We start from the raw sequence: 57,671 nt of genomic DNA on the forward strand, positions 1-57,671 counted from the left end.
GCATGAGATAATTCCTCTAGTTGTCGTGCTCGGTATAAGCACGTAGGGGAATTATCTCAGCTCACGAATTTTGACTTTGCCGCGGAGCGGCTTCGTTCAACAAAGCCATTAAGTTCGCGCACTTTGTGCGCCGGACCTCGTTTCACTCGGCCGCTTATGGCGGGCGTTAGAGCGCGAGACCGGAGGTAAGGAGTATGGAAAATTCGAACGGGAAACAGAAAGTTGATGTCGAAGTATTGACGCTCATAGAGCTTCTTCACGCCCTTACTCCGAAGCAAGTTCTGGCGATTCTATCGCTTTTCGGAACTCTGGTGGCAGGTACATTTGCTCTTGGGTTGAAGTGGGAAGCGCATCTAAGATCTTCTGAGGTGGAACCCCTGAGAGCTAGCCTGGAGGTTGCCGAGACAAAAACGAAAAAGCTCGAAGACGACCTGCATTTTCTTCGAAGTAAGGAAAAAATTCTCGAACTAACAGCTACGCTACAGTTTCAGGCCATGTTGTTAGGAAAACAGCTCTCGGACCTATATCCGAACGGAGTGCAGCGTTTTTCTATCGACGAGGCGGAGTTTGGATCACACCTGGAGCACTACAGGCATGTCATTGATGAAATTACTAATCCATCGAACGGCCGAGAGCCGGTCGCGGACTTACGGATTCCTCGCGCTGGCCCAGCGCTGTTGGTCTTCCGCAATGACAGTACTCCTTGGGTTCTCGTGCGGACGCCCTAAAAACCGCTGCAGCCGACGCTTTACAGCGCGCTCGTTCCTCGCTTCCGCTTTCAGGCGCGGCTGAGCGCCAGCGTTAGCAGCTATACAGGATAGCTTTAGATGGAAAGCTTCGCGATCAAGGCTGAAGAGGGCCTTTCTGCTCAATTTCACTCGCCAAAGGTGAGCGACGATGGTTGGGTTATAGAATATTCCGTCACGCTGGATGCCAATGGCCTTAAAGCAACCCTTGGAGTGGTAAATCTCCCATATGGCACGCACCCACCTGATTTCTTTTCGGCCCTTGCCCAGTCGTGGAAGGGCTGGAGCGGTGAGAAAGCTTGGGCCTCACTAGAGGGGGAGCGTGACCTGAGGGCGGTAACAGATAGTAGGGGCACGTTTCTTTAACTGTTACACTGCACTCGTCCCGCTCCACTCCAATGTGGCAATCTAAAGTATCGATGATAATTGAAGCGGGAAATCTAGAGAGAATCTCTAAAGATGCTAAGCTTTTCTTCTATCCAGCTTCAAACAAGGCGCTAAATAGTAACGCCGCACGCGGCGCACACTAGCGGGGCGTTAATGGTATCAGTTGTGAGTGATCATAGAAAATTATGGCTAATCGTTGTCCTGCTGGTAAGTTTAGTGATGGTGTGCCGCATTATATTTTCTGATCTCTTTTCAGAGAGAACGATAGCAGCACTTATTATTGCTATACCGTTTACGTATTGGTTCGTTGCTCCGTTTATAGCAGGACAAAAAATGGAAATGGAGTCATGGGGTTTTTCACTAGAGCCAGGAAAATTATGGCCGGTGCGCGCTTTATTGTTTTTTCTTGGCATCCTCATTCTGGCGTTCGGAGCTTGGGTGTAAATGCCTGAAACCATTCACAAAGCGCAGTACTACACAGCCTTAGGCTGTCGGACGCTCGCAAGCTCGCGCCGGTGTGGACGACGTTAGTGCGACAAGCAAAGCTTGGAGCAATCTTGCAGGGTGAAAGTCCCTGTCGGGCAAGGTCTAGCCAACCACCCGTATCGAGTCTTGCGCGCTGCGCGGAGGCTGTGGATCGCATACACTTTCCTGTGCGAGGGGCGTCCCTCCCACGAGCAGCCGAACAACCAGAGTGAAGCGTAGGCGGCTTTGGCTCCTGCGTCGCTCTAGCGCCTACATCCCTGTAGGCGACAGAGAATGACATAGGCCATAGGGATTACGTGATCCTAAAGCGTTGGTATCGCTCCGACAATAAAGTGTCCTGATTGACGAGGCTTGTAACGCCGTCGAAGTCCATGCAAAGCAACCGCACTGGCAAGGTTGTGGCGAGTCAGCGGAGTTATCAAACCGTGGCATGTGTCAAGAGAGGTTCCAGGAACTTGTGAGATCCAGCCCACGCTTGATGAGTCATATCGACCGTTTGGGTGGTTTGCTTCAACAAAAGCAGTATCGAGCAGCCGACACAAGAACCTTCTCAAGTCGCTCTGTGACTGGATCAAGCAGAGCCGCCAGAAGCGGTTCAACCGTTTTGTTCCGGCGCTGAGACGAAAACTAACGGGCTTTAGGAACTACTTCGGGTTGCCGGACAACAGCCGCAGCGTCAGCCGAGTGTATGACGTCGTGATTGCGATGTTGTACAAGTGGCTGAAAAAGGCGCAGTCAGCGACGCAGCTTTAACTGGCGGAGCTTCAAGGATATGCTAAGGTATTACCAAGTCGGACCGCTTCGAGTCACCAAAAGGCACTTGGCGGTCGACTGGTACTGAGGGCTTGTGCGTTACACGAGCAACGATATAACTGAAGAGCCGGATGCGGTAGTTCCGCACGTCCGGATCTGTGTGGGGGCGGCTCAGATAACTGGCCGCTCTACCATGACTATGCAGCCAGCATCACAGAAATAAGAGAATAAGGATTAGCATGTCAGCAAACATAGCAAGCAGGTTAGAGACAGGAACCCCTTTCCTGAAAGATCTCATCGCCGATATAAACTCAGGGCAAATTAAGGTTCCACAGTTTCAAAGACAGTTTGTATGGAAGGAGGAGCAAGCTTTAAAGTTACTTGACTCTATATCAAGTAACTACCCTGTTGGCAGCTTGTTATTGTGGAGAACGAAAAACTCTTTAGCAGTGGAAAGAAATATTGGATATTTTAAGCTTCCGGCAACAGATGATATGTCCCCTACAGACTACGTGCTTGATGGGCAGCAAAGGCTAACTGTCATATATTCGGCCTTAGGGGCTCCTGAGGGAAAAGATGGATTTGATGCAGTTTACGATTTGAATGAACAATGTTTCTTGGAGGCACCGGAAGAATTTAGTCAAACACAATTTCCACTGAGAATTATATACAACACAACCAAGCTATTGAATTTTCGATCTGGTTTGGTCAGCTATCCGAACGCCGAAGAGCTCCAAGAGCGACTTGATGGGCTTATTGATGTAATAACGAATTACAGAATACCAGTTGTTACATTGAAAGAGTTGACAGTAGAGGAAGTGTGTCCAATATTTGAAAGAATAAACAGCTCTGGTACTAGGCTGTCCACATATGACTTAATGGTTGCTGCAACCTGGACTGAAAATTTCGATCTAAATGACGAAGCCCAAAAAATCGCTGTCTCGTTGAAGCCAAAGGGCTTCGACGATATTGATGGAAACACGGTTCTAAAGTGTTTATCAGCAATTAAACATAAGGGTATAAAAAAAGAGCAGGTTCTGTCTCTGAGAAACTTATCTAAAAAGGAGATGGATGATTTGGTGGAAATCGCAAAATCAGCTTTGCTAAAAACTGTAGATTTATTGAAAACCGATTTCAAAATATATAGCTGGGATTTTTTACCTTACGAAGCAATTGCAGTCATTCTCTCATATATTTACTCAAAAAGAAAAACGTTGAGCTTCGAAGATGTCAGAAGGGTACGTCAGTGGTTCTGGTTGAGCTCATTTTCCGAGAGGTATAGAGGAGCATCCGAATCTTTTGTATCTCAAGATCTCGAAGCAATAGACTCATTTGTGGTAAATGGAGAAGAACCAAAAAAATCCTTTGGAAGTGTTCCTTCTATTAGCACCTTTAAGAACCTGAGCTTTAGAAGTAACAACTCGAGATCAAGAGCCTTGATCATCGTCTTGGCGCTCAAATCCCCTAAAAATATAACCAATGGCGCCTTAATTGATCCTGAGTTGGCTCTATCCAATTATAATAGGAAGCAATTTCACCACATTTACCCGAGGGCACACTTGAAGCGAATAAAGGCGCCAGGAGAGCATAATAGCTTAGCGAACTTTTGTATGTTGGCCGCATCAGAGAATATCGCGGTCAGCGATGATCACCCAAATGAGTATCTACCCAGACTTGCCGAAGCGCTTGGAGAAAGTGCCGAAGCTGTATTCGAATCGAATTTTCTTCCATCGCCAAGCGCGACGGATTATTCGAATTTAGATTATGCGGATTTCTTAGAAGCAAGATCAGAGCTTCTAGTGAACGCAATTAATAGGTTAGCCAATGGCTCTAGCATATAATAATACTGTTATGTCAGGCAATGCTGCGAGGCTTTATGCTAAAGATAGATCCCAAAATTGAAGTATTAAAGGGCGATTCTGAAGGGGATGAGGGTAATCATCCATGTAGCCTTTGTAGACGAAAAACAAGGCATTTGGTACTGTCAGATTTCAAGCTAAGTGGTACAGAGGAAACTGACGATACCTTTATATATGGATGGACCAACAACTATAGAATAATTCAATGTCAAGGGTGCCTATCCGTCCAGTTTTTCCTTGAGCACACCAACTCTGAAGAAGTGATGCACATACAAGGGCCTCATGGCTATGAGGAAGATTACGCGGTGACCTTCAGCTACTTTCCTGACGATGAAGATAGCAGAGAGGAGCTTGACCAAGTCCACCTCCTTCCAGATTCCGTAGAGCGAATTTACTCGGAAACGCTAAGGGCGCTAAACTCCAACCTGGCGGTTCTCGTAGGCGTTGGAATTAGGGCTTTTATTGAAACAATATGCAATGACAAAAGTGCCAACGGAAATAAACTTTATGAAAAAATAAGTGATCTTGTGAATCAAGGGGTTTTAACGCAAGATGGTGCTGATATTCTTCATAAACTTAGAGTTCTCGGAAACGAGTCAGCGCATGAAGTTAAACCAAATCAAAAGTTGACCTTAGTTTTGGCTTTTGATGTGGTAGAGCATCTTCTGAAAGGTGTATATATACTTCCTCACTTGGCTCGAAAAATAAAATGAAATAACAATCGGCTGTTATCGCCCCTTCGGGGCTGGGACGGCCTTTCCGCCGCTGCGCGGCTACAAGTCCGCCCTAAAGCCGTGGCGTTAACCAGGATAATTAAGGGGGTTATACGAACACATTATCATTGGATGTGCCGGACAAGAATGACTCTCAGATTTTGATCGAGAATCTACAGTCTTTAGATGCCGAAGAAATTGACAGGTTCATCCAGAGCTATGCAGTGGGTAATGAGACGAGCTGGCACCGATTCACACCAAAAATCAACTATAATTTGGAAGTTCGTCTTTCTGAAAAGGAAGAAAGAATTTCGGACAATGCAGAATAAGCCTTAGCCGAAATTTTCGGCAATGAGCCAACTTTTCCCAGCGCCGGTGCCAATATCTGAGTTTTGCTCAAGGCCTGAGAATGTTGATATTAAAGAGTTGTGTAAGTGAGCGAATCAAACAAAAGGAGATCATCAAAGTTGATGCCGGTACTGTCTGCAATCATCGAGCAAATTGCATACTATGTGGCATTGATGGCAGCCATTCTTTCCTGGGTCTACTTCGGTAGCGTTCCCATTGCTATAGTAGTGTTTGTTGTTGGTTGCCTGATTTCGTGGGCCTTCACATCGCTAATTAAACGCGAGTAGAGTGTAGTATAATGGGTAGCAATGTAAAGTACGGCGACAGCTTTTTCGTTGCGGCTTCGCCTCCACTAAAAAGCTGCGCGTGATGGCGGCGTTAGGTAAGGTCGATTTATGGTTCCTGTAGGGCTTATAACGAAAATAGTACCCCGAGTCATGGACAGGGTTCGTCCAGGGTGGCGGGCGAGGCGCTCTACGAGGAAATCGCCGTGGCACCTGTTCAAGGGGCTATTGTTATTTGGTTCTGTAGCCATCCTTTTTCGACTCTTAATGTTGAGCTATCGCTGGATACAGATATTTTTCTTCTCTAACGAGAGCTTGGCGGCCGACTTTGGTTGGGGTTTACTCCCTTTGATCGCACCCTCATTCGGAATAGCCATCTTTGTCACCAACTTATTCTTGCACGCTATTCCCGATGCGCGCAGATCGTTTGAGGAAGAGGCAGATGGAGACCCGGAGCTGATGTATGAATCGGCCATGTCCAGTATCAGGTCTATAGTTTTCAAATACATAGTCCCAGTCAGTTTCGGTATATCGTGTTTCTTGATGTGGGTCTTAAATACCTAGACAAGCAACTGCAACCGACCGTCTGCGGCGGCGGTTGACCTGGACGTTAGCTTTTTCACAAAGGAGAGAAAGGTGCAAGTAGCAGAGATAACGGAGACAAACCAAGTCGCGAAAATTGGTCCTTTGACAGGAAGGTGTTGCGTTCAGCCAGGCGAGCACATTAAAGGAACTTACTTTTTGGGTGGGGCTGGCCTTAATGGAATATATATCCCAAAACTAATTCACGCACTCCATCAAGAAGGCATAAAAAGCGCCATCCACCTTGATCGTGAAAAATGGTCAGGAGGGCAAAATATGGATGCTGCAATTGGGGTGCTTTTTGGTCGGAATTATGATCCAAGATTTCCCATGTTACTCCGAGTACACCCAAACTCAAAAAAGCAGTTCAACCTTATTGGGTAATCCTATGGCTCATTGATTGCAGCGCAACTGGCAGTTAAGTATGCAAAAAAGGGATCAATCGTGGACCATCTTGTTTTGATTGGCAGTCCTCTCAGCGAGAACTTTCTGAAAGTAATAAAGGGAATGAAAACTGTTAAGAACGTCATCATACTTGCTCTCGATGAGCATGGCGACCCAATTTATGCGGGTATGAAATCATCACAGGTTATCATGAGTTCAGCTCAGCTGTTCATGCAGATGCAAAGATCTAAGGGCCATTTTTACTACGCTAAAGAAGGTGATGTTGGTGACAAACGGCGTAAGGAGCTAGCAGAATCCCTTTACAAGTTGGGGTTGAGGTGATGAAAATCTCCAAAAAAAAGGTTTCGCTTACCCTGTATATTGTATCTATTACCCTTATGTTCAGCGTATGGCTATTTGTAGTTTTAGTATCCAAACGCTTCATATTTTCTGGGGAAGGTATTGGGGTGTACAGCGTACTGGTATATTACGCGGCGGCATTAGGTAGCGCATTTTTGTGGTGGGTGTCTTATCTATTTTCTAAGAATAGAAGGTTGTCCATTATTTACTGGTTAATTTTTTTTGCTCTAACAGTGTTCATCGCCTTACAACCAACATGGTGGGCTGCGCCTGGAATCAGCAGCTAACAAACATATCATATCGCCACTGAGTGGCTGGGACGGCTTACGCTTCGCTCGTTCCTCGGTACTCTGGAGCTACCCTATATGTGGCGTTAAATAATCGAGGAAATTGTGCCGACAGGAAAAAGTGACAAAAAGAGAATGAAGGCGGAGTCTCGAAAGCGCGACGCAAGGAAATGGCTGTTGAGCAAAGACGGTCCCCATAAAGACTATGTTTCGCGCTATGTTGCAAGGTATGGTGTCGAGGAGTCGGTGGCGATGGCTGAGCTCTATGCCCTAGGGTACTACGATGATGTATATCGAGAAGAATTGGAATCACATGGCATAAGCTGTGAGTATATTCTGAATCCGCTGGCTGGTGAGCTGGTGTTGATGCCTGAGGGCACCGAGGAGCATGAACTGTTCATTTAAGCCAAGTGTAGTGGCATAGTGGTTCTTGGCGATTTTTATAATTCGGATTGATGGAGAGAGCAATGAAACTGGGCGATATTCTAGCGCAATATCCAGAGACAGGGCTGGACCAGCTGGCAAGGGACAAGCTTGATGAAATCGCTAATGTCCGCTTACCTCGACAGGTCCTTGAGCAGGAGATTGCCACCGCGCTTAGCTCTTTTGCCTATATCGCCGACGTATTGGCAGAGTCCCGCCCACCCACCTACGCTATCCTGAAGCTGCTTATGGAATCACCGGATCGAACGCTGGAGGCGGTCGGCTTCCGGGAGCGGGTTTTGGCGCGCACGGATGAAATCACCGAATGGATCGGCTCGGGCGAAGGGCTGCCGGATAATAAGGGCTACGAGATATACCGGCGCATGTTGTGTGCGGCCTGGGAAGCTGAAGAGCGGATTGATGAAAGCGAGGGGCGGATGCTCGAGGCGCTTCGGGAGGCACTGGACATGAGTATGCGAGAGCATCTTCTCATGGAGCACCACCCGGATGTGAGGCCACTCTGGGAATCGGGCCGGGCCTATGAACTCGCGAGGAATTACTTGCTGGGTCGTGGATTGGTGCTGGCCACTGGAGATCATTATATCCTGCCTGATGAGGTGCGGATTCAGGTTCGGCGCTATTGGGGGATGGAATTGCATGACGCCGACTACCGGCGTTTGCTGATGGAGCTCACCGGCCGGCAGCTTCGCGATATTCTGAATGTCAGCGGACTTCCGCTGAGCGGCTCGAAAGAAGAGCGCGTAGAGCGCACGGTAGCTGGTCTGGTGTCGCCCAGCGCCGCCCTGGGGCAAATGGGGATATCCGGTCTGAAGGCGCTGGCCCGGGATTGCGACCTCAAGGTATCGCTCCCGAAGGCGGAACTCATCTCACAGGTAATTGCTGCCTTCGATAACCCCAAGCCGTCTGAAGAGAAGGACGAAGCCGAGGAGGCTGAGAAGATTGCGCAGGAGCCGCCCCGGCAACTCAGCCCCAATCAGTTGTTCGATTTGCTCTCTCGCTTTTCCGGTAACCAACTTTACGAGATCCTGGCTTCTCTGAGACTGCCCCGTTCCGGGTCAAAGAACGAGCGCGTCCAGCGCCTTGTGGATAGCCGGTATGCGGAAAGCACCTTGTTCGGGCAACTTCGCCGCCGGGATCTATCTCGTGTGTGTCGCAAGCTTGGGCTGGCAGTGTCCGGCCTAAAGGATGATCTTATTGAGCGCTTGTGCGGTGAACCCACCGGAAAGCCGGCGGAGCTGGTTGAAGAATCAGTGGCGCCGACAGCGGCGGTGGAGGATTCCCAAGCCCTCGAACAAGCCGGGCCCGAACCCGGAGAGGAGGAGTCCGGGTCGGCACCGGAGGTGCCGGGCCTGGACTCTATTCAACGTCTTTACCCAGCCTTGGGCGAAGACGAACAGGTCATGCTATCCCTGGCGCGGGAGGCGCGTTCGCTCAATGAGCGAGATGTGGAGCGCCTGGCTTTGCGGCACGGCTTGGGCTGGATGCTGCCCAAGGCTCATATGGCGGATATGCTGCGTAAGCTTTCCGACGAGGCTCGGGCGCCAATTCGTATTCGGAGCACCGGCGCCGCCAATATCTATGAGTGGGTCGATGACCCGGACGGTGACCAGCATCAGCTGGATCGGTGGGCAGCCCGTGATATTGTGGATGCCTTGCGCCAGGGCGTAGTTCCAGAACGGCATCTGGATATGATGTTTGTGGGCCAGGAGGAGGCGCGCATGCACATGCTGGATCAGCTTGAGCATATTGCCACTGGGCGCAGCGCATTCAAGTTTATACGCGGTGCTTACGGGTCCGGGAAGTCTTTCATGATGGCCTGGTTGCGGGATGCGGCTCTGAATGCCGGGTTTGCCGTGGCTACGGTCCGCGTTAGTGCCGAAATGTCCTTGGCGGATCTGTCGGAGTTTTACCAGGGTTTGATGGACGGCCTGCGTGTGCCGGAAAAGCGCGGCGCCAGCAGTTTGTCGGACGTTCTCGAAGCCTGGCTTCTGACCATGCAGCAACGCACCGAACAGGTGGAGGGCTTATCTTCTCGCCGGCCGTCGGATCGTAAGCAATTGATCGAGCGGGTACGCAAACGAATCCAGGACCAGCTCTCCCAGCTTGCGTCCCACGACCCGGGCTTCGCCCCGGCTCTCGGCGCCTTCTACGAGGCGCGACTGGTGGGGGACGAAGAAAAAGCCATGCACGCCCGGGCGTGGTTGCGCGGCGACCGAAGCCTGCCAAATGCGGCATTAAAGCAGATTGGTGTGAAGGGCAATCTGGAGTCGGACCAGGTGTTGCCAAGGCTCCGAGCCCTGCTGGAGATTATTGAGGCAACGCATCTTCGCGGCCTGGTAATCCTGATCGATGAATTGGAACTGGTTCGGCGACGGCCGCACAAAGGCACCCGGGATAAATCCTATGAAACCCTGCGGGCACTGATTGATGAGGTGGGCGAGAATCGTTTGCCTCGCTGTCTGCTCGTGTCAACCGGAACCGATACATTCTTCGATGACCGACGCTATGGTCTGGCCAGCTACGAAGCGCTGTATCACCGGGTCTGCGCACCGGAGTTAACCGAAAACTTCCAGAGCGTTCGCCAGCCTGTCATTTACCTGGAAGGGCTTAACGAAGAACGATTGCTTGAGCTTGCCGGACGTGCCCGCAGTATCCACGCCCGGGCCTATAACTGGCCGGCGGATGAGCGCTTCAATGACGAAGACTTGCGGGCACTGGTGAGCCGGTGGACGGATTTTGGTGGTGAATGTATCGACCGGCTACCGCGCCCCTTCCTGAGACAACTTGTCCATGTGCTCGATATTTGCGAAGAGAATCCTCAGATTGCCCCACAGGAGTGCTTTGCCGATCCGCAGCAGGACCCCCAGGCCAATGAAGAGCTGATGAGGCTGGTAGCCAACTAGGAGGCCGGCCATGAGCCGATTGGAACGACTTCACCCGGGACTGCAACGCTGGATCAAGGAGCAGGGCTGGCCGGGCCTGCGGCCCATTCAGGAAGCGGCCATGGATCCAATCCTGGCGGGAGATAGCTGTGTACTGGAGGCTCCAACGGCTGGAGGTAAAACCGAGGCTGTTCTGTTCCCCACCCTGACCCGCGCCGCCGAGAACCCATCTGATTCCGTGCAGGTGCTCTACATCGCTCCGTTGCGGGCATTGCTCAATAATCTTGAGACCCGGGGGGAAGATTACGCAACGTGTTGCGCCTTGCATGCCTTCAAGTGGCATGGGGATGTCAGCCAGTCGAAAAAGGTGGAGAGCCTCAAGGCACCACCCCAGCTTTTGCTGACGACACCGGAGTCCATTGAAGCCATTCTGCTGCGCAAGCCCGGCTGGCATCGCTTCTTTCATGCACTGGATACGGTTATTATCGACGAAGCTCACAACTTTGCCGGCGGAGACCGGGGCGGTCACTTGATTGCGCTTTTGGACCGTCTTGAGGGCGGTGTAGGACGAAGTTTACAGCGGATCGCGCTCAGTGCGACGATTGGCAATCCTGATGCCATGTGTCGCTGGCTCACCGGACATCGAAAGCCGGCGCGCCGAATTCAGGTGGCGACCACCCACAAGCAAAAGAACGATTTTCAGGTCCAGTATTTCGATGCCCGTGAGGACACAGACTCGACACCCATTGCAGATCGCGCCGCCATGCGATTACTCCGCTCACTGGTGGGCGAGCTAAAGGGGAACCGGGGCATCACTTTCGTTCGGTCCCGCTCCAAAGCGGAGGACATTGCCAAGGCCGTTCAGCAATTCAGCGGTGACCGCATCAAAGTTCGCACCCACCACTCAAATATCAGCAAGTTCTTTCGCGAGGAAGCGGAAAGCCAAATTCAACAGGCCGGAGAACAAGGCATCGAGGCTATTATCAGTACCTCGACCCTTGAGCTCGGCATCGACATCGGCGAGCTGGACCGGATCATCCAGCTTGGCGCTCTGGCCAGCCCCAGCGCCTTTTTGCAGCGCGTTGGGCGTACCGGACGCCGACCCGGCAAGCCCAGACATTTCCGGGGCCTGACTCAGGATGAAGACGAGCTGCTTTTACTGACCGCGACGGTATCGCTGGGGGTAGAGCACGATTCAGAGTCACTGCGTCTGCGCCGCCGGGCATTCCACCTATTGGCCCACCAGGTGCTCTGTGTCTCCCTGCAGTATCACGGAGTCTCCGCAAACAAGGCATGGGAGATCCTCTCCGGTGGGTATGCATTCTCTGGAATTGAGCGGGCCGAGTATGATCGGCTGATTGCCCACATGCAGCAAGAAGACTATCTGCGGGAAGCGGACGGTGTACTTGTGCCTGGCTTGGCGGCCGAAAAGCGCTATCTGACAGGCAGCTGGAGAAACCTGTTTGCGGTGTTCAGCACGGCCCCGCTCTACGAAGTCTTAGAGGGGCGTACCCAAGTCGGGACGCTCGATACCAGCTTTGTGGAAAGCCTCGAGGTTCCCTTTTACTTTATTCTCGCCGGACGGTTGTGGAAGGCCTGGGACGTGGATCTTGAACACCATGTCATCAAGGCGTCACGAGCTAAGGACGGCACAGTGCCCCACTGGGAGTCTTTCGGTGGCCCGGATGTGCCTTTGGAGACCAGCCAACGCGTGGGAGAGTTTCTCTACGGTTACCGGTCATTACCCGACTTTTTGGATGAATCTGCCCGGCGGCGCATGGAAACTCTGTGTCACGAGAGCCCACCGGGCGGAGGTTGGTCGCCGGAGGCCATTGAATGTCATATCAGCGGAGGAGGCAGAGCTATTCTGCGGACCTTTGCTGGCGATACCCTGAACCGGACACTCGGCAAACTCATTGAAAGTCAGGGGACGGTGGTTTCCGGCAACTATGCGGGGCTTGAGATCAAAAAGGGCCCGGATGATCCCGATGAATTTCGGCAGATGTTGCGCGAAACCTTTGAGAGGCTAGCCGAGGACAGGGACATGGATCATTGCATGGATGTGCTTAATCGGACGCAGAAACCCTTCTTCTTCTCGCCTTTCAAACCCATGCTACCGGATGAATTCACGCGTGCCGCGCTCGTTGACCAGAACACGGATCTTCCGGGCCTGCAGGCGTTTCTTGCCAGGCGGATTTAGGCCACAGAAGGAGCCACATTGCCATGTACGCTGTCATCGACACAGAGACAACGGGCCTCAGTCCCAAAACGGACCGGATCATCGAGCTGGCCATTATCGGGCTGAATGAGCGCGGTGAGCAGGAGTGGGAGTGGTGCTCACTGATTAACCCGGAGCGGGATACAGGGCACGGCCTTGCGGTGCGGGTGCATCAGATATATCCACGGGATGTAGTGGGCGTGCCGAGGTTCTCTGATTTTGCCGGGCATGTCCTGAGTCTTCTGACCGGGCGGGCGGTGATCGCCCATAACGCCAGCTATGATTTGGGGATGTTGGCGGCAGAATTTGCTCGCCTGAACATACCTTTGCCGACATTGCCACAGATCTGTACGGCGAACATGGCTCGGGCGTCGGGTTTTCGGCCTTACGGGTTGGATGCTTGTTGCCAAGCGCTCAGTATTCGCATGGAGGGCGCGCACCATGCTCTGGCCGATGCCCGAGCAACGGCTGAGCTGGCCCGCGCCTTGATCGGCTTTCCGGCGGATTCAGTACAGCGAGAAGTGGAAGCCCACCTGCAGTCGATAGGGCGGTGGCCTCACTTAGAGGTGATAGAGCATCAGCCGATCCAGCGGCCGATCCTGCCACTACGTGATAGTGGGGCAAACGTGCCGGCAGGTGAAACACCCCAGCCTGGGGACGAAAGCGTCCCGGTGGTGGAAAGCTTTTCGCTGGATCGGGAGACTGCTGAGTCACGCTATCTGGCGGCAGTGGAGTGGGTACTGGAGGACCGCGAGATTTCCGCTGAGCAACAGCATGCGCTGGCGGAGTTGCGATCCGAGCTGGGACTGAGCCGGGATCAAGTGCACGAGGTACATCGAACCTTCCTTAGGGGACTTTCTGGGAGCATGTGGCGTAGTGGTTCGATATCTGCCCATGAGCAGTACGACCTGGAGCTGGTGGGCAATGCCCTGCAACTGAGCCCGGACGAGGTGACCGAAGCCCGCGAGAACCCGATTGGTCTGGACCTCACCAATGAGGACTATCGGCTCAAACCAGGGGCGCGGGTTGTCTTTACGGGTGAAATGTCCGTGCCACGTGCGGAATGGAAGAAGCGCGCCGCCAAAGCGGTCCTGAACGTAACCGGCACGGTATCCGGTAAGACGGATTACCTGGTGGTGCCTTTCGGCGAGACCGGCTCAAGCAAATCGCTTAAGGCCCGTAAGCTTGGTGTTCGAGTCGTCAGCGAACAGCGTTTCCGGCGAATGATTGAGCGCCTGGAGCGAAAAGGTCCTGCAGGTGGCGCGTAACATCGCACCCCATGAACTGTTAGATTCTCTGCGGGCCCGTTTGCTTCGTATCCGCTGCGCACCGACGCCTTACTCAAGGCGTTAGCCTGGCTCGGCGCCCTTGACGACTATACGTCAATGACGTAGATTTGGCTTATGTACACCGTTATAGAAACCCCCACCTTTACGGAAGACGCCAAAAAGCTGTGGTCTGAGGAAGACCGGGGCGCATTTTGCGCTTGGCTGGCTGCAAACCCTGAGGCGGGCGATGTCATTCCTGGCAGCGGTGGCTGTCGGAAGGTGCGTTGGCGTCGGCAAGGCACTGGCAAAAGTGGCGGTGTACGAATTATTTACTTCACTCGTCTAGAAAGCGGTGAATTGTGGTTGCTGGTGATTTATGCAAAGAGTGTTCGCGGTAATATCCCAGCTCACTTGCTGAAATCAATCCGAGAGGTAATTGAAAATGGCTAAACAACATACCATGACCGGGGAAGAGCTAGGCAAAAAGCTTCTACAGTCCGTGAATGAAATGAAGTCTGGAAAAGCAGCGCGGACAACGGAGGTTTCGCCCAATGAAGTAGCGGCGGCTCGTATTAAAACTGGGCTTTCCCAATCACAGTTTGCGCAAGCGCTGCATATATCTCCTCGCACTCTTCAGGAGTGGGAGCAAGGGCGTCGAAAGCCTTCAGGTGCCGCCCAAGCCCTCATCCAAATTGCTTTTAGGCACCCTGAAGTCATTACAGAGTCCTTGAAAGAGGCAGGTTAGTGTCAAGTTTGAACCGCGACAGAAATCGCTATACATCAAATAGCTCCTTCGGGGCTCACGCTGGAGTCGAGCCAGCCGGTTATTGCCATCCATTCACGGATCGTTGTCACGTGGCTGTCCTCCTCCATAAGACGCCATTCATTCAGCAATGGTCCAGTTTGAGGTGCGCTTCGTACTCAGAGATGTAAACGCCCTTTAACGAGCCGGAGCGCCCATGTCCCAAGACCCCAAGAACACCCAAGCCACAGCGTCACCTCGCCTGCCTTGCCGGGGATGTTTGCCCAGCTGTGCCAATTATGATCGCTGCGAGGGTAAACCCTGGCGGGCAGAGGCGCCCGCAAAAGGGGGCGCCTCCACCACGGTGGAGCGACGCTCTTAGAACTGGTAGCGAACGCGCCCGACCAAGGTGCGCGCTTCCCCGGGGAAGCAGTCACCACGGGCGAGACAGGTGGCCTGGAATTCCTTGTCGGCCAGATTGCGGGCGTTCACCGTGAAGTCCCACTGACCGGCCTGGTAGCCAATCATCAGGTCGCCCAGGGTGTAGGAGGGCGTGCGAACACTGTCCGCTCCGCCCCAGCTCTCGCCCATATAACGCAGGCCGCCACCTAACTTAAAGCCTTGGGAGCCGGCGGGGCGCCAGGTAATCCAGGTGGAAGCTTGGCTTTCGGGAACGCTTGCCAGGCGATTGCCACCGGCGGATTCGGTGTTCAGACGGCTGGCATTAAGCTCCACGGAAAAGTCACCCAGCGTGGCCACCGCTTCCAGTTCCACGCCATCCACGGTCGCTTCCCCTTGTTGCCAGTACTCACCCACGGGTGATGCTGGGTCCTTCAAGTTGCTTTGGGTGATGTCAAAGTAGGCCAGGGTCACCATCGCCGGCAGGGTATTGGGTTGGTACTTCACACCCACTTCCAGCTGCTCGCCTTCCTCGGGGTCGAGTGGGTCGCCCTCGCCCTCGCCCTCGCCCTCGCCGCGACCGTCATTGCCGATAACCGGCTCGAAGGATTCGGCGTAGCTCGCGTAGGGCGACAGGCCGTTGTCGAATTGGTAGAGCACACCCAGTGCGCCGCTGACCGCATCGTCCTGTTGGCGCGCGGCCCCGGTGTCGGTCTCGGTATCATCGACACGAAGCCCCGCGGTCACGCGCCAGTTGCCGACGCTGATTTGGTCATTGATGTAGAGCCCCAAGTCCTCAGTGGTGTTCTCCGGGCTCTCGCTGTATAGGCTGTTGAGGTAGTCGGCCGGGGGCACCTTGCCATACACCGGGTCGAATACATTGAGCCAGTAGGCATCGCCAAAATTATCGTCAGGGCCTCCCCGCTTGGTCTCTTCATCGACGACGTAGCCCAAAGCGCCCTTATAGTAGCCCGCTTCGCCGAGGGTGACATCCTGATACTGGGCACCGATTAGCACTTCATGGTAGAGCGCGCCGGTGGAGAACTGCGCACGAAGGCGCGTGTCGATGGCGAGCTGCTCGGAGGTGGCATCATTGCGGTAAAAGGTTCTCGGGAGCAGCCCGTCCTTATAGAGACTGTCATCGTCGTTGTACACGTAGCGATCGCCCCCGATAAACGCCGTCCACGCCTGCTGGTAGTCGGCCTGGGCATCGCTGTAGCGGGAGGTGACTTCCAGGCTCCAGATGTTGTTGATCTGATGGTTCGCCAGGAAGGTGACCGACGTGGTTTCCGTATCGTAGCGGTTGTAGTCCGGCTCGCCGGTATAGGTGCTGTTCTCGATAAACTCACCGTTGGGTGCGGGGTCGAGGGTGCCGTACCGTGGCAGGAACTGGGCGCCGGTGTCGCTTTCGGTTTTCGTGTGGTTGACCAGCAGTGTCAGGTCGGTGCTGGCGTTGGGGCGCCAGGTGACCGAGGGAGCAATTACAGTGGTATTGTCTTCCACGAAGTCCACCTGAGTGTTTGAGTCCCGGTGCACGCCCACCACGCGGTAGAGCCATTCGTCACTGCCACCGACCCGGCCGGTACTGTCGAAGGCCAGTTGCTTGCGCTCGAAGTTACCCAACTCCGCCACGACCTCGTGCGCCGCATCGGCCTTGGGCAACTTGGAGACGATATTGACGATGCCACCGGGCGAGCCCTGGCCGTAGAGGACCGACGCGGGGCCCTTGAGAATCTCCACCTGCTCCAGTGTGTACACATCCGGACGGGTGTTGTTGTAGTTGCCGAAAAGGGATTGCAGGCTGTCCTGATAGAGAGGGACGTTCAGCCCCCGGACTTTGAGCCAATCGCCCCGTGTGGCATAGCCGTAGGTCTTCCCGGTTACCCCGGAAGAGTAGGTAAAAGTGTCATCCAGGGCCAGTGCCCCTTTCTCGATGATATCGAACTCGCTTTCAATGGAAACGGAACGGGCGGTTTCCATAATAGGGGTGTCGGACTTAAGCGCCGAGTAGCGAGACATTTGACCGGTAACGTGCATTTCCTCAATGGCCGCTGCCGGCTCTTGAGCGAGCGCCCCGGAAGCCGCTGTCGAGGCGGTGATGGCTAGGGCGAGCAGGGAAGGACGGGTATTTGACACGAAAGGCTCCTGTATGCAAATGAAATATCAGGCGCAAATGATAGATATTATCATTTGAAAGGTCAACTGTTTTTGACGCAAAATTCATTGCGCTAAGGCGACGGCTGGCCCGGGGTCCCTGGGGGAGTGGCCGCCAGCGGGCGAGCCCCAAAAGGGAGCCGAAGGCTCTCTTATAGAGGGCTTCACTAGTGCCGAGCCATTGGGCGCTACGCTTCCAAATCCGAACTTGCCGCCACAAGCGCTGTCTTCTAAATTGACACTCACAATTGAGCCAAATACAGAGGTGACGTCATGCAAAAAGCAACATTGGGTTTGATGGGCGGCTTGGCCGTAGCCCTGCTCGCCGGTTGCAGCACAACCGGCGGCGATACCCCCTCGTTTAATCAGGTTCTGAAAGAGACGACGGGGCAGAACGGCCGGGCCTGCGTCCGTGAGGATGATATTCGCGGCTATGGGGTTCTGGACCACGATGTGGTCTCTATTGATGGACGCCGCAACTACTACCTGGCGACGTTGCTCCCCGGCTGCAATGATGTGGGTACCTCTCCGCGCGCCGCGTTCGAGGAGCGCTTCACCGAAGTATGCGGCGGTGGCATGCACAAGATGCATACCAGCGGTGACCACTGCACTATTCGCCATCTCTTCGAGTTTGAAGACCGGGAAGCGGCGTTCGAGGCACATAAAAAAGCGGTTGAATCATACAAAGAAGCGAGAGAGAGCGCGTCTCAATAACGTAAAGCGCCCCAGAGCCAATGGTGGTCGGCCAACTCTGTTAAGCTAGCGACGTGTGATGAAATCTGGACTGCGAGGACCCCATGTCCTGTATACCGTTGTGCTGTGGGCGACGTCGGTCGGTTGCGATGGCGATCGTTGGCGCTCTGTTGGCGGGTGTTTCTGCGCCGGCCCTACCTATCTCGTTTCTTTCTTATGATGCTCGCTCCCTGTCAATGGCAGGAACGGGCGTTGTTACCGCACGCGCCCACAATGCGAGCCTATTTAATCCCGCTTTATTGATTAACCATGACGCCCGGCGCCATTCGCGCTTGCACGCCCACACGTACGTGGGTGCCCGCCTTCTGGATAGGGATAACTTTCTGCAGTCGGCCGAAGACTTTTCGGCGCGCTACGATGATGCGGCGCTGGACTCGCTCATTGATGTCGAGTTGAACTGGGGTGGGGACGAATCCGAGCTGGCGGAAGAGTTGCGCCAGACTGCCCTCCGGGTCCGGGAGGTGCAGGGCGATATCAACCACCTTTCGAATAAGCCTCTGCGAGCGAGTGCGTCTTATGGCGTGTCGTTCGGTTATCCCACGGGGCGGTGGGCCATTGGTGGCTACCACCGTCAATTTTTGGTGCTGGGTAGTGTGGTTCACGTTTCTGAGCGGGACAACGCCAATATCCGCCGAGTGACCGATACCGTGGATCGTGTGGCTGACTTATATGACGCGGCTGCGGCTCTGCGTGACCTGGAAGGGGCAGCAGTCGATCTGGAGAGTTTTACGCTGGAGGAGGTGTTCGGCCAGGCTAGGCCGTTTTGGTTGGCGGCCCTGGCGTTGGATGAGTACGTGGATTTTAAGGCGCTGTACGACGATGCCCGAACGGACCAAATCGAAGACCTGAATGTAGAGGACTACCTGCGCGAGCCTATCCCCGATGAGTTTTTCTCAACGATCGAAACCCAGGGGGCCGATGTGGCCGAGGAGGCGATCAGTGTGGCTCGTAGCTTTGGCGTTGCCGAAGATGACCGCATTCACGTCGGTCTCTCTTTTAAAGAAGTGACGTTTACCACCATTCACTTTGAACAGCGTGTTGATGAGTTTGATTTCAGTGCGTATAACCAGGAGCTTTACCAGGTCCGCTCCACCCGTTTCAATATGGACTTGGGAATGGTTCACGATTTGTCTGGCCGCTGGCAGTGGGGGGTGGTGGTGCGTAACCTGTTGGACCAAAACTATGACACGGTACGCGGAGATCGTATAAAGCAGCGCCCAATTGCCCGTATAGGGCTCGGTTATCGAACCGAGCCCCTGCGGATCAGTATCGATATGGACCTGACGCGTAACGAACCTTTGGGGTTTGATCCCGATAAGCAATTTGTGGCTGTTGGTGCCGAATGGTTCCTTTGGCGAAATACCGCGTTGCGAGCTGGCCTTCGACACAACCTGATTGATGCGACCACGCTACCCTCCATTGGTCTGGGTTTCGGTGGGCGAACGGCCCACCTGGACATTGGCGTGGCGAGAAGCGCGGGCGAAGATGAATGGGGCGTCGCATTGCAGGCGGGTTTGGCGTTTTAAACGTTTTCTTGGCGCTATACTTTTTGTTTGCGACTTATTTCCTGCAACAGCGCATGTTTTTGCTAAGCTAAGCAGGTCGCTGGATGTAGTATCGGTCAGTACCAGCTCAATAATAAGTCACACAAGGAGTTTACTATGACACCCTTTCGTTTCTTCCGGGGGGGCGTGACGTTCGCCGCCTCTTTTCTAGTCAGCGGTCTTTTCCTGAGTCATCAGGTGTTGGCGGAGTCCCCCCTTGCCAGTTCTTTGTCGTCTGCTTCCTCGAGCAGTACGCAGTCTTCCGTGTCCTCTGAGCCAAGAGAGGGTTCGCTTCAATGTGAAGTCACCAGTGAAAGCGTCTGGAGCACTGGTTTTGTCTATTCATTTGCCGTGACTAATACCGGCAACACACCGGTAGATGGCTGGGAAGTGACCGTTGCGCTGTCACATGAGCATGCCATCACCAATAGCTGGGGCGCGGAGATTAGCCGGGGAGAGGAGATTAACGGCGCCGGCCCGGAGTATCAGGCGACGCACAAACCTTGGAGCCGCGTTATCGGCGCGGGGCAAAGCGCGTACTTTGGTATTCAGGGCTCACTCGCGGGAAGTTTTGATTCCGAGCCTGTGTGTTTCGCCGACCGCCCGGAGCCGCAGGATGAGATTCACTCCAGCGTGCACGGCCCCACGGTGTTTGTGGATGCGCTCGGCTATATTGAGAGCCTTTCCGCGCCAGAGGCGGTGACCATTAATTGGGGTGATGGCCATTCAGTGAACGGTGCCCATGAAGCCTGGCATACGTACTTTTTTCCCGGCACCTACGAGGTAAGCGTCTCGGTAGAGACCGCCTCAGGCACGGAAAGCAAAACGCTTGAGGTAGAAGCCGGCCAATGGGAGGCCGACGGCAACCATGCGCCGGTGGCGGTTTTGGCGGCGAGATACTCGTATCGTGCCGTCAGTGCGGACAAGTCCCTGTCTGGCGACATAGATGGCGACCCGCTGACTTTTGAGCAGTATTCCGTGAATTCAGCGTTTGCTTACCCCCGTCCGAGCGCTAGCGCCTCGTCGTCGTCAGTCGCGCACTCCTCGGGCCACAGTAGCTCAAGCAGTTCGTTCTCCCTGGGCTCTTTCAATGATGTTCTGACGGTAACCGACGGCGAACTGGGTGATACCACACAGAAGGCGGGCCAAGCCGTAAACGGCTATATTGATTTTCCCGGTGATCCCCGCCCCCTCTTTCGCAAGCGGGGTCTGACCCTGTACGTGGATGCTAGCGATTCCAGGCAGACCACCTCCCTGCGTTGGTTCTTCGGGGATGGGACTATGTCCGAGGAAACCGTGACCAGCCATACCTACGATGAACCCGGGGTATACGAAGTTAGGCTGAGTACCACGGGCAGCGGTTTCAGCGACCTTATTTCTGTCGATGTACGAATGGGAGGCGCCGAGAATACCGCTCCCTCGGCAGAATTCAGTTGCTCAGATACTGGAGCGCAAAACGGGGGCTGGGTCTCGTGCACTCCAGACCAGCTTTACGATGCCGACGGCGATGTATTGAAATACGAGTGGGATTTGGGGGACGGTACCGAGCTGGTTCGCACCTCTACCACCGCCGGGGTTCGTCACCAGTTTGAGGTGCCGGGCACCTACGAGATAACGTTGCACGTCAGTGATGGTGAAGCGGATGACCAGCACACCTGGACGTTGACGATACCGGCCTCGGCCGAGGATTAATCCTGCTAAGAGGCATGCCACGTTCGCAACCGGGCGTGGCACCTTTCCCTCGCACAAGGAGTTTACTATGACACCCTATCAATTCTTCCGGGGCAGCGTGACGTTCGCCGCCTCTGTTCTGCTCAGTGGTCTCGTTCTGAGTCATCAGGTCTTGGCAGAGTCACCTCTCCCCCCTATGTCCTCCTCTTCCGCTAGCAGCACTCAGTCTTCCGCGTCCTCTTACGCACCCGGTCGCTCGTTTAACTGCGAAGTGGCCAGCGAAAGCGTCTGGAGCAGCGGCTTTGTTTATTCGTTTGAAGTTGCCAATACCGGCATTGAGCCGGTAGACGGTTGGGAAGTAATCATTGAAATGCCCGAGGGGTACACCATTAATCATGCCTGGGGCGCCGACATCAGTGGGGAGGCACCGGAGTATCGGGCCACAGGCAAGCCCTGGAATGACTTTATTGCCAGCGAGCAAGTAGTCGGGTTTGGCCTTCAAGGTTCGCGTACCGGCGACTCTGATGAGCAACCGCGTTGTTTTGCCGTCGGGCAGGACCCGCATACCGAGTTGCGGGCCACCATGAATGGGCAAACAGTATTCGTCGAGGCGCTCGGTTTTATAGAGGGCGTGCCCAACCCCGAGTCGGTGACGATTTCCTGGGGCGATGGCCATAGCGTCAAGGGCGCCCATGAAGCGTGGCACACTTACTTTTTCGAAGGCACTTATACCATCATAGTTGAGGTGACCTCCGACAGCGGTACTCACCGGAAAACCGTTCAAGTGGAAGCGGGGCAATGGCAGGAGGAGGGGAACCACGCGCCCGTGGCCATGATAGCGGCAGACCACAGCCCCGGTGAAGTGTGGATGAACACGGATTTATCCATGGATCCGGATGGCGATGAAATCACTAAAACGATGTACACGGCCAATTCGGCATTCGCCGCCTCTTCAGCGCGTGCGTCATCATCTTCTGCGTCTATTCGACGGGAGTTCTCTAGCTCCAGCCGCCCAAGCGTTATCTCCAGCTCAAGCGCCTCGAGCGTCTTTGGAAATTCCAGTTCAAGCAGCTCCTACAGTTATAGCAGCTTCTATACGGTAGGAAGCTCCAGTAGCTCAAGCTCAAGCCGTTATAGCAATTCCAGCAGCTCATTTCAAAGCGAGGTTCTCAATAAGGTCCTCACGGTATATGACGGCGAGTTGGGTGATACCTCGCAGGCATCGGGCGTCTCGTTCGAAGGTCATCTCGATTTCGCGGGTACACCTCGTCCGCTGTTTCGCAAGCGTGGACTCACCCTCTACGTCAACGCGGGCTATTCCACCAGAACCAATTTCCTTCGGTGGGACTTCGGCGATGGAAGCGACTCCAATGATCCCGTGACCTCTCATACTTATGCTGAGCCGGGGGTCTACGAAGTGACTTTGTCTACCACCGGTGTTTTCTTTGTGGACGATAAAACCGTGTCGGTCGCCATGGGATCGGACCTGGCACCCTCGGCGGACTTCTCCTGTGAGGCCTCCGACGAGCTGAGCTTCACATGCCATCCGGCATCCGACTACGGTGAGGATGGGGATGTACTGAAGTTTGAGTGGCAGGTTCAGGGCGGAACGGAGGCTATCACCACCTCCGTGCTCCCCAGCGCCTTCTTCCGGGTGGATGAACCGGGCACCTATGAAGTAACGCTGAACGTGTACGATGGCACCCGCTGGGACGAGCAAACTACCTCGGTTACCGTTCCCTAAACCTCCCCCGACTGTTGCTGCGCCCACAAGCGGGCGTAGCGACCGTCTTGTTGCAAAAGCTGGTGGTGGCGGCCTTGCTCCACCAGCTTGCCGTTATCCACCACCAGAATGTTGTCAGCGTCAATGATTGTGGACAGGCGGTGGGCAATCACCAAACTGGTGTGCCCGGCGGAAACCTCCCGTATCGCACTGAGAATTGCGGCCTCTGCCCGGGAGTCCAGGGCCGAGGTGGCTTCGTCGAATATCAGAATCGGTGCGCCTTTCAACAGCACCCGGGCAATGGCAATTCGCTGCTTCTCTCCGCCCGAGACTTTGAGCCCGCGCTCCCCCACAACCGTGCCATCGCCGCTGGGCAGGCTGGCGATGAAGGCATCCAGGTGCGCCATGCGGATGGCCCGCTCGATGGCTTCACTCGACGCCTCGGGGTTGCCGTAGGCAATGTTCTCCCGAATGCTGGTGTTAAACAGCACGGTATCCTGGGGAACCACCGCAATGGCTTTCCTTAGGCTTTCCAGTGTCACCGAGCGAATATCTTGGCCGTCGATTTCAATGACGCCATCATCGACGTCATAAAAGCGATAGAGCAGGCGTGCGATGGTGCTTTTCCCCGCACCCGAGGCGCCGACAATAGCCACTCTTTGACCGGCGCTCACGCAAAAGGACAAGTCTTTTAAAATAGGCCGATCTTGGTGATAACCAAAGTGCACATGGCGAAAGTTGATGTCGCCGTTCTCGATGACCAGGGGGGCGGCGCCCTCCCGGTCCGTAATGCGCGGGGCCCGTTGTAGCAGGCCCAGCATATTTTCCAGGTCTGTCAGGGCGCGGCGCATTTCCCGGTAGACAAACCCCAAAAAGTTGAGCGGAATGAACAGCTGGATCATGTAGGCGTTCACCATGGCCAGGTCCCCCAGAGTCATTTCCCGGTTGATGACCGATTGGGTGGCCATGAACATCATGCCGGTAATCGCCATGGCGATAATCAGTGCCTGGCCCGAGTTCAATGCCAGAAGGGATAAGCGGTTCTTAAGCTTGGCGCGCTCCCACTGGGCCAGAAACTCGTCGTAGGTGTTGGCCTCGAAGCGCTCATTGTTAAAGTATTTGACGGTTTCATAATTGAGCAGGCTGTCCACCGCGCGGGTATTGGTGGAGGAGTCCGCCTGGTTGGCTTCCCGGACGAAGCGGGTTCGCCACTCGGTAGTGAATACGGTAAAGCCGATATAGATCGACACCGCCACCAGAATGATCAACGCATACCAGGGCGAAAAGGCCAGGGTAAAAATGACCGCGACCATAATGATTTCAAACAGGGTCGGCACAATGTTGAACATCAGGAAGCGCATCAGAAAGCTGATGGCGGTGGTGCCCCGCTCGATATCCCGGCTGATGCCCCCGGTCTGTCGGCTTAGGTGGAAGTTGAGTTCCAGTTGGTGAAGGTGCTCAAAAACCCTCAAGCCGATGCGGCGCATGGCCCGCTCGGTCACCCGGCTGAACAGCGCGTCTCGCAGCTCTCCAAAGAACACACTGCCAAAGCGCAGAAAACCGTAAAAAAGCAAAAAAGCCACCGGCAGAACCACTTCAGGCTGCAGGCTTCGGTCCACGCCATCGATAATGTGCTTGAGCGCCCAGGGCATCGTCAGCGAGGCCCCCTTGGCCGCCAGCAGCGCCAGTAAGGCAATAATGACCCGCGCTTTGTACGCCCAGAGATAGGGCCAAATGTAGCCCCATACCTGGCGCAGACGCAGGCGCGGTACCGACGGGTCCGGCTCGGGCGGGTTGTGGCTGTAACCGCGCATGGCGCTCCTCGTGCTTTCTTGGGGTGGCCGACCAGCGCGCAGTATACAGGCTGGGCCCGATGGCTGTGTGCTAGGCTGTAGTGGAATGCGGTCTCAGTTGTGGGAGAGCTCATGATTATTGCCAGTTTTCTGTTCTTTCTGTTGGTGTTTGTGGTGATCGGTGCCTTGTCGGTGGTGGCGAGCAAGCACACCACTTCGGACTACCTGACCGCGGGGCAGAGTATTAAGCCCTGGTTGGTGGCCCTTTCGGCCGTGGCCACCAATAACAGCGGCTATATGTTTACCGGCATGATCGGCTTCACCTACATGAACGGCCTGTCTTCCATCTGGCTCATGGTGGGCTGGATACTGGGGGACTTTGTTGGCTCTGTGTTGTTGTGGCGCCCCATTCGGGACACCACCGCACGCCGCAAGCTCGACTCCTTCAGCGGGCTGGTCACCGACTGGTGGGGGCAGGATTACCGAAAACTGCGTCGTATCGCCGGGCTTTTGATTCTCTTGTTCCTGGGCACCTACGCCGGGGCACAGCTGAATGCCGGCAGTAAGGCATTGCATGTACTGCTCGATTGGAACCTCACCACGGGGGCCTGGTTGGGCGCCATAGTTGTGTTGATCTACAGTTTCGCCGGCGGGATTCGCGCTTCCATCTGGACCGACGCGGCACAGTCCATGGTGATGGTGGTGGCCATGCCGATGCTGATGTGGATGGCGATGGAGAGTGTCGGCGGGTGGAATCAGATGGTGAGTGAATTGCACCAGGTGGAGTCCGGTTTTATGGGCTGGTTCCCCCCGGGAAGCACCGTGTGGTCGGCCACTTTATTTGTGGTGGGGTGGTTGTTCGCCGGTTTCGGGGTGGTGGGCCAGCCTCACGTCATGGTGCGGTACATGAGCCTGACCGACGGCAAGCTGATGAACCAGGTTCGCGCTTACTATTATGGCTGGTTCACTTTTTTCTACGGGGCCACGATTATCGTCGGTCTTCTGGCGCGGCTGATCATTACCAATACCGAGCAGTTCGACAGTGAGCTGGCACTGCCCACCATGGCGGTGGAGTTAATGCCGAGTATCCTTGCCGGTCTGGTTTTGGCGGGGTTGTTTGCCGCGACCATGTCCACCGCGGACTCACTGGTCATCAATTGTTCCGCGGCGGTATCGCGGGATGTTCGCCCCGGGCGGCCCATGACGTTTATTCAAACCAAACTCGCCACCATGACGGTCATCGGCATTGCGCTGGTGTTGGCTATTTACGGGAATGATAGTGTGTTTGAGTTGGTGATCCTGGCCTGGGGGTTGTTGGCCTCGGCGTTTGCGCCGTTATTATTGATTTACCGTTTTCATCGTCTGCCTTCGGAAGCGCAGTCCATTACCATAATGATCGCCGGGGTGGTGGCGTACCTGATTTCGCACTACACGGTCATTACCGAGTATGTGTATGAGCTACTGCCCTCAATGACGGTCGCCTTTGCCGTCTACGGGCTGCTTCACTTGAAGTCCCCCATTCCTGTGGTTGACCGCTAGTGAAGCGTAATGAGCGCGTGCGGCGTAGAGTTGAATAGGCGGGTGAGGTCAAGTACCGGGTAAAGCTGTTCCCGGTAACTGAGCGCCGCGCAGCTCAGGTGTGGCCAGCGTTCCTTCAGGCTTTCCAGTGGGCGTGCCTGCTCGGGCATGACTTGAATTAGCTCTGGCTTTCCCGCCAGCGGCAAAGCGCCCAATTGCAGAGCCTGGGTGGCGTCTTCAGCCGCGCGATAGGCCACGATGGCCACCAGTGGTGCCTTGGGGGGCGTGAGCGGCCGAGCGCTTAGCAGGTGTGATAATTGAAGTAGGGGAATAAACTGGTCCCGCCAGAGAAACGCCTGGGAACTGTAGGCGGGCAGCCCGGGCACCGTGACCAACTGGGTCACCTGTTCCAGGTATTTCACTTCGCCCTGGGCGAGAACGATCTCGCTGCCGTCCGAGAGCGTTAAAAGCCAAGCGCTGAGCGGGCGGCTCGTCTCTTGTTCCGTCGCATCCATATTGGTCAGCCTCCCAGTGACGAATGTTGTGAATAAGTATCTCGGCGCAGTGCCTCGGGCAGGCGCTCCAGGAGCATGTCGGTATTGACCTTGGCGGCCACACGGCCGTTGAGAACGGCCACTTGCTCAAAGTTGTGATGTCGGCCCTGCATGCACTGGGGTAGGTTGTAGAACCGGGGTGGCCGCTCCAGTCGCATGAGTCGGCGACAGGCCAGGGCGAGTGCCCCCAGGGGGCTTTGTACTATCAACGCAGAGCGGCAGCCCCCTTCCTCGGGCAGGCAAAGCCGAAGTTTTCGGTTCCAGTAAACGGCCGGATAACTCTGTTGGTTATGGTGTACCTGCCCGCAGGCGGGCAGCGCCTCCTCCGCGCAGGTGAACTCGCCCAGGTGGACGGCTTCGCGCCTTGGAAGCAACCAAAGCAGTTCCACCGCATCGACCAGTAGCCAATCATCCGGTGAGGGGGCGGAGCGTTGGGAGGGCGCCAGGCTGAGGTCGGACTTGTCGTTCATCAGTGCAGGCTCGATTCGATGCTATTGAGAAGGTCCACTTCCGAGAACGGCTTGTTCAGGTAGCGGTCCACTCCCGCCGTTTGCGCCAGCTCCCGGTGTTTTTCGGTATTTCGGGAAGTGATCATGATGACGGGTATATCCTTCAGGGCCTCTTGGGCGCGTAAGTGAGCGGTAAACTCCAGGCCATTCATGCGGGGCATTTCCATATCCACCAGTACCAGGGAGGGCGTTCGATCCCGCAGGCGGTCAATGGCTTCGAAGCCGTCTCTTGCGGTAACAACGTCCATTCCCAGCTCTGTTACAAACTCCACCAATGAGCGGCGAGTGCTCAGAGAGTCATCGACAATCAACGCCAGCGGCCGGGCTTGAGAGAGGCTGGGCATCTGCGGCTCGGCTTGCCGGTGCACGGCCTGGGAGGCGGACTCCACCAGGGCGACCGCGTCCAGCACGGGCGCGACTTTACCGTCACCGAGAATGGTTGCTCCGAGTACCCCGGGCAGTTCGGGGCAAAACGCGGGCAAGGGTTTGACCACCATCTCACGGCTGGCCAAAATGCGGTCAATTAACAGGCCTTGAACCTCCCCCTGGCTCGACTGCAGCATTAGCACCGCCTGTGCCTGGCGAGTGTCGGCACTTTCTGTGCCTGGAAGGCGGGCCACCTGGGAGAGGTGCCAAACTCTGAACGTCTGATTGTCGTAGCGGTAAAAAAGCGCATCGCCTTTATTGCTCAACTGGTCAGGTTCCATAAAGACCACCTGCTGCACGCCCCGGCTGCTGAGCGACAGTTTGTCGGCACCGGCCTGCACCAGTAACTGATGTTCGGCAATAAGGCGGTTGGGAATCACCAGGCGCCAGCGGGTGCCGTGCCCCGGTTCGCTCTCTACGCTGATTTGCCCCTGCAACGCTTTGAGTTGTTCGGCCACCGCGTCCAGGCCGACGCCCCGGCCCGAGGTTTGACTGACCGCTTCCCGTGTGGAAAAGCCCGGAAGAAACACAAGCGATTCCAGCCACTGAGTGCCGGCATCCTCTGGTGGCGTTAACCCCAACGCCTCGGCCCGTTCGAGGATTCGCTCGTGATCGAACCCCGAGCCGTCGTCGCTCAACTCGATCACCGTGGATTGAGTTTCAGACTGGAAGCTTAGCCGGAGTTGGCCTGACTCGGGCTTCTCCAGGGCGGCTCTTTCCTCGCCGCTCTCGATCCCGTGGTCCACGGCGTTGCGCAGCAGGTGCATGAGGGGGTCGGCCAGATGTTGCAGGGTGTTGCGATCCAGCGGCGTATTTCCGCCCTCAATGTGTAGCGCCACCTGCTTGCCGGTGAGCCGGCAGGCCTGGCGCACGCACCGCTGCAGACGCGACTCCACCTGACTGGCCGGCACGCTGAGCATCTCGAGCAGTTGCTGCTGAGCGTCGTTCTGATGGCGCTGCTGGGTTTGAAGCAGGTCATCCAATGAGCTCAGCTCGCTCTTTGTGCCCAGAATCAGATCGTTGGCATCGGCGGCGTATTCCTGCAACTGGTGATAAAAGCTGTGCAGCTCGTTGTAGCGGTCCAGCTCCAAGGGGTCCAGTGACTGATCATCCTCCAGGGCGTGATTGGCAAACAGGTTTCTCAATTCAATGACCTGGCCGAGCTCTTCGGTCAACTGATTGAGCTTGTGTTGCAAGTGCTGCAGTTGAATGACGCCGTGCCGCGCCTGGTGGGTTTGGGTGGTGAGACGGTGATTGCCAATACTCGCCTCCCCGGAGAGGGTGAGCAACCGGTTGATTCCGTCTTCGGAGACTCGAATTTGAGTCGGCTCCGGCGCTCGTTCGGGTTCAGGTGAGCTTCGCTCGGTGCTTGTGGCTTGCTCCGTGGTTTCCGGCTCTGCGGCCGTTGGCTGCTCAGGGGTTGGCCGGTCTTGGGCGGCGGACAGGTCACCGGCGGCTAGTCGGTGGTAGCCATCGAGCAGGTGCTGCAAGGCCTCCACAGCCTCTTCGCCCGGCTCGGTGGCGTCCAGCAGGTGGTCGAGCAGGCTGGCGGCGGTGTCGGCGACTTCCATCAACAGGTCGTCAATACCGGCGGGTACCTTCGGCGTCATCTCTTCCAGCAAATCCAGCAGGTCTTCGCTGTAGTGCATCCAGTTGGCCAGGCCGGTAATGCCGACAACGTTGGCCGAGCCCTTAACCGTGTGAGTAATGCGCTGCGCCCTTTGAAGCGCCTCCAACGAGCGGGTTTGGGTAAACTGTGAGAGCGTCTCGGAAAACTGCTCAAGTTGCCCGGGTAATTCCAACATCAACCCTTCGAACAGTCGTGGATTGATATCTTCGCTGAGCGCCAGCGTCAGCATCGAGGCTTCCGCCTGGTGAGGGGGCCCCGTAGGAGCGCTACTCTCTTCGTGCAGCTCCCACTCCGGCTGTGCCAAGGCTTTTTGCAAACCCTCCAGGTCGGGCGGGGGGAGTGGCCAGGCCGGGTCTGATAGAAACTGCAGCAGGCCCTCGATTGCCTCGAGGTCGGGTTCTCCCGAATGCAGCTGCTGTACATAACCGAGCAGGTACATGGGCGAGCTGGAGGCCAATATCAGAACCTCCTCACCGTCTGGCTGATTGCTCACCGCTTTCAGGTTCTCTCGCAAGTGGTGACAAACCGCGGACAAAGCGCCAAGGCCAATCAACTGCGCGGCGTTTTCCAGATTCTCCAAGTCGGACCCCCGACGCTCGAGCCAGGTGGCCATGGCTTCCGGCGAATCGGGCGCGGGGTCCTCCAGGGAGGCATCCAGCTGTTCCTGAAGCTCCACAATCAGCAGTGAGAGCATGTCCTGCTGTTCGCGGTTCAGGGCCGGTGTCGTTGGCTCGCTCATCATGGTTACGCGCTCTGGCTAGGCTGATTGGCAAGATCCTGGTTCACGGCCTGCCGCTTCAGGCTGTTCACCGCTTGCTGCGCCTCGGCCTGGAACTCGGGCAGGTGGAAGACGCTTACCCGCTCAACCAGGGTCCGTGCACAGGCTTTCAATTCATTGACTTGAATGCCCTGTTGCTCAAGCTCCCTGTGCGTGCTCTGGGTGGATTCGGTAATACTCTGGGCCCGGTCCCGCACCCGGTTGGCATTACTGGCCTGAGCGACGGAGTTGGTGGCAATGGATTTGACGTGGTCCACCAATTGGCGGGTGGCTTTTTCGGTATTCTGCATCCGTTGGCCGGAGTCTTCGGCCAAACGGGTACCCTCGGCCACCTGGGTGATCAGGGTGTTCATAATGTTCACCGTATCGGAGGTTTCCACCCGAATGTTGTTCACCATGGCGGAAATGTCAGAGGTGGCTTCGCGCGCGTTTTCCGCAAGCCGCTGTACTTCCTCGGCCACCACGGCAAAGCCCTTGCCCGCTTCACCGGCGGAGGCGGCGTGCATACTGGCGTTCAGGGCGAGAATATGGGTGCGCTCGGCGATGGTGTTAATCAGGTTGACAATACCGGTAATCTCCTGGGAGCGGTCCCCCAAGCGTTTGATACGTTTTTCCGTTTCCCCCAACGTGGAACGAATGGCGCGAATGCCGGTGACGGTTTCGCCTACAGAAGATTGGGCCTGGTGGGTATGCTCAATGGCGGTACGAGCCACTTGGTTGGTGGTGCGAGCTTCCATCGCGACCTGGTTCATGGCTTTGGCGAGGCTTTCCAGCGCACGGTTCGCCTCGGCGACTTGCTCGCGCTCTTTTTCGGCCATTTGAGAAACCGAGCCGGATTGTTCAAGCAACTGGTCGGAAATGCGGTTGACCTGCGCTGAGATTTGGGTCACTTGGTGGAGGGTGCGCGCGGTTTCCGAGGTGAGCAGGTTCACGGCATCGGAAACGGTGCCGGTCACGTCCGCGGAAACCGGCACCTTAATGGTCAAGTCTTTCTGCGCAATCGCGCCCAATGATTTGATGAGGGTAATGATGGACTCGTTCAGCTGTTCGTTTTCCTTCGCCTGGCTTTCAAGCACCTGAATCCGCTCGTCCAGCAGCCGGTTAAACGCTCGCCCAAGCGTGCCCAGTTCGTCTTGGCTGGTTAGTTGCACCCGCGCTTCGGTTTCGCCCCGGTTTTGCCGGGCGATAACGCCCTGAATATGCCATAGCGGCAGGACGATGCTGCGGTAAATAAAGTACATGGCTACCGTGGTGCCAATGGCGGTAATCAGCAACAAAGCGGCGAACAGCGTCTGGGCAATGGTGCGCTCCTGAGCGGCGATGTCCAGCCGTTGCTGGGCGTTGTTGTCCGCCCAGGACGAATACGCTTCAAACGTTTCGCGATCCACGGGGGGGAGGGCAGAGGCTCTATTGTCGGGTGAAAACGTATTGTTCAGCCCGCGTTGCTCCAGCCGCTCCTGCGTCTGGGTTTGAAGTTGCGTGTGCTGCTCGGTAAGGTCGTTCAGAAGCGGCCGGTTCACGAACCGGGGGTCGCGTTCAGCCAGTTGGCTAAGTAGCACCTGAGCATTTTCCAGCAGCGCTTCACGGCGCTCGAGGACGCTCGGGTCGCCGGTCGTGCGCCAGCGGTTGACGAGGTTGCGGCGCTGCTCGAAGTTGGCTTCCAGCTGCTGCAACTGAGCCTGGGTGGAGGCACGCTGTTGCTGAATATCTTCAGTGCGTATTTCGGTCGCAATCTGGGCGTAGTAGGCCACGCCCATCATCACGAAACCCACAACCAAACCAATCATCAGGCTGCTGATTTTGTGCGATATTTTTAGGCCAGTGAGTGCTTTCATACGTGCTCCGGTATTGTGGGGGTGGGGCCTTTTTCGTGTGTGCTGGCGCTGGTCGAGGCCAGCTCACGCAATGCTGAACCGAGGTGTTCGACGGCGAGCTGAATCAAATGTCGGTTGCCGTCGCGAGCGACGCCACGGACCAGGGCGGAAACGGGGTCGGTGCGTTCATTAAACAGTGGTTCGTCGGTGGCGCTGGAGGGTTCAAGCCATTGCCGCTCGGGAAGAGCGTCGATCAGCAATCCCACCATGGCGCCATCGAGGTGAAAAACCAGTGTCTTGTTGCGGGCTGGCAGAGCTTGGGCCAGCCGCGAATGAAGCTGATAAATGGGGGTCAGCTCGCCGCGAATCTGGGCCAGGCCGGCCAGCAGCTCGTCGCTTCCCGGTACGGGGGCGATACTGAGCTCGGAGAACGCTTCCGCCCGTTGCTCGGCGGGAAATACCCAATAAAACTCGCCGATCGAAAAACGGTAGAAGGCGGCCCCGAGGGTTTCCGCCGAGCGCAGGGCGCCGGCGGGCAGCCCCGCCTCCGGAGGGAGATCCGAGAAGCGGGACAGCGCCTCAATCAGTTGTTTCTGGGCGTCCGGGGTTGAAGAGATCATGGCGAAACCAAGCGTTATAGGGCAGACAAGGCACTGAGTATCTGTTCCTGGGTATAGGGTTTGGAAATCATTGCTCGCCCCCCTTGAAGCTCGCCCCACACACGGTCGGCCTTCTGGTTTTTACTGGTTACGAAAACGATGGGAATTTTATTCAGCTCTTGGTCCTGGTGAATCGTTCGGCAGGCTTCGAAGCCATCCACATCCTCCATAACAACGTCCATTAATATCACATCCGGACGGCTCTGCTTGGCCATGTTGTAGGCCTCTCGACCGCTGGTGGCGGTAATGGCATGGTAGCCGGCGGTGGTGACGATGTCCTTTAAATGCTGAAGGTCAACGGGGGAGTCGTCGACGATCATGACTTTGTTTGCACTCATTTATCACTCCTGTAATTACTGCTCGTGTCGTTCGGGTTGTAGGGAGGTTAGTCCTGGAAATGTTGCTCTGTCACAGAGCAAAATTCATTGTGATTGATGGGCTTGGTCAAGTAGGTGTCACAGCCCGAGAGCTTTCCCTTGATTCGGTCAAAATGGGAGGACTTGCTGGTAAGCATCACCACGGGCGTTTTCCGGTTCAGCTCGGTGCGCCGGATGCTCTTACAAACGCTATAGCCATCCAGACCGGGCATAATGACGTCCAAAAAAATAATGTCGTAATGGGTTTGTTGTGCCGCAGCCAGTGCGGCCTCGCCATCGGCGACGACCGTTAACTCACACCCCATGCGCTCAAATTCAATTTCTAGCTGACGGCGCACCGCCAGGCTATCGTCCGCCACCAGGGCCTTTCTTTGAGCTCCGGTCTGGGGGCAGTGGCTGCGCGAGGGAGCCGAAGTGCTGGATACGGGTAGCGGAACCACATTATCAGCGCCCTTTCCACCGATCTCAAACTCGGGGATGAAATTCAGATGGTCAACCGTATAGCGATCCAGTATTTGAATGACGCGGGTCGGATTGATGGGCCAGGAAATAGTGAGCGAAGAGTTCGATGTGATGTTCTTCTCTCGGGTAATTCGAAGCACCGGCCGTTTACGTTGCTCGGGAATTTTTGACGCCACCCGGCTCCAGAACAGAATGGCCTCGGGGTTGTTGATATTGAGGATCACTATGTCGCTTTGAATCAACGCCTGGATCGCGGTTTCCATCTTCAAGTCGGTGGCCACTGGTATGAGCTGATAGCGGCGCGCACGGTATCGGGTAATACCCAGCAGGCGGTTGAACGTGATCTGGTCTTTCTGCTCCGCGCCGACGAGAGCGACTTGAAAAACTCGGAAATCATTGGATGTTGGGGCTGTCCGCTGGATCATTGTGGGTCCGTTTATTGTCAGTAGTGGAATTGAACCGTCTCGCTATAGTGAGTCTAAGTGCGCACTTCGTTGTCCGGCAGGTACACCTTTTGTTTTGTCCGGCAGGCCCACTTTTGTGAGCTGATTGTAGACACTCTTTTCCACTTCTCAATAGAATTCAAGAAAAAATTTTAGTTCTGAGGAAATAGTCTAGTTATAGCGAAAATCCAGAAAAAATATTCTGTAGAAAATTGCGACGTGTTGAATTCGGCGTGGCGCTTATAATTGAATTTATGGCGCGATTTATCTCTTTTTTTGGAAAATTTTCACATAAATCATCCTCTAATAGCGAAGATTTCGGTTTTTTAAATTTTTACTTCAAAATGTACTAGCCCTCCCGTCTTGATTGCTTGTGTCCGGTTCACTAGTCTTCCGGGGTAAATTTATTTTGACGACGGGTGATCGGGTATGGAAATGGAAGCGAGCTACAACTGGTTTCTGGTGGTGCTGTCTTTTTTGATTTCGGTTTTTGGAGCCTTTACCGGCTTGCAAATGACCAACGGTATGAAAGCCTCGGGTAAGAAGTTCTCTTGGGGCTGGATAACCGCCGCGGCATTTGCGTTGGGGGGCGGTGCCATTTGGACCATGCACTTTATCGGTATGCTGGCTTACCAACTACCCATGGATATGGGGTACGACCCTTGGCTTACCTTCTTGTCTTTGATTGTTGCCGTGCTGGCCGTGGGGCTGGGCGTGGCTACCGCCGTGGCCGGTCACCTGTCCTGGCCCCGACTGTTGGGGGCGGGCGTGCTCACCGGTTTGGGTGTGGCAAGCATGCACTACATCGGTATGGCGGCGATGGTCATGCCCGGTGAGATGCATTACGACCAGGGTCTGGTGGCAGTCTCCATCGGCATCGCCCTGGTGGCCGCGACGGTCGCGCTGTGGCTGGCGGTGAACTTGAAGGGCACGATGCAGATTCTATTGAGTGCCGTGGTTATGGCGGTGGCGGTGTGCGGCATGCACTATACCGGCATGGTGGCGATGACCATGGAGCACGAGCCCGGCGCGGCAACCAATCAAGTGCTGGGACAGGGCATGGCTCCCATGACCATGGGCCTTCTGGTATTCTGTACCAGCATGGTGCTCCTGGTATTGTGTCTTATTGCTTCCCTTAGTCAGCTCAACCAAAAAATGCAGGAAGAGCTGGGTGTGCTTGAAACCAATGTGACTGCCCCTTCGAACTAACTTAGAAACGGAGTTCACGCTATGAAAGTACTTCTACTTGCCTCGGCCTACAACGGTTTGTGTCAGCGTGTTGACCGGGAGCTGCTCAGTATTGGGCATGATGTTTTCATTGAGCTTTGTGCTGACCAAACGGTGATCGAAGGCACCGTTGAGCGGATCAAGCCCGACTTGATTCTCTGCCCTTTTTTGAAGCACCGGGTACCGGAATCCGTCTGGCGGCACTACCCCTGCCTGATCGTCCATCCGGGGATCGAAGGCGACCGAGGGCCTTCCTCGCTGGATTGGGCGATCAGTGAGTTCAGGGCCACTTGGGGCGTGACCTTACTGCAGGCCGACCAGGAAATGGACGCGGGAGATATCTGGGGCACCCAGGAGTTTCCCTGTCGCACGGCGAGCAAGGGCAGCCTGTATCGGCGCGAGGTCTCCCAGTCGGCGACCTTCTTGATAAAGCAGGCCCTGGTGGACCTACCCCGCGAGGCATTTCAACCCCGGCCCTTGGATTACAACAACCCCGCCGTTCTCGGCAGAGAGCGCCCCCTTATGAAACAGCCCGACCGGGCGATTGACTGGCACTCGGATACGACGGCCACCATCGTGCAAAAAATCCATGCCGCCGACGGTTTTCCCGGCGTGAAGGACTGCCTGAACGGTGTTGATTTTTATCTCTTCGGCGTTCGCGAGGGCAAGCGGTATCCCACCGCTGAGCCAGGTCAACTGCTCGGGCACTGTGAGGAAGCCGTTTGTCGGGCAACCGTGGACGGCAGCGTCTGGATTCGGCAGCTCAAGCCGGTTCCCGCACCCGGAGAAACCACCAGCAAGTTACCAGCCATGCGGGCGTTGGCTCGAAGCGCCTTGGCAGAGCAGTGCAGTCAGCTACCGGCGATCAGTGGCGAGGGCTTCTCTGATATCCAGGTGGAGCGGGAAGGGAGCGTGGTGTACGTCCACTTTGATTTTTACAACGGTGCCATGAATACCGAACAGTGCCGCGGCCTGCTCGCCCAGCTTCGTATCTTGCGCGCGGACCCCTCCGTGGAGGTGGTGGTCTTGATGGGTGGAGAGGACTTTTGGAGCAACGGTATTCACCTGAATTGTATTGAATTGGCCGATGATGCGGCGGCCGAGTCCTGGCGCAACATCAACGCCATGGACGACATAGTCGAGTGCCTCCTTACCAATACGGACCAGATGACGGTGGCCGCCCTGCGTTGCAATGCCGGCGCGGGTGGAGCGGTGCTCAGCCAGGCCTGCGACTATGTGGTGGCCCGCTCGGGGGTGGTGCTTAACACCCACTATAAAACCATGGGGCTTTATGGCTCCGAGTACTGGACCTATGTGTTGCCCCGGCGGGTGGGCGAGCGCTTTGCTCACCAGCTGATCGAAGGCTGTGAGCCGTTGCTGGTGGACGAAGCGTTGGACTGGGGAATGGTGGATGAACTTTTGCCCGAAGACTGGGCGCTTTACCACCGGGAACTGAAAGAGTATTGCCAGTCCCTGGTGAGTGACCGGCAGGAGTGGCAAAACGCCCTGGAGCACAAGCGGCTTACCCGCGAACGGGACGAACAGAAATGCCCCCTGGCGAACTATCGGCGCGAGGAGTTGCGGCGGATGAAAGCCACCTTTGACGACCCGCACAGTGACTATCACCGCTTGCGCCACCGGTTCGTCTATAAGCTCTCGTGCGGCCGAACGCCGGCGCGCTTGCAACGTGAGCCCGGTCAATCAGTCGAGGCGGTCTCCGCCTGAGGGTTGCCACTGGTACTGGCCGCTGGTGAGCTCTTGCACCCGACTCTCTAGCCGCTGCTGCTCGCCGATGGGCACGGCGATATGAAGCCACACCTGCTGGCGATAGTCCACGTCCGATAGGGTAATGCCGTCCTGCGCCAGTTGGTGGCGCAGGCGTTCCTCGTGAGCAAAGTCCACCGCTACCGACACCGCAGTGGTGGGAGTGACCTCCCGCCACTGCGCGCTATCCAGCGCCTGGGAGACGGCACCGCTGTAAGCTCGAACTAACCCGCCCGCCCCGAGTTTTACGCCCCCAAAAATACGCACAATCACCGCCAGGCTGTCTCCCGCGCCCCGTTGGGTCAGTACATTCAGCATGGGTTTGCCCGCCGTGCCGGAGGGTTCGCCGTCATCGCTGAAGGCTTGGCTCTGGGGTTGGTCGGCGGGGCCGAGTAGGTATGCCCAGCAGTAGTGGGACGCCCCCGGCTGTTCCTGTCTTAACGCTTCAATATGGGCCAGGGCCTGTTCGCGGCTCTCCACCGGAAACAGGTGGGTGTGAAAAAGGCTGCGTTTTTCTTCCAGCGTGTATTGGCAGGGCTCCGCCAATACACGGTAGGGCTTTTGAGGGGAGGGGGTATCATTCATGTGGGGTATTTAACCACATTTCATACGGGGCTCAAGCATAAGCCCCGCGCTACAGCACCGACAGGGGCATGCTCAGAGCGTGCTGGCTTATTTGGCGGGCCTGGTGAGTGTCGGCCTCGGCGGTTTGTGTGGTGATGCGCTGCTGTTCTTGTTGATCGTGCCAAGCGATGATGCTGTAGAAGTTGCGAATATTGCGCACATAGGTCACCGGCTCCCAGCCGCGGGCATAACCGTGGCGTGTGTACTTATAGTAGGAGCGTTTGGCCAGTAGGGGCAGGTGTTCGCGCACATCCACCCAGCGGTCCGGGTTACCGCCCAGAGCCTGGGTTATTTTGCGGGCATCTTCCAGGTGGCCCATGCCAACATTGTAGGCGGCCAGAGCCAGCCAGGTGCGGTCCTCCCCCTGAATGCGCTCCGGAAGCCGGTCATACAGGTTGCGGAAGTACTTAGCGCCCCCGTGAATACTTTGCGCTGGGTCCACCCGGTTGTTAATGCCCATATCACTGGCGGCCGCCATGGTCAGCATCATCAGGCCGCGCACGCCGGTGCGCGAGCGGGCATTGGGGTTCCAGTGACTTTCCTGGTAGCTGATGGCCGCCAGCAGGCGCCAGTCCAGGTCGAACTCTTGGGCGGCGTCCTGTAGCAGGGTTTGCCACTGGGGTAGGCGTTTTTCCAGCCGGTAGGAGAAAAGCAGGGCGCCGCCGGTGGTGACTTCATCAATATGGTCGTAGAAGCGTTCTTGAATGGCGGCGAGGGTGCCGTCGGCTTTGATTCGCTGGAGGAAGTCCTGCGCCGCGTGAAACAGGCTGTCGTCGCGGCTCTTGGGAAAGGCCCAGGCCAGTTCCTGGGGGGCGCCCAGATCAAAAGCGACCCGGGCCCGGGGGAAGGTGTGGCGGTTGAGGTTGTAAGCGTTGGAATCGACGATTGCGTAATCCACTTCGCCACTGTGGACTTTTTCCAGCAGGTCGATCATTTCCACGGCGCTCTCTTCGCGCCAGCTCAGAGCGGGATAGTGCTGCTGTAAGTCTTTCAGGCGCTCGGCGTGGGAGGAGTTGGCGATGACCAGAACCTCCTTTCCTACCAAATCTTCCACTGAGGTTGGCTTCGGAGTGCGGCTATTATAGAGAACCTGTTGGCGCACAGTCATATAGGGGGTATTGAAGCGTACCAGGCGGCGTCGGCGCTCGGTGACGCTCAGGCCGGCGGCGGCGAAGTGCGTTTGCCCCTCGCGAACTTTGTGCAGCATGGTATCGAGCGCTTCTTCATCTTCAATCACCAGCTCGACGCCGAGCTCATCGGCGAAGCGCTTCAGCAGCAGGTACTCGAACCCGGTCTGTCCGTGGGGCCCTTCATAGTAGGTGCTGGGCCCGTTGCGGGAAATAACCCGCAGTTCTCCCAAGGCGTGAACGCGCTCCAGGGTAGTCGGCAGCTTACTGCCTACCAACAAAGCGCTGACGGCTACGACCATCAGGCCGAAGCACGTTTGGCTAATCGCCCGGATAAGGCGAGCTTTTTTGTGGACTTCCATATTGACGGTTTCTCCTCTCCGTTGTTACGGATTTGGCGCCGGATCCAATCTGGCCCGTACAAATTTTGCGCAATTCTATAGATTGCGGGTGTGACGTGCTAGCTTGTTTTTTAACCGAAAATAGGTTAATGGAAGCTGAATGGCTGAGTGAATTTTAACCGGTTTCGGCCATTCTGTCGACTTCGCTGCCATTGAGTTCTTTAATAGGCTCGGTTGGGCGAGTAAATTGAGCGTCTCGAAAAGCTGCCTTCAATGGCCATTTCAAGTACAATTGCGCCCTCTTCAAAACCCTCCGAACCTCTGAGGTCCTGATCGACATGCTGATTCTGCGCGGCGCCCCCGCACTTTCGTCTTTTCGCTCTGAAAAACTCCTAAGGGCTCTGCAGAGCCGAGTCCCCGCCATTACTGGCCTGAGCGCCGAGTACGTGCACTTTGCCGACCTTGACAGCCCCCTGTCTGACGAGCAGCGACAGACCCTGGAGCGGCTGCTGACCTATGGCCCCGCCCCGGAAACCGAGACCGGGCATGCCGGTCAGCTGTTTTTGGTGGTCCCCCGTCCGGGCACCATTTCGCCTTGGGCCTCCAAGGCCACGGATATCGCTCGCAACTGTGGCTTGGACCAGGTTCGGCGGCTGGAGCGCGGTACGGCCTTCTATATAGAAGGGGAGCTGGTCGAAGCGGATCGCCCCGCCGTGGCGGAGTTGATTCAGGACCGTATGGTGGAAACAGTGCTGTCCGAGCTGGAGCAAGCCAGCCGGTTGTTCCAGAAGCAGATGCCTGCGCCGCAAACCAGCGTGGATATTCTCGAAGGCGGGCGCGATGCCCTGGCCCAAGCCAACCGCGAGCTGGGGCTGGCGTTGGCGGACGACGAAATCGACTATCTGGTGGAGAGCTTTCAGGGGCTGGGACGCAACCCGGTGGATGTGGAACTGATGATGTTCGCCCAGGCGAACTCCGAGCACTGCCGCCACAAAATTTTCAATGCCTCTTGGACGCTGGACGGGGAAGACCAGCCTCGCTCTCTGTTCAAGATGATCAAAAACACCTACGAGCAGGGTGGCGAACAGGTGCTTTCCGCCTACGCGGACAATGCCGCCGTGGTGGGAGGCCCCACGGCCGGCCGCTTCTACCCGGACGCGCAAACCCAGACTTACAGTTTTCATCAAGAACCCATTAACCTGTTGATGAAGGTGGAAACCCACAACCATCCCACCGCCATTGCGCCTTTCCCCGGCGCGGGCACCGGCGCGGGGGGGGAAATCCGGGATGAGGGTGCCGTGGGCCGAGGTTCCAAGCCCAAGGTGGGTCTGTCCGGTTTTACGGTGTCCAATCTACACATTCCGGACTTTGAACAACCCTGGGAGCAGCGCTACGGGCGCCCCAATCGAATCGCCAGTCCGCTCGATATCATGCTGGAGGGGCCCATTGGCGGGGCGGCGTTCAATAACGAATTCGGCCGCCCCAACATCTGCGGTTATTTCCGCACCTTTGAAGAAGACTTTGATGGCGAACGCCGCGGTTACCACAAGCCGATTATGCTGGCCGGGGGTTACGGCAACATCAAGAGTGAGCATGTCGATAAACCGCCCTTTAATGCCGGCGCCAAGCTGGTGGTGCTGGGTGGCCCGGCCATGCTCATCGGCCTCGGTGGCGGAGCGGCCTCCTCAATGGATTCCGGTAGCTCCACGGAAGACTTGGACTTCGCCTCGGTTCAACGCCAGAATCCCGAAATTGAGCGGCGCTGTCAGGAAGTGATTGACCGCTGTTGGCAGCAGGGCGAGGGCAACCCCATTGCCTTTATTCACGATGTGGGCGCCGGCGGCTTGTCCAACGCCTTCCCAGAGCTGGTAAAAGACGGCGGCTGTGGCGGTCGGTTTGAGCTGCGGAAGGTCCCTAACGATGAGCCCGGCATGAGCCCGCTGGCCATCTGGTGCAATGAGTCCCAGGAACGTTATGTGCTCGCCATCCAGCCCGAGAACCTCGAACGGTTCGAGGCTATTTGCCAGCGCGAACGGGCGCCCTACGCGGTGGTGGGCGAGGCTACCAGTGAGCAGCACCTGCTGGTCAACGACACCCACTTTGAGGCCAAGCCGGTGGACCTACCCATGTCCGTCCTGTTTGGCAAACCGCCCAAAATGCACCGCACGGCCGAGCGCTACCAGGGGGCCACGCAAAGCTTTGAGACCGCCGAGCTGGACATAAACGAAGCGGCGGAACGGGTGCTTAAGCATCCCTCCGTGGCCAGCAAGAACTTTTTGATTACCATTGGCGACCGCTCGGTGACCGGCATGGTCGCACGGGATCAGATGGTGGGCCCCTGGCAGGTGCCGGTGGCCGACTGCGCGGTGACCACTGTCAGCTATGACAGTTACAAAGGTGAGGCGATGAGCATGGGGGAGCGTACCCCCACTGCTCTGCTGGATGCCCCCGCCTCCGGGCGCCTCGCCATCGCCGAGGCGATTACCAATATCGCGGCCACTCGCATCGATAAACTGTCGGACATTAAGTTGTCCGCCAACTGGATGTGTGCCGCCGGCCACAAAGGCGAGGATGAAAAGCTTTATCGGACCGTGGAGGCTGTGGGAATGGAGCTGTGCCCGGCGCTGGGCATGACGATCCCGGTGGGTAAGGACTCCATGTCCATGCGCACTGCCTGGCAGGAGGAGCGGGGCCAAAAGGCGGTGACCGCGCCGCTTTCGCTGGTGATATCCGCCTTCACCCCGGTGCTGGATGTCCGTCAGACCGTCACGCCTCAGCTGCGTATTGAAGACGGCCAGACCGATGTACTTTTGCTGGATTTGGGCAACGGCAAAAACCGCCTGGGAGGCTCCATCCTCGCCCAGGTGTACAACCAAGTCGGCGAGACCTCGCCGGACCTGGACGACGCCGCCCAGCTCAAGGGTTTCTTTGAAGCGGTTCAGGCCTCGTTGGCCGAAGGCCAACTGCTTGCCTACCACGACCGCAGTGACGGTGGCCTCTTCGCCACCCTGACGGAGATGATGTTTGCTGGCCACTGCGGCATGGACATTGACCTTTCCGGCATGGGAGAGGAGGCGTTGGCGGTTCTGTTCAGCGAAGAGCCGGGTGCGGTGATTCAGGTTCGCCGGGAAGACCGAGACGCGGTGCTGAGCCGCTTTGAAAAAGCCGGCGTGGCGGCCCGGGTCATCGGTGAACCCAACGATGAAGACTGGCTGCACATCCGCCAGGACGGGGAAATGCTATTTGATCAGTCTCGAGCCATTCTCCAGACCCTTTGGGCGGAAACCAGCTACCGGCTGCAGGCCTTGCGGGATAACCCCGAATGCGCTCAGCAGGAGTTTGAACAGCTGCTCAGTCACGACTCCGGCCTGAGTGCCGAGCTCAGTTTCGACCCGAGCGAGGACGTCGCCGCCCCCTATATCGCCAAGGGCGCCCGTCCGGCGGTCGCTGTGCTGCGGGAGCAGGGCGTTAACGGCCAAGTGGAAATGGCCGCGGCCTTTGATCGCGCCGGTTTCCAGGCCGTGGATGTACACATGAGCGATATCCTTGCTGGTCGTCGTTCCCTGGAAGAGTTCAAGGGCCTGGTGGCCTGTGGCGGTTTTTCCTATGGCGATGTGCTCGGAGCCGGGGAAGGCTGGGCCAAAACCGTGCTGTTCAATGCTCTGGCCCGGGATCAGTTCTCCGCCTTCTTCGAGCGGGGGGATACCTTTAGCCTGGGCGTGTGCAACGGCTGCCAAATGATGTCCAACCTAAAGTCCCTGATTCCGGGAACCGACCACTGGCCCCACTTTGTGCGCAACCGGTCCGAGCAGTTCGAAGCGCGTGTGAGCCTGGTGCGAGTTGAACAGTCGCCCTCGGTGCTGTTGCAGGGAATGGCTGGTTCCCACTTGCCGGTGGCAGTGGCGCACGGAGAAGGGCGAGCGGAATTTTCCGGCGCTCAGTTGTCCGAGTGTGATGGCAGCGGATTGGTGTCCGTCCGGTATTTGGACAACGAGCTTAATGTGACTGACCGTTATCCGGCCAACCCGAACGGGTCGCCCAACGGTATTACCGGTCTGACCAGTAAAGACGGTCGCGCCACCATCATGATGCCGCACCCGGAAAGGGTGTTCCGCACCGTGACTAACTCCTGGTACCCGGAGTCCTGGGGCGAAGATGGCCCCTGGCTGCGACTGTTCCGCAACGCCCGGGTGTTTGTCGGTTAAACGTTACGGACTGCGGGCCGAAGAAGGCTCGCATGTGTTAAGTCACTCGTTTGTAAATTCAGGTTAATAGCAAGTCATTAAAGAGAAGGAAAGCGATTATGCAAAGGCAGCGGTTGATGGGCATGGCTCGGCTGGTCTGCCTGGGGGTTCTGGTATGGGGGCTTCAGGCCTGTACCACTACCGAGGAAAAGCCAGAATCGGAGGCGGCGGAGGATAAGCCCGCCCGGACCGATTCCTCCGAAGTTCCCGAGGAAGCCTGGCTGGACCCCCGGCTGGATGGAGTGTTTGTGGTGCCCGGGGTGGATTTTGGTCGCTACCAGGCATTGTTGGCTCCCCCTTTGAATCTCGACCAGTGGCGCCCGGTCGGCAAGGAGCTGCCGCTGAAGGAGCTTAACCGTAACGACGAGCAGTTTATACGCCAGACTTATACCGAAACCTTGGTCCATACCCTGGTGATGCAGGGCGGGTACGAGCTGGCCATGGAGCCGGGCCCCGGGGTGCTTGAGGTTCGCGGAAGGCTCCAGCAGGGGCTTCAGGGCTCCGATGAAGGCGGTTTGCCCCGAGGAGCCGTGGTGATGTTGCTCACCCTGGACCTGCACGATTCCGAATCCGGCGAGTTGGTGGCGGCCCTGAGCGATCGTCAACCACTGGCTCGTTCGATCAACGAGCGAGCCAGCCAGTTGACGGCCATGAAGATACAGCAGGCATTTATCAATTGGATGGAGTGGTTTCGCCGAGAGCTAGATATGTTGCGCTCGGACGACTGAACCGGGAAAACGGACCATAAAAAAGGGCGATCCATCGGATCGCCCTTTTTTTGTGCTGGGAAAACCTCGAGGGGTTACTCGTGGTTAATCACCATTACATCGTCATCCAGCGCGGCAATCAGGCGCTCGGCGGTGTTGCCTCGGCGAGAGGTGGTCATGCCATTTTGACCAAGCGTGCCCATTACCACCAGGTCCGCGTTCACTTGCTCGGCCACCTTGGCCACCACTTCAGAGGTGTAGCCGTTATCCACGTGGATACGCTCCTGGGGCAGGTCGGTTTCCCGCACCAGACGACCCCGATCCGGGTAGTGCATGGAATCCAGGTAGCCGTTCACTACATGGAGCTCCGCGTTGTAGAGCTGAGCGTAGTGGCGAGCCTGTTCAAGAATGATTTTGTTGAGCTCGCGCTGGACATCCCGCTGAGCCTGGAAGTTGACGGCCGCGAGGATAACCTTGCGAGCCTCTTTGGCGCCGGGGCGAATCAGTACCACCGGGCAGTGCGCGCCTTTAAGTAGCTCCCACTTGGATTCGGTGAAGGTAAAGCGGGTGTAATTGACCTTGGCGTGGACGGGCAGGTAGATCAGGTCAGCACTGAAACGTTTGGCGGACTGCATAATGGAGGTCTGCCATTCGCTCGACCAGGAAACTTCGATCATGTACTCAATGCCCGCCTCTTCCAGCGGCTTCTTGATCATGTCGTCGAACCAGCGTTGGTCGCGGAACAGTTTGTCGTTGCTCGCTCGGGTGTCGACAGCATCGCCGTCCACGGCCACGAATACGTACACAAAAGGCTTAACTTCGAGTAGCTTGGCGGTCACCGCCACGCGCTCCAAAGCAATGTGTTGCTCGTCGTTGGGGTCGACAACGACAAAAATCTTCTGCTGAGGGGTTGTCATAGTGGCTCCTGCTGAGGTTCCTGTTCAATTCTGTGATTATTAGAAAGGCTTAGCATAGCAATCACGGAAATGTTTTTACAGCGAAAATTATCCCGCTGCTCATGGGGTTAGCGCCGATTTTGCTTTATCATAGTGTTAACTCTGCACTGATATAGGAGAGATAGCTATGCCCAATGACAAACAGTGGCAGCGCCGCACCGATGATTGGGTCAAGGCCAGCCATGAATCCCGCAAACGCAAGGAGGAGGCCCGCCGGCGCCGCAGCTCGGAGCCGACTCAGCGCAGCGGGCCCGTCCGCTAGCGGCTTAGTCCATTGGTCTCTCAGTCTTCCTGATCCTGGGCCGTACCCGGTAGCGGTGGGGTCCAGCCTCCCAGTTGTTTCCACTCATTGACGATGTAGCAGAACAGGTCGGCGGTTTTCTCGGCGTCGTAAGCGGCGCTGTGGGCTTCGCTGTTGCTGAACTCGATACCCGCTATTCGGCAGGCTTTGGCCAACACCGTCTGGCCGCAGGCCAGCCCCGCCAGCGTGGCGGTATCAAAGCAGGAAAAGGGGTGAAAGGGGTTGCGCTTGACCCCGCAGCGGGCCACGGCGGCGTTGACAAAGCCCAAGTCAAAATGCGCGTTGTGGGCCACCATCACCGCCCGGGTGCACCCATGGGCCCTCACGGACTTGCGAATCGCCCGCATTAGCTCGGGCATAACCATGGATTCGGGCTCGGCGGGGCGGTCCGGGCTTTCCGGGTCGATGCCGGTAAAATCCAGGGCGGCTTGCTCGATATTGGCGCCCTCGAATGGGTCGACGTGGAAGTCGAAGGTTTCATCCCGCCGCAAGGTGCCGTCCTCGTCCATGGTCAGGGTGACCGCGGCAATCTCCAGCAGAGCATCGGTCAGGGCGTTAAAGCCCCCGGTCTCTACGTCGACCACCACCGGTAGGTAGCCGCGAAAGCGGCTCGCCATGGGGGAGTTGGGGTCTTTGGCGGCTTCCGGCTGATTCACTGGGACCTCGTCTCGCCCGGAGTAGTCAAACGCCAGCTTAGGCTCTCGCCCGCCCCGAGGGGCACCAGCTTGTCTTCACCCATGGTCAGAGCCTCGGGCAGGGTCCACTCCTCTCGGCGCAGGGTAACCGAGTCGGTGTTGCGGGGTAGACCGTAAAAGTCGGGGCCGAAGTGCCCGGCAAAGGCTTCCAGCTTGTCCAGCGCGCCGGCCCGCTCAAAGGCTTCGGCATAGAGCTCAATGGCGGCGTGGGCGGTGTAGCAGCCGGCACAGCCACAGCTGGATTCCTTTTTGCTCTTGATATGAGGGGCCGAGTCCGTCCCCAGGAAAAACTTGGGGTTGCCGCTGGTCGCCGCTTCTATCAGTGCCTGCTGGTGCCGGTTGCGCTTGAGGATCGGCAGGCAGTAGTAATGCGGGCGAATGCCCCCCACCAACATGTGGTTGCGGTTGTACAGCAGATGGTGGGCGGTAATGGTGGCGGCCACGCGCTCGCCGGCCTCTTGAACAAAGTCGGCCGAATCCGCCGTGGTAATGTGCTCCAGCACCGTATACAGACCCGGAAAGTCGGCGACCAGGCGGCTGAAGGTCCGCTCCAGAAAGGTTTTTTCCCGGTCGAATATGTCGATGTCGCTGTCGGTGACCTCCCCGTGCACCAGAAAGCGCAACCCTTCCCGCTCCATCGCCTCCAGTACTGGGTAAAGGCCGTTAATGTCGGTCACCCCGGAGTCGGAATTGGTGGTGGCGCCGGCGGGGTATAGCTTGCAGGCCACCACGCCGGCCGCCTTGGCGGCGCGAATATCATCGGCGGTCGTCCGGTCGGTGAGGTACAGCACCATCAGCGGTTCGAACGCCCGGCCCGGGGGCAGGGCCGCCAGAATCCGCTCCCGATAGGCGTTGGCCATGTCCGCAGTGGTGACCGGGGGTACCAGATTGGGCATCACAATGGCCCGGCGGAACTGGGCGGAGGCATCGGCCACGGTGCGGGGCAGGGCATCGCCATCGCGCAGGTGGATATGCCAGTCGTCGGGGCGGGTGAGGGTCAGTTGCTGAGTCATGGACACCGCTTGGTTTGGGCTGGATTGAATCTAAGTGCGCGCATGCTACCAAAATTGCCGTTAAAGCGCAGCCACCGCGGGCCGATACAGCCTCTATGAGCCCAATTGTTTCAGTGGGCCGACGTTGAATGAGGGCGAGAGTTGATGAGAGCGTTAGGCCAAAGTCTGCGGCGCGCGAAGTGGCTGGTGCTGTGCTCGCTGATGGTAGCGGCCACGGGGGCGCGTGCGGAAGTGTTTGGCGGCCCGGTTGCCGATGCCCGCTGGGAGCTGGACGCCTCCATCTTCGAGTGCCGGCTTTCCCACTCCATCCCTCGATTTGGAGAGGCCGTATTTGCCCGGCGTGCGGGCGAGTCGCAGCGCTTTGTGCTCAGGCAGAACAATCGTTTTCTGGCCACGGGCGAAGCCCGCGTCCGCGTCGAGCACCCGGTGTGGCGCGAAACCGCCAGCGCCGAACCCCTGGGCCCGGTGGAGGTTCAGCTTGGCGCGCAAGCCGTTACCACTGATTGGCGATATTCCCAACGGCTCGCCGCCGAGCTGCGTGAAGGGCGGCGGCTGGTGTTCACGCGCGAGCCCTGGCACAGCCGGGAGACGCCGGTGGAGGTTATCGTGGCCCCGGTGGGCTTTCGAGCCGGTATCGACGCCTTCCACGCTTGCCTGCAGGACTTGCTGCCGGTGAATTTTGACCAAGTGGAGCGTACTTCCCTGAGTTTTCCGAAAGGGGCGCGGGAATTGCCAGAAGAGGAAGTGGAAAAACTGGAGCCCGTACTGCTCTACGCCCAAGCCGACCGGCGAGTGGACCGGGTGTATGTGGATGGCCATACCGACGGGGTGGGACTGAGGGCCGAAAATCTCGAATTGTCCCGGGAGCGGGCGGAAATGGTGACCGAGTACCTCGTGGACCGGGGCATTCCCGAGCGCCAAATAACCACCCGATGGCACGGCGAGCGCTATCCAGTGGCGACTAACCAAACGGCGGAAGGCCGGGAGGAAAACCGCCGGGTGACCATTCGTCTGGAGCGCTCCGGGCAATCCACCACCACCGCCCGCGCACCTTGATCTGGGGGCGCCCCGCCCCAACCATCCCATTAACGAGTTGAATCGCGAAACCACCGCTATCCCGTGCGGTGGCGTTGCGGTGGCTGGGGAATTTATGGCGCCACCTCCGGTCCAAGTGGGCCGGTTGACGCTATGTGGCGTTGTCAAAGGCCCGCGACGCCCGTTTGCTTTCCAGTCACTTTCATTTTGCCGTAATGATCAAGAGGAATCTTTCATGCCCCAGATCGGTTTTCGTCATTCGTTGATGGTGTATTTGACGAGCCTGCTGTGCCTATTGGTGCTCACCGCACCGGCTCAGGCGCGCTCTTTGCCCGACTTTACCGAGCTCGTGGAAGACCAATCCCCCGCGGTGGTCAAAATTACCACTCAGGGACGGGTCGAGGCGGGCGGCCGCACCCCCTACCGTGAAGATATCCCCGAAATGTTCCGGGAATTCTTCGAGCGCCGCATGCCCCAGGAGCGCGACGTACGCTCCATGGGCTCCGGTTTCGTGATTTCCGAAGACGGCTACATTCTGACCAACTACCACGTGGTTGAGGATGCCGAAAACATTTATGTTCGCCTGATCGACCGGCGCGAGTTTACCGCCGATGTTATCGGGTCCGATCCCCGCTCGGACCTGGCGTTGCTAAAAGTCGACGCGCAAGACTTGCCTTACCTGCGCTTTGCCGACTCGGACGAGGTGAAAGTAGGGCAGTGGGTGCTGGCCATCGGCTCGCCCTTTGGCCTGGATTACTCGGTCAGCTCCGGTATCGTCAGCGCCATCGGCCGCAGCATTCCGAGCCCCACGAACGATACCTATGTGCCGTTTATTCAGACCGACGTGGCCATCAATCCGGGTAACTCCGGCGGGCCGCTGTTCAACCTCGATGGCGAAGTGGTGGGCATCAACTCCCAGATCTACACCCGCTCGGGCGGTTCGATCGGGCTGTCGTTCGCGATCCCCGCCAGCTTGGCAAAAGACGTGGTGGCACAGTTGAAGGAAGGCGGGCGCGTCGAGCGCGGCTGGTTGGGTGTGATGATTCAGGAAGTCAGCCGAGACCTGGCCAGCTCCTTCGGGCTGCGCCGGCCCGTGGGCGCCCTGATCACCAATATGGACCCGGAGGGGCCGGCGGCTCAGTCCGGTCTGGAAGTGGGCGATATCATCCTGGAATACAACGGTCGGGAAGTGGGCGAGTCCGCTGACCTGCCGCCCATGGTGGGGCGCACAAAGCCCGGCTCGGAGGTTCCGATGGTGGTGATGCGCCGGGGTGAGAAGCGCACCGTTGATGTGGAAATTGGGCTGCTGCCCGATCGGGACGGCCAGGTCGCCAGCGCCTCGCCGGACTCCTCGTCCTCAGGGGATCCCTTGGGCCTGCAAGTGGAAGGGCTGCCCTCCGATGCCGAAGAGCGGGGTGTGTTGGTCAAGCAAGTGGCCAGAAGCAGCGCCGCCGCCCGCGCCGGCCTGCGCCCGGGTGATGTCATTACCCAGTTGGGCTACGAGCACGTTGACTCGGTCAGCGACTACCGCAAACTCGTTCGAGACCTGCCCAAAGACGAGCCGATCGCCGTGCGCTTCCTGCGCCAAGGCCAGCCGGCGTTCACCACCCTCAAGATTGAGTAGCTTGTCATGGCCCGGCCCTGCGCCGGGCCGTTTCTCCGCCCCTAACCGGATGGGGGCCGGTAGCGTATAACAGTAGGCTCTCGGCCTGTATGAATGGCTATTAAGGCTCGTTTTCCAGAATTCTGTGTACCCGCTCCAACTCCTCTCTACTTAAGTTGTCCAAGCTTCGCGCTACTCTGGGGTCATTACAATACGCCATTTTTTGGGCCCAGATGCTTTGGTTGATCCGGTTAATATCTACCAACTTGGTCTCGTTGCACTGGACGTAGCCGGCCTCCTTGAACTGATTTTGCCAGTAGGCTTTCGTGCCTATGGTACCGATAATAAGCAGTGCTGTGGCCGCAAGCATCATGTAGCCACTGGCGGTAAGGGCCTTCTTGTACGCTGTGGGATGGCTCTGGGCAAATGGAAGGCCGAAGGAAAAAACAAGAAGGCCCACTCCGGCTACAATCGAACCGGGCCAGTAACCATGTGTCGTCCTCATTACCACCACGGAATAGCCGTGGGATAGCATTGTGTGCTGCTCCCCCAGCTCAAGGACTAACCAGTAAGCCGGCGGAGCGATCAGGAAGATGCCTATGCTGAAAAGCAGAAAGAGGGCGCCTATCTTCTTTAACGTTAAAACCATCTTGGTGCCAATCTTTGTCGAAGCATGCGAACTTTGCTAAGGAATAGTAACCTCATTTGGCGAATGGCGAATTTTTTGCCTTCCTCGACCGTGTAATAAACACCGTCAAGTAGGGTTTCGTCCAGTTCGCCAATTTTCTTCTCATAGTCCTCGATGGTCTCCAAGAGCTTTTTGGCCAACCGGTTATCTTGGTCCAAGATCGAAAGACCCTCGCCCACTACAAGGGCCACAAAAATACCCACTGTGATCGGCAAAATGACCGGAATCGAGGCCGCAAACACCGCGGCGCCTGCTGCCACCCCTACTGCTGCCAGGTACCCTGCAATACTTGCAATGGCAATTTTTAACACGTCGGTGCTCAAATGAGTGATCCAATGGGTCCACCGGAACTCTTCGTCAAATAGCCATCGAATGGAGTTGAGGCTCACTGAGAAAATGACTGATACCAAGAACCCCGATCTCGCAGCCGCTTTTGCTGCCTTTCCGCCTATGCCGAACTTCATCATTTGGGTGTTGGTGGCCAAGTACCGTGTGCCCTTGATAATCTTTCGCAGCTTGTGGTTGCCCTTGAAAATGATGTACTGCTTCCCGTTCTTGGTCGTTATATAGTATTGAGTAAAGAGGCTCCCGGAGCGCGCCAAGTCTTTGCCGAGCGTGGCGAGCAACAAGCTACTCTTTATTGTGCTTCCGTAGTTTTGGGCAAAACCAAGGGTCTCCTGCGTAACGGATAGCCCGGTCAAGTCATTCAGCTGTTTAATCGCTTCTTCTTTGGGGACGCCCTCTGATTGCTTTGTGGCGAGCCAAAGCTCTACCATGCCAGGAGCGTCGAGCGTATAAATATCGACTTGCTGGTACTTGGAAGCGGCCTCAAGTTGGCTGCGTTGATGATAAGCGTGGGCTGACGGAGGGGGGTAGACCATAAACGAGCTCCCTGTCGGTGGATTCAAGCAAGATAGTACACAATAGGCAATGTCAATTGCAAAAGTGGCGTATATTGCTCTATTGAAGAGCTCTGCGGCCCATTATTCCAGAGGTGCTCCCCTGGTTTGGGCGCCAAAATTCGCGTATATGGGCCATTTGGCGCGGTCTCCGCCCTTAATTGGGGAGAGCGGGTTAGCACCAACTCAGGACTACACAGCACTGGTGCCTCGGACGGCTTGTCTGTTGTGGGCGCTGCGGGCCTGGGTATGCGGGTGAGTAAAGACGCGGTGGCTCGACAGCGGCGGGCGGCGCTCCATGGGCTAGGACGTCCGCTTGAACTAATCAGCTTCTCCGAGCTGCGGGTGGCCAGCGGCAGCGCTGCTGCCCGCGCCGGTTGCCGTGCGCTTCCTGCGCCAAGGCCAGCCGGCGTTCACCACCCTCAAGATTGAGTAGCTTGTCATGGCCCGGCCCTACCGAGCCCATAGCCGGGCCGGGCCAAATACGCTAAACTGCCCGCCTTTGTTCGGCGGCTGATGCCCCGCACTTGGTGGCGACCCCAGAGGTGACTTTTTGACCGTCACGTCGAGGGGCGCCGCCCAGGCACTGCCGCCGCCTTGCCATTTTTCAATCAACGACATAAGACGCCCAGTGACTGATCTCAGCCATATTCGTAACTTTTCCATCATCGCCCATATCGACCACGGTAAGTCCACCATTGCCGACCGCTTTATTCAGGTCTGCGGCGGGCTGACGGAGCGGGAAATGGCCGAACAGGTCCTCGACTCCATGGACCTTGAGCGCGAGCGTGGCATTACCATCAAGGCTCAGAGCGTCACCCTGAGCTACAAGGCCCGGGACGGGAAAACCTATCAGCTCAACTTTATTGATACCCCCGGCCATGTGGACTTCTCCTACGAGGTTTCCCGCTCGCTATACGCCTGTGAAGGCGCTCTGCTGGTGGTCGACGCGGGGCAGGGCGTGGAAGCCCAGTCCGTGGCCAACTGCTATACCGCCATTGAGCAGGGGCTGGAGGTAATTCCGGTACTGAACAAGATGGACCTGCCCCAGGCCGAGCCGGACCGGGTGGCTCAGGAGATTGAAGATATTATCGGCATCGAAGCCACCGAAGCGGTGCGCTGTAGCGCCAAGAGCGGGGAGGGCATCGAGGATGTGCTGGAAGAGTTGGTGCGGCTGGTGCCGCCGCCCAAGGGCGAGGTCGATGCGCCGCTTCAGGCATTGATCATCGACTCCTGGTTTGACAAGTATATGGGCGTGGTCTCGCTGGTACGGGTGACCCAGGGGACCCTGAAGGTCAAAGACAAAATTGTGACCAAGTCCATCGGCAAATCTCACGTGGTGGACAGCCTCGGGGTGTTCAATCCCAAGGCCACCAACCTCAAGGAGCTGAAAGCGGGGGAAGTGGGCTTTGTAATCGCCGGGATTAAAGAGATTCTGGGGGCCCCGGTGGGGGATACCCTCACCCACGCCAATAGCCCCGATACGCCGGCGCTGCCCGGCTTCAAAAAAGTGAAGCCCCAGGTCTACGCCGGCATGTTCCCGGTGGACGCGGATGACTTTGAAGACTTCCGAGAAGCCCTCTCGAAGCTGACCCTGAACGACGCCTCGCTGTTTTTCGAGCCGGAAAGCTCCGACGCCCTTGGCTTCGGCTTCCGGTGTGGCTTCCTGGGCATGCTGCACATGGAGATCATCCAAGAGCGGCTGGAACGGGAATACGACCTGGATCTGATTACCACCGCACCCACGGTGGTCTACGAAGTACTGACCACCAAGGGCGAGACGCTCTATGTCTCCAGCCCCTCGGCGCTCCCGGATACCGGCGATATCGAAGAGATGCGCGAGCCGATTGTCGAGGCCAACATCCTGGTGCCCCAGGAATACCTTGGCAACGTTATCACCCTGTGCAGCGAAAAGCGGGGGATGCAGAAAGATATGCAATACACCGGCACCCAGGTGGCGCTGCGCTACGACATGCCGATGAACGAAGTGGTCATGGACTTCTTTGACCGCCTGAAGTCCGCCAGCCGCGGCTTTGCCTCTCTCGACTACAGCTTTGACCGGTTTGAAACGGCTAACCTCGTGCGCCTGGATGTGCTGATTAACGGCGATAAAGTGGATGCCCTGGCGCTGATTGTCCACCGGGACCATTCCCAGAGTATTGGTCGCTCGTTGGTGGAGAAAATGAAAGAACTGATCCCCCGGCAAATGTTTGACGTGGCGATTCAGGCGGCCATCGGCGGGAACGTCATTGCCCGCTCCACGGTCAAAGCCTTGCGCAAGAACGTGACCGCCAAGTGTTATGGCGGCGATGCTTCGCGCAAGAAAAAGCTGCTGGAAAAGCAAAAGGCCGGTAAGAAGCGCATGAAACAGGTCGGCCGGGTGGAGATTCCCCAGGACGCCTTTCTAGCGGTGCTTAAGGTCGACAATTAAGGCAATGGCGAATAACAACCAATACGGACAGCAACAGGAACGCGAATGAGCAGTATAAACCTACCCCTGATTCTGACTCTGGCGGTGTTCGTCACCGGCCTGGTATGGCTATACGACCGCCTGGTGCTGTCCCGCCCCCGCAAACAGGCGCTGGAAGCGGTGGAGCAACAGTTTGCCCGGGCTGACCTAAAAAATGGTGCTCAGCGCAAAGCTTATGAAGAGGCACGGGAAGCGGCCGGCCGGGAACCGGTTTGGGTGGAGTATTCCAAATCCTTTTTCCCGGTGCTGGCGCTGGTGTTCGTGCTGCGCTCGTTTATCGCCGAGCCGTTTCAGATCCCCTCCGGTTCCATGGAGCCCACCCTTGAGATCGGTGATTTCATTGTGGTGAACAAGTTTACCTACGGCATCCGCCTGCCGGTGTTGAATACGGAAGTGATTCCGGTGAACGACCCCGAGCGGGGCGAAGTCATGGTCTTCTTCCCGCCCCACCAGCCGGATACCTACTTTATTAAGCGGGTCATCGGGCTGCCGGGGGATACCGTCACCTACAGCGACCACCAGTTGACCATCAATGGTGAGCCTGTTCCACAAGAGGTGGTTGAGGTGAACCGGTCCGCGCCGAACCCCTATCGAGTTGTCAAAGAGACGCTGGGAGACAATACTTATACCGTGCGCAAGCACCTGACCCCTGGCCGTTACAGCCGCCACGGCTCCTGGACGGTGCCGGAAGGGCATTACTTCATGATGGGCGACAACCGGGATGGCAGCTTTGACAGCCGGGGCTGGGACGAGCTGAACGGGGACCCCAACAAGAATTTCAGCTTTGTGCCCGAGAGTGAGATAGTCGGCAAGGCCTTCGCAATCTGGATGCACTGGGATTCTCTGTTCAGTGTGCCCAGCTTCGAGCGGGCAGGTACCATTCACTAGCAGGCTAAAATATAAGCACCCCGCCAACCGTTGGGCGCTTAAAAACAAGAGGGCGAGCGGATGCAATTACCAAAGCAGCAAAGAGGCATGTCCACCCTGGGGGTGGTGTTTGTTATTCTGGTGGCGGTCGCCGTGGTTTTCACCGCATTCAAAGTGGTACCGCCCTATGCGGAGAATCGCTATATCTCCTCGGCACTTAAGTCTCTGGCAAAGAACAATCCCGACTTGTTCAGCCTGAGCCCGTCGCAAATCCGCTCTCAGTTGACCAAGTTCTACACCGTCAACAACGTCCGGACCGAGGGGCGCAAGAACATCGATATCGACAAGCACGCCAGCCGTGTGGTCATTACCATTGCCTACGAGGAGCGGATCGACTTCGTCCGCAATATCGATTTGGTCTTTTCCTTCAACAACCAGCTCGACAGCTCGGCACCGGAGCAGTGCTGTACGCCGTTGGAGCGAAACCTCAGTAACGACTAGTGTCCGATTTACTCAAAAAACGTCTTCAGCAGCGCCTGGGCTACCACTTCCGTGACCCGGCCCAACTGGACCTGGCCCTGACCCATCGCAGTCACGGTGCCCACAACAATGAACGCCTCGAATTTCTGGGCGACTCCATCCTGAACTTTATCATCGGCGAAGCCCTGTTTCGCCGCTTCCCCGAAGCGCGAGAAGGGCAGCTCAGCCGGTTGCGCTCCCAGATGGTCAAGGGCGAAACGCTGGCGGCCATTGCGGTCGAATTCGACGTGGGGGAGTGCCTACTGCTCGGGGAAGGGGAAATGAAAAGTGGCGGAAGCCGTCGCGAGTCCATTCTGGCCGATACCGTCGAGGCGCTAATCGGCGCAATCTATCTCGAATCGGGCTTTGAAGCCTGTGCCGAACGAGTCAACGCCTGGTACCGGGAGCGGCTCGACGCATTATCGCTGGCCAGCCCCGCCAAAGATGCCAAGACCCGGCTGCAGGAATTTTTGCAGGCCCACAAACTGCCCCTCCCGGAGTATAACGTGGTTGAAGTGGAAGGAGAGGCACACGCTCACCGCTTTACCATCGAGTGCCGAGTGGCGCCGCTGAAAGAAGCCGCACGGGCCCGGGCCAACAGCCGGCGGGTCGCGGAAAAGCAGGCCGCCGCCGAGGTACTGGAACAACTGCAGAAACTTGAATTGAAACCCAAGCGCAAGGGCTAACCATGACCGAAACTCAAACCCCCAGCCGGTGCGGCTACGTGGCGATTGTGGGCCGGCCCAATGTGGGCAAGTCCACCTTGCTCAACCATATGCTGGGCCAGAAAGTCAGCATTACCTCGCGCAAGCCGCAGACCACGCGCAACAATGTTCAAGGCATCAAGACCGAAGGGCCGAATCAGATTATCTTCGTCGATACCCCCGGTCTGCACCAGGGCCAGAAAAAAGCCATCAACCGCTACATGAACCAGGCCGCCACCACCGCCATTAAAGATGTGGATGTGGTGGTTTTTATCGTGGACCGGCTCGTCTGGACCGACGAAGATGAAATGGTGGCGCAGCGTCTAGAGAATCTCAGCTGTCCGATTATTCTCGCGATCAACAAAGTCGATAAAGTCGAGCAAAAAGAGAGCTTGCTACCCCACCTGCAGGCATTGGGCGAACGCTTCCCCACGGCGGAAATCATCCCGCTGTCGGCCCTGAAGAACACAAACCTGGACCGGCTTGAGCAGTTGCTTGTCGAGCGCCTGCCCGAAGGCGTGCACTTCTATCCGGACGACCAGCTCACCGACCGAAGCTCCCGCTTTATGGCAGCGGAAATGGTGCGGGAAAAAATTACCCGTCAGCTGGGGGATGAGCTGCCGTACCAAATGGCGGTGGAAATCGAAGAATTTAAAGACGACGGGCGAGTGCTCCACATCTCCGCCCTGGTCCTGGTCGAGCGGGACGGGCAAAAGCGAATCCTCATCGGCGAGCGGGGCGAGCGCATTAAACAGATCGGACAACAGGCACGCCTGGATATGGAAAAGCTATTCGAGCAAAAAGTCATGCTCAAGCTCTGGGTCAAGGTTAAATCCGGCTGGTCCGATGACAGCCGGGCGCTGCGCAGCCTGGGCTACGACGACGTATAAGCCCGGTCACGACCATGCGCATTGAATTCCAGCCCGCGTATGTGTTGCATACCCGCCCTTACCGGGACACCAGCCTGCTGGTGGACCTGTTAACGCCGGACTACGGCCGAGTCGGCGCCGTCGCCAAGGGCGTGCGCCGCGGTAAAAGCCAGCGCCGCCCACTCCTCAATCCCTTTACGGCCGTGCTGGTGTCCCTCACCGGCAAGAGCAACCTAAAAACCCTCACCGCCGTGGAAGCCGACGGCCCCAGCCTCCGGCTTACCGGCCTGGCGCTCTACAGCGGATTCTACGTCAACGAACTGCTGGTACGCCTGCTCGGCGAGCAAGACCCCAACCCGGCCATTTTTGATGATTACCGCTGGACCATGCAGGCTCTCTCGACCCTGAACGGCGACACCCCGGAACCGCTACTGCGCCAGTTTGAATGGCGCCTGCTGGAGCACCTGGGCTACGGCATCAGCTTCACCGAAGAAGCGGAAACCGGCGATGCCATCGCACCGGACAGCCTCTACCGCTTCGACCCGGAAGCGGGCTTCATCCCCACCTACAGCAGCCGCGACCCGAGGGAAACCCCCAAGCTCTTCATCGGTGCTGATTTGATCGCCTGCGCCAACTTAAACTTCGCTCAGCCACAAACCTTAGCGGTGGCAAAGCGCCTAAGCCGTTTGATGCTGCATCCTCTCTTAGGCTATAAGCCTTTGAAAAGTCGGGATTTATTTAAATGAAACTTTTGCAAGTAGAGTCCGGCAGAGACTTGATTAGTTTTGTGTGTTGCAGAAGAGAGCATGTTTTCGTAGTATTCACAACTAAGGGTGTCTGGGCAGACAGTTCTAGAATAAATTTGGGTCGTGAAGGATGTGCATAATAAAAACTAATTTCTAGTTTAATACACTCCTTAACTAACTCTCTATTTATCTCGTTAGAGTTCAATGGTGGTCCTGCCTTTGTGTCGGAGCTCTCACGGTTAACCTCGTAGAGTTTCCGCGCCTCAATCTGTAGTACAAGCATACATCGTCAAGAGCTAATGGGACCCCTGTGCTAGCTTGG

General features: G+C 57.0%; 47 protein-coding genes and 1 pseudogene. 32 read left to right on the forward strand and 16 right to left on the reverse strand.

Going from position 1 to position 57,671, the window contains the following annotated elements:
- Positions 1–194 precede the first annotated feature (194 nt).
- The 14 genes and pseudogenes from AAE514_RS13645 (at position 195) to AAE514_RS13705 (ending at position 14,746) form a co-directional block, all read left to right on the forward strand.
- On the forward strand, positions 195–728 hold the full coding sequence (locus tag AAE514_RS13645; RefSeq protein ID WP_347332107.1) for a hypothetical protein: 534 nt from the start codon (positions 195–197) through the stop codon (positions 726–728).
- Positions 729–827: 99 nt separating this feature from the next.
- Positions 828–1,276, forward strand: a pseudogene (locus AAE514_RS18605) (DUF6228 family protein).
- 22 nt (positions 1,277–1,298) lie between these two features.
- A complete protein-coding gene (locus AAE514_RS13655; RefSeq protein WP_347332109.1) occupies positions 1,299–1,577 on the forward strand; it encodes a hypothetical protein in 279 nt (92 codons plus the stop codon).
- A 474-nt stretch (positions 1,578–2,051) separates the two neighbouring features.
- A complete protein-coding gene (locus AAE514_RS18610; protein ID WP_430623904.1) occupies positions 2,052–2,372 on the forward strand; it encodes a group II intron maturase-specific domain-containing protein in 321 nt (106 codons plus the stop codon).
- A 239-nt stretch (positions 2,373–2,611) separates the two neighbouring features.
- Positions 2,612–4,213, forward strand: a complete 1,602-nt coding sequence (locus AAE514_RS13660; RefSeq protein ID WP_347332110.1) for a GmrSD restriction endonuclease domain-containing protein — start codon at positions 2,612–2,614, stop codon at positions 4,211–4,213.
- 35 nt (positions 4,214–4,248) lie between these two features.
- A complete protein-coding gene (locus AAE514_RS13665) occupies positions 4,249–4,944 on the forward strand; it encodes a DUF4145 domain-containing protein (RefSeq protein WP_347332111.1) in 696 nt (231 codons plus the stop codon).
- 1,268 nt (positions 4,945–6,212) lie between these two features.
- Positions 6,213–6,542 (forward strand): hypothetical protein, encoded by a 330-nt coding sequence (locus AAE514_RS13670; RefSeq protein WP_347332112.1) that lies wholly within the window; start codon positions 6,213–6,215, stop codon positions 6,540–6,542.
- 60 nt (positions 6,543–6,602) lie between these two features.
- On the forward strand, positions 6,603–6,884 hold the full coding sequence (locus AAE514_RS13675) for a hypothetical protein (RefSeq protein WP_347332113.1): 282 nt from the start codon (positions 6,603–6,605) through the stop codon (positions 6,882–6,884).
- A gap of 482 nt (positions 6,885–7,366) precedes the next feature.
- Positions 7,367–7,594, forward strand: a complete 228-nt coding sequence (locus AAE514_RS13680; protein ID WP_347332114.1) for a hypothetical protein — start codon at positions 7,367–7,369, stop codon at positions 7,592–7,594.
- Between the two features lie 62 nt (positions 7,595–7,656).
- Positions 7,657–10,536 (forward strand): BREX system ATP-binding domain-containing protein, encoded by a 2,880-nt coding sequence (locus AAE514_RS13685; protein WP_347332115.1) that lies wholly within the window; start codon positions 7,657–7,659, stop codon positions 10,534–10,536.
- Between the two features lie 10 nt (positions 10,537–10,546).
- Entirely contained in the window at positions 10,547–12,715 is a 2,169-nt protein-coding gene (locus tag AAE514_RS13690) for a DEAD/DEAH box helicase (RefSeq protein ID WP_347332116.1), read from the forward strand.
- A gap of 23 nt (positions 12,716–12,738) precedes the next feature.
- Positions 12,739–14,001: an exonuclease domain-containing protein gene (locus AAE514_RS13695; RefSeq protein ID WP_347332117.1), complete on the forward strand. Its 1,263-nt coding sequence runs from the start codon at positions 12,739–12,741 to the stop codon at positions 13,999–14,001.
- 135 nt (positions 14,002–14,136) lie between these two features.
- Positions 14,137–14,451 carry a transcriptional regulator gene (locus AAE514_RS13700; protein WP_347332118.1) on the forward strand — a complete coding sequence of 105 codons (315 nt, stop codon included), beginning with the start codon at positions 14,137–14,139 and terminating at the stop codon, positions 14,449–14,451.
- Positions 14,444–14,746, forward strand: a complete 303-nt coding sequence (locus AAE514_RS13705) for a helix-turn-helix domain-containing protein (protein WP_347332119.1) — start codon at positions 14,444–14,446, stop codon at positions 14,744–14,746. Before AAE514_RS13700 ends, AAE514_RS13705 begins: the two co-directional genes overlap by 8 nt.
- Positions 14,747–15,121: 375 nt before the next feature.
- Here the strand turns inward: AAE514_RS13705 and AAE514_RS13710 are convergent, their stop codons facing one another.
- The gene (locus AAE514_RS13710) at positions 15,122–17,278 is read right to left on the reverse strand and encodes a TonB-dependent siderophore receptor (RefSeq protein ID WP_347332120.1); all 2,157 of its coding nucleotides are present in this window, start codon (positions 17,276–17,278) and stop codon (positions 15,122–15,124) included.
- 291 nt (positions 17,279–17,569) lie between these two features.
- On the opposite strand from AAE514_RS13710, the gene AAE514_RS13715 reads away from it, so the two are divergent.
- From AAE514_RS13715 to AAE514_RS13730, 4 genes are all read left to right on the forward strand, one after another.
- On the forward strand, positions 17,570–18,010 hold the full coding sequence (locus tag AAE514_RS13715) for a DUF6491 family protein (RefSeq protein WP_347332121.1): 441 nt from the start codon (positions 17,570–17,572) through the stop codon (positions 18,008–18,010).
- A gap of 215 nt (positions 18,011–18,225) precedes the next feature.
- Complete coding sequence (traF, locus tag AAE514_RS13720; protein ID WP_347332122.1) at positions 18,226–19,575, forward strand: conjugal transfer protein TraF; 1,350 nt, start codon at positions 18,226–18,228, stop codon at positions 19,573–19,575.
- Between the two features lie 135 nt (positions 19,576–19,710).
- Positions 19,711–21,285 (forward strand): PKD domain-containing protein, encoded by a 1,575-nt coding sequence (locus AAE514_RS13725; protein WP_347332123.1) that lies wholly within the window; start codon positions 19,711–19,713, stop codon positions 21,283–21,285.
- 67 nt (positions 21,286–21,352) lie between these two features.
- Positions 21,353–23,008, forward strand: a complete 1,656-nt coding sequence (locus AAE514_RS13730; protein ID WP_347332124.1) for a PKD domain-containing protein — start codon at positions 21,353–21,355, stop codon at positions 23,006–23,008.
- Here the strand turns inward: AAE514_RS13730 and AAE514_RS13735 are convergent.
- Complete coding sequence (locus tag AAE514_RS13735) at positions 23,005–24,801, reverse strand: ABCB family ABC transporter ATP-binding protein/permease (protein WP_347332125.1); 1,797 nt, start codon at positions 24,799–24,801, stop codon at positions 23,005–23,007. The two genes, AAE514_RS13730 and AAE514_RS13735, sit on opposite strands and share 4 nt — an antisense overlap.
- 111 nt (positions 24,802–24,912) lie before the next feature.
- On the opposite strand from AAE514_RS13735, the gene AAE514_RS13740 reads away from it, so the two are divergent.
- The gene (locus tag AAE514_RS13740) at positions 24,913–26,319 is read left to right on the forward strand and encodes a sodium/proline symporter (RefSeq protein WP_347332126.1); all 1,407 of its coding nucleotides are present in this window, start codon (positions 24,913–24,915) and stop codon (positions 26,317–26,319) included.
- Here AAE514_RS13740 and AAE514_RS13745 read toward each other — a convergent pair.
- Genes AAE514_RS13745 through AAE514_RS13775 form a run of 7 tightly spaced genes read right to left on the reverse strand, consistent with a single transcriptional unit; the run spans position 26,316 to position 33,932 of the window.
- Positions 26,316–26,813, reverse strand: coding sequence for a chemotaxis protein CheW (locus AAE514_RS13745; protein ID WP_347332127.1), 498 nt, complete (start codon positions 26,811–26,813; stop codon positions 26,316–26,318). The genes AAE514_RS13740 and AAE514_RS13745 overlap by 4 nt on opposite strands.
- A gap of 5 nt (positions 26,814–26,818) precedes the next feature.
- Positions 26,819–27,322, reverse strand: coding sequence for a hypothetical protein (locus AAE514_RS13750; protein ID WP_347332128.1), 504 nt, complete (start codon positions 27,320–27,322; stop codon positions 26,819–26,821).
- Entirely contained in the window at positions 27,322–30,159 is a 2,838-nt protein-coding gene (locus AAE514_RS13755) for a hybrid sensor histidine kinase/response regulator (protein ID WP_347332129.1), read from the reverse strand. Before AAE514_RS13755 ends, AAE514_RS13750 begins: the two co-directional genes overlap by 1 nt.
- A 2-nt stretch (positions 30,160–30,161) precedes the next feature.
- Positions 30,162–32,030 (reverse strand): methyl-accepting chemotaxis protein, encoded by a 1,869-nt coding sequence (locus tag AAE514_RS13760; protein WP_347332130.1) that lies wholly within the window; start codon positions 32,028–32,030, stop codon positions 30,162–30,164.
- Positions 32,027–32,629, reverse strand: coding sequence for a chemotaxis protein CheW (locus AAE514_RS13765; protein WP_347332131.1), 603 nt, complete (start codon positions 32,627–32,629; stop codon positions 32,027–32,029). Before AAE514_RS13765 ends, AAE514_RS13760 begins: the two co-directional genes overlap by 4 nt.
- A gap of 14 nt (positions 32,630–32,643) precedes the next feature.
- Complete coding sequence (locus AAE514_RS13770; RefSeq protein ID WP_347332132.1) at positions 32,644–33,006, reverse strand: response regulator; 363 nt, start codon at positions 33,004–33,006, stop codon at positions 32,644–32,646.
- Positions 33,007–33,053: 47 nt separating this feature from the next.
- Positions 33,054–33,932: a response regulator gene (locus AAE514_RS13775; protein WP_347332133.1), complete on the reverse strand. Its 879-nt coding sequence runs from the start codon at positions 33,930–33,932 to the stop codon at positions 33,054–33,056.
- A 447-nt stretch (positions 33,933–34,379) separates the two neighbouring features.
- Here AAE514_RS13775 and AAE514_RS13780 point away from each other — a divergent pair, with 447 nt between their 5' ends.
- Both AAE514_RS13780 and AAE514_RS13785 read left to right on the forward strand, forming a co-directional pair.
- Complete coding sequence (locus tag AAE514_RS13780; RefSeq protein WP_347332134.1) at positions 34,380–35,159, forward strand: MHYT domain-containing protein; 780 nt, start codon at positions 34,380–34,382, stop codon at positions 35,157–35,159.
- Between the two features lie 21 nt (positions 35,160–35,180).
- Complete coding sequence (locus AAE514_RS13785; RefSeq protein ID WP_347332135.1) at positions 35,181–36,902, forward strand: hydrogenase maturation protein; 1,722 nt, start codon at positions 35,181–35,183, stop codon at positions 36,900–36,902.
- Here the strand turns inward: AAE514_RS13785 and AAE514_RS13790 are convergent.
- Together AAE514_RS13790 and mltF are read right to left on the reverse strand one after the other, a co-directional pair.
- Complete coding sequence (locus tag AAE514_RS13790) at positions 36,879–37,526, reverse strand: IMPACT family protein (RefSeq protein WP_347332136.1); 648 nt, start codon at positions 37,524–37,526, stop codon at positions 36,879–36,881. The two genes, AAE514_RS13785 and AAE514_RS13790, sit on opposite strands and share 24 nt — an antisense overlap.
- Positions 37,527–37,575: 49 nt before the next feature.
- Positions 37,576–39,054, reverse strand: a complete 1,479-nt coding sequence (mltF, locus tag AAE514_RS13795) for a membrane-bound lytic murein transglycosylase MltF (protein WP_347332137.1) — start codon at positions 39,052–39,054, stop codon at positions 37,576–37,578.
- 317 nt (positions 39,055–39,371) lie between these two features.
- Here mltF and purL point away from each other — a divergent pair, with 317 nt between their 5' ends.
- Together purL and AAE514_RS13805 are read left to right on the forward strand one after the other, a co-directional pair.
- Entirely contained in the window at positions 39,372–43,238 is a 3,867-nt protein-coding gene (gene purL / locus AAE514_RS13800; RefSeq protein ID WP_347332138.1) for a phosphoribosylformylglycinamidine synthase, read from the forward strand.
- 98 nt (positions 43,239–43,336) lie between these two features.
- Positions 43,337–44,005 carry a DUF3313 domain-containing protein gene (locus tag AAE514_RS13805; protein WP_347332139.1) on the forward strand — a complete coding sequence of 223 codons (669 nt, stop codon included), beginning with the start codon at positions 43,337–43,339 and terminating at the stop codon, positions 44,003–44,005.
- 74 nt (positions 44,006–44,079) lie between these two features.
- Here the strand turns inward: AAE514_RS13805 and AAE514_RS13810 are convergent, their stop codons facing one another.
- On the reverse strand, positions 44,080–44,901 hold the full coding sequence (locus AAE514_RS13810) for a universal stress protein (RefSeq protein ID WP_347332140.1): 822 nt from the start codon (positions 44,899–44,901) through the stop codon (positions 44,080–44,082).
- A 166-nt stretch (positions 44,902–45,067) separates the two neighbouring features.
- On the opposite strand from AAE514_RS13810, the gene AAE514_RS13815 reads away from it, so the two are divergent.
- Complete coding sequence (locus AAE514_RS13815; protein ID WP_347332141.1) at positions 45,068–45,202, forward strand: hypothetical protein; 135 nt, start codon at positions 45,068–45,070, stop codon at positions 45,200–45,202.
- Between the two features lie 20 nt (positions 45,203–45,222).
- On the opposite strand, the gene rnt is transcribed toward AAE514_RS13815, so the two are convergent.
- Together rnt and pyrC are read right to left on the reverse strand one after the other, a co-directional pair.
- Complete coding sequence (rnt, locus tag AAE514_RS13820) at positions 45,223–45,858, reverse strand: ribonuclease T (protein WP_347332189.1); 636 nt, start codon at positions 45,856–45,858, stop codon at positions 45,223–45,225.
- Positions 45,859–45,893: 35 nt separating this feature from the next.
- Positions 45,894–46,949, reverse strand: coding sequence for a dihydroorotase (gene pyrC, locus AAE514_RS13825; RefSeq protein ID WP_347332142.1), 1,056 nt, complete (start codon positions 46,947–46,949; stop codon positions 45,894–45,896).
- Between the two features lie 144 nt (positions 46,950–47,093).
- On the opposite strand from pyrC, the gene AAE514_RS13830 reads away from it, so the two are divergent.
- Complete coding sequence (locus AAE514_RS13830) at positions 47,094–48,005, forward strand: flagellar protein MotY (protein WP_347332143.1); 912 nt, start codon at positions 47,094–47,096, stop codon at positions 48,003–48,005.
- A gap of 214 nt (positions 48,006–48,219) precedes the next feature.
- Positions 48,220–49,608 (forward strand): DegQ family serine endoprotease, encoded by a 1,389-nt coding sequence (locus tag AAE514_RS13835; RefSeq protein WP_347332144.1) that lies wholly within the window; start codon positions 48,220–48,222, stop codon positions 49,606–49,608.
- Positions 49,609–49,708: 100 nt separating this feature from the next.
- Here AAE514_RS13835 and AAE514_RS13840 read toward each other — a convergent pair whose 3' ends face one another.
- Entirely contained in the window at positions 49,709–50,236 is a 528-nt protein-coding gene (locus AAE514_RS13840) for a DUF1240 domain-containing protein (RefSeq protein ID WP_347332145.1), read from the reverse strand.
- Positions 50,227–51,156 carry a hypothetical protein gene (locus tag AAE514_RS13845; RefSeq protein ID WP_347332146.1) on the reverse strand — a complete coding sequence of 310 codons (930 nt, stop codon included), beginning with the start codon at positions 51,154–51,156 and terminating at the stop codon, positions 50,227–50,229. Before AAE514_RS13845 ends, AAE514_RS13840 begins: the two co-directional genes overlap by 10 nt.
- A 649-nt stretch (positions 51,157–51,805) precedes the next feature.
- Here AAE514_RS13845 and lepA point away from each other — a divergent pair.
- Genes lepA through recO form a run of 6 tightly spaced genes read left to right on the forward strand, consistent with a single transcriptional unit; the run spans position 51,806 to position 57,349 of the window.
- On the forward strand, positions 51,806–53,605 hold the full coding sequence (gene lepA / locus AAE514_RS13850; protein WP_347332147.1) for a translation elongation factor 4: 1,800 nt from the start codon (positions 51,806–51,808) through the stop codon (positions 53,603–53,605).
- 45 nt (positions 53,606–53,650) lie between these two features.
- Entirely contained in the window at positions 53,651–54,532 is an 882-nt protein-coding gene (gene lepB, locus AAE514_RS13855; RefSeq protein WP_347332148.1) for a signal peptidase I, read from the forward strand.
- 60 nt (positions 54,533–54,592) lie between these two features.
- On the forward strand, positions 54,593–55,012 hold the full coding sequence (locus AAE514_RS13860; protein ID WP_347332149.1) for a DUF4845 domain-containing protein: 420 nt from the start codon (positions 54,593–54,595) through the stop codon (positions 55,010–55,012).
- Positions 55,012–55,716, forward strand: coding sequence for a ribonuclease III (gene rnc / locus AAE514_RS13865; protein ID WP_347332150.1), 705 nt, complete (start codon positions 55,012–55,014; stop codon positions 55,714–55,716). The genes AAE514_RS13860 and rnc overlap by 1 nt, the downstream gene beginning before the upstream one ends.
- A 2-nt stretch (positions 55,717–55,718) precedes the next feature.
- Complete coding sequence (gene era, locus AAE514_RS13870; RefSeq protein WP_347332151.1) at positions 55,719–56,624, forward strand: GTPase Era; 906 nt, start codon at positions 55,719–55,721, stop codon at positions 56,622–56,624.
- A gap of 14 nt (positions 56,625–56,638) precedes the next feature.
- Positions 56,639–57,349 (forward strand): DNA repair protein RecO, encoded by a 711-nt coding sequence (recO, locus tag AAE514_RS13875; RefSeq protein WP_347332152.1) that lies wholly within the window; start codon positions 56,639–56,641, stop codon positions 57,347–57,349.
- Positions 57,350–57,671 lie beyond the last annotated feature (322 nt).

Source organism: Marinimicrobium locisalis (assembly GCF_039822625.1).
Lineage (GTDB): Bacteria > Pseudomonadota > Gammaproteobacteria > Pseudomonadales > Cellvibrionaceae > Marinimicrobium > Marinimicrobium locisalis.

Coding starts and splice junctions, on each gene's coding strand:
- AAE514_RS13645 (WP_347332107.1), top strand. CDS start 195: ATGGAAAATTCGAACGGGAAACAGAAAGTTGATGTCGAAGTATTGACG.
- AAE514_RS13660 (WP_347332110.1), top strand. CDS start 2,612: ATGTCAGCAAACATAGCAAGCAGGTTAGAGACAGGAACCCCTTTCCTG.
- AAE514_RS13665 (WP_347332111.1), top strand. CDS start 4,249: ATGCTAAAGATAGATCCCAAAATTGAAGTATTAAAGGGCGATTCTGAA.
- AAE514_RS13685 (WP_347332115.1), top strand. CDS start 7,657: ATGAAACTGGGCGATATTCTAGCGCAATATCCAGAGACAGGGCTGGAC.
- AAE514_RS13690 (WP_347332116.1), top strand. CDS start 10,547: ATGAGCCGATTGGAACGACTTCACCCGGGACTGCAACGCTGGATCAAG.
- AAE514_RS13695 (WP_347332117.1), top strand. CDS start 12,739: ATGTACGCTGTCATCGACACAGAGACAACGGGCCTCAGTCCCAAAACG.
- AAE514_RS13700 (WP_347332118.1), top strand. CDS start 14,137: ATGTACACCGTTATAGAAACCCCCACCTTTACGGAAGACGCCAAAAAG.
- AAE514_RS13705 (WP_347332119.1), top strand. CDS start 14,444: ATGGCTAAACAACATACCATGACCGGGGAAGAGCTAGGCAAAAAGCTT.
- AAE514_RS13715 (WP_347332121.1), top strand. CDS start 17,570: ATGCAAAAAGCAACATTGGGTTTGATGGGCGGCTTGGCCGTAGCCCTG.
- traF (WP_347332122.1), top strand. CDS start 18,226: ATGGCAGGAACGGGCGTTGTTACCGCACGCGCCCACAATGCGAGCCTA.
- AAE514_RS13725 (WP_347332123.1), top strand. CDS start 19,711: ATGACACCCTTTCGTTTCTTCCGGGGGGGCGTGACGTTCGCCGCCTCT.
- AAE514_RS13730 (WP_347332124.1), top strand. CDS start 21,353: ATGACACCCTATCAATTCTTCCGGGGCAGCGTGACGTTCGCCGCCTCT.
- AAE514_RS13735 (WP_347332125.1), bottom strand. CDS start 24,801: ATGCGCGGTTACAGCCACAACCCGCCCGAGCCGGACCCGTCGGTACCG.
- AAE514_RS13740 (WP_347332126.1), top strand. CDS start 24,913: ATGATTATTGCCAGTTTTCTGTTCTTTCTGTTGGTGTTTGTGGTGATC.
- AAE514_RS13745 (WP_347332127.1), bottom strand. CDS start 26,813: ATGGATGCGACGGAACAAGAGACGAGCCGCCCGCTCAGCGCTTGGCTT.
- AAE514_RS13750 (WP_347332128.1), bottom strand. CDS start 27,322: ATGAACGACAAGTCCGACCTCAGCCTGGCGCCCTCCCAACGCTCCGCC.
- AAE514_RS13755 (WP_347332129.1), bottom strand. CDS start 30,159: ATGATGAGCGAGCCAACGACACCGGCCCTGAACCGCGAACAGCAGGAC.
- AAE514_RS13760 (WP_347332130.1), bottom strand. CDS start 32,030: ATGAAAGCACTCACTGGCCTAAAAATATCGCACAAAATCAGCAGCCTG.
- AAE514_RS13765 (WP_347332131.1), bottom strand. CDS start 32,629: ATGATCTCTTCAACCCCGGACGCCCAGAAACAACTGATTGAGGCGCTG.
- AAE514_RS13770 (WP_347332132.1), bottom strand. CDS start 33,006: ATGAGTGCAAACAAAGTCATGATCGTCGACGACTCCCCCGTTGACCTT.
- AAE514_RS13775 (WP_347332133.1), bottom strand. CDS start 33,932: ATGATCCAGCGGACAGCCCCAACATCCAATGATTTCCGAGTTTTTCAA.
- AAE514_RS13780 (WP_347332134.1), top strand. CDS start 34,380: ATGGAAATGGAAGCGAGCTACAACTGGTTTCTGGTGGTGCTGTCTTTT.
- AAE514_RS13785 (WP_347332135.1), top strand. CDS start 35,181: ATGAAAGTACTTCTACTTGCCTCGGCCTACAACGGTTTGTGTCAGCGT.
- AAE514_RS13790 (WP_347332136.1), bottom strand. CDS start 37,526: ATGAATGATACCCCCTCCCCTCAAAAGCCCTACCGTGTATTGGCGGAG.
- mltF (WP_347332137.1), bottom strand. CDS start 39,054: ATGGAAGTCCACAAAAAAGCTCGCCTTATCCGGGCGATTAGCCAAACG.
- purL (WP_347332138.1), top strand. CDS start 39,372: ATGCTGATTCTGCGCGGCGCCCCCGCACTTTCGTCTTTTCGCTCTGAA.
- AAE514_RS13805 (WP_347332139.1), top strand. CDS start 43,337: ATGCAAAGGCAGCGGTTGATGGGCATGGCTCGGCTGGTCTGCCTGGGG.
- AAE514_RS13810 (WP_347332140.1), bottom strand. CDS start 44,901: ATGACAACCCCTCAGCAGAAGATTTTTGTCGTTGTCGACCCCAACGAC.
- AAE514_RS13815 (WP_347332141.1), top strand. CDS start 45,068: ATGCCCAATGACAAACAGTGGCAGCGCCGCACCGATGATTGGGTCAAG.
- rnt (WP_347332189.1), bottom strand. CDS start 45,858: ATGGCGAGCCGCTTTCGCGGCTACCTACCGGTGGTGGTCGACGTAGAG.
- pyrC (WP_347332142.1), bottom strand. CDS start 46,949: ATGACTCAGCAACTGACCCTCACCCGCCCCGACGACTGGCATATCCAC.
- AAE514_RS13830 (WP_347332143.1), top strand. CDS start 47,094: ATGAGAGCGTTAGGCCAAAGTCTGCGGCGCGCGAAGTGGCTGGTGCTG.
- AAE514_RS13835 (WP_347332144.1), top strand. CDS start 48,220: ATGCCCCAGATCGGTTTTCGTCATTCGTTGATGGTGTATTTGACGAGC.
- AAE514_RS13840 (WP_347332145.1), bottom strand. CDS start 50,236: ATGGTTTTAACGTTAAAGAAGATAGGCGCCCTCTTTCTGCTTTTCAGC.
- AAE514_RS13845 (WP_347332146.1), bottom strand. CDS start 51,156: ATGGTCTACCCCCCTCCGTCAGCCCACGCTTATCATCAACGCAGCCAA.
- lepB (WP_347332148.1), top strand. CDS start 53,651: ATGAGCAGTATAAACCTACCCCTGATTCTGACTCTGGCGGTGTTCGTC.
- AAE514_RS13860 (WP_347332149.1), top strand. CDS start 54,593: ATGCAATTACCAAAGCAGCAAAGAGGCATGTCCACCCTGGGGGTGGTG.
- era (WP_347332151.1), top strand. CDS start 55,719: ATGACCGAAACTCAAACCCCCAGCCGGTGCGGCTACGTGGCGATTGTG.
- recO (WP_347332152.1), top strand. CDS start 56,639: ATGCGCATTGAATTCCAGCCCGCGTATGTGTTGCATACCCGCCCTTAC.